A 57,223-nucleotide genomic window follows, 5' to 3' on the forward strand; every position below is an offset into this window, starting at 1 on the left:
AGGCCTGAGTGAACACCAGCAAGGGTTGGACCAAAAGGCGCGTAGTGCGGGACGCTGCAAGTTGGATGGCCGTCACCACCCCAAGGCCTGCACCGATGATCAGCCCGATCAGCACTTCCAGCGCCGTGGCCCATGTGTGCTCGGCAATCAGCGCGCGGTTCTGCCACCATGTTTCGGCCACCAGTGCCGGACTGGGCAGGATGAATTTCGGCAATCCTGTTAGCGTGACAATCGCCTGCCACAACAGCAGTGCAAACGCCGCCGCGGCGAGGGCAGACAGATACTTCATGCCGCACCTGTCTGTAGCTGCCGTAGTAGTGAAGCCTGACACTCCAGTGTCTCCAGATCATCAATTGGGCGCGGTATGGGGGTGGAGGGGTGCGGGCAGTGGGTCAGTCCCTCAGCGGTCATCACGATGATGGCGTGCCCCAGACGGGCGGCCTCGGCCGGGTCATGGGTGACGATCAGCACTGTTTTGCCTTGTAACAACTCGACAGCAAGGTCCTGCATCGCGGCGCGAGTCTGTGCGTCGAGTGCGGAAAATGGCTCGTCTAACAGGATGATGGGTTTGTCTTCCATCAGCGTGCGGGCCAAGGCCACCCGCTGACGCTGTCCACCCGACAATTCGATGGGCTTCTTGCTGGCATGTTCCGTCAGGCCAACGCGGTCAAGGATGCGAAGCATGTGATCTGCATCAAGGGTTTCACCGCGCAGTCGGGCGCCGAGCAACACGTTCTGCGAGATACTCGCCCAAGGCAGGAGAAGATCGTCTTGCGCCATATAGGCAACCCGAGAAGCGAGTTCGGCGCCGTCTGTCGCGGCGATCGTACCGTTGAACTCAGCTCCGGTGGCAAGGCCCGAAATCAGGCGCAGCACCGTGGATTTTCCGACGCCGGACCCGCCCAGAAGGCAGGTCCATTGCCCGGCGCCCAGCTTAAGGGTCAGTGGGGTAAAAAGCGGCGCACCGTTGATCGACGCACTGCCTTCGACCCGGATGCCGGGCGCGTTGCTCATGGGGTCAGGCCCATCTGCCAGAACCCGACTTCCAGTTCGGTTGCAGTGCGGAAGGTGTTGCAAAGGCGGTCCCATCGGGGCGATGCAGCGAAATCCTGACCCAGACGACGCGTGAGTGCTGCGTCCAGCAGATCGCCCACGGCTTTGCAGGCACCTTGGTACTCATCGCTCGCATATGTCGCGATCCAGTCGGCATAGGCATCGGAAGTCTTCTCGCCCGCTAGGCGCTTGCCGATTTCACCATAGCCCATCACGCAGGGTGCGAGGGCTGCCAGCAAATCCAGCAGATCGCCGCTATAGCCAGCCTCGAGCACAAAGCGGGTATAGGCAAGGTTCTCGGGCCGTTCTGTCGTCGCTAAGAGATCCTCCTGCGAAATCCCAGCTGCCTCGCAGATGCCGATATGCAGCTGCATCTCTTCGGCGACCAGTGCGTTGACGGTGCCCACGGCTGTCAGCATTTCCGCATGCGTTTCCGATTTGACCACTGCCAAGGCCCAAGCCCGGGCAAAATGTATCAGGAACACATAATCCTGCCGCAGATAGTGCAGGAATGCGTCGCGCGGAAGCGTGCCATCTTTCATGCCCTCGACGAATGCATGGCGGGTGTAGTCCCGCCATGCGTCGGGTGCCTGATCGTGCATCAACGCGAAGGCACGGCCATAGTCCCCACTCATTGTGCGGTCACGTCGATTGCGATTGCGGCGACCGGGTTCAGCGACGGGATCATGCCACTGTCCAGCAGGAACTGTTCGAACCGCGCATAGCGACCTGCGTCAAACCCGGCAGGGCGAAGGGCGAAACGTGGCAGGGTGTCGACCCATGCTTTGGCGTTCAAGTCATCCTGCAATTCGGTCGAGGTTGCCGCGAAGATTTCCCAGCTTTTTTCTGGGTTGTTGACGATGAATTGCGTGGCTTTTTCGGTCGCGGTCAAGAAACGTGCGATCATATCTGCGTCCATCAGTTCTGGATTGGCCACATAGATCAGTTCGTCATAGGACGGCACGCCTTCCTCTTCGATATAGAAACAGCGACCCTCAACGCCTTCTATTTCCATCTGGTTCAGTTCGAAATTGCGGAATGCGCCGATGACGGCATCTACTTGTCCCGACATCAGCGACGGCGACAGCGAGAAATTGACATTGATCATCTCGATATCATCTGTGGTCACGCCGTGTTGGCCCAGCATGGCCTGCAACACAGCCTCTTCGACACCGGCGACCGAGAAGCCAATCTTCTTGCCCTTCAGATCGGACAGTTGTTTGATCGGGCCATCTTTCAGGACCAGCAGGCAGTTCAGAGGCGTCGCGACCAAGGTGCCAACGCGCTTTAGCGGCAGGCCTTCGTGGATCTGCAGGTGCAGCTGCGGTTGATAGGACACGGCCAAATCGGCCTGTCCGGCGGCCACAAGACGGGGCGGGGCGGACGGATCGGCGGGGGCCACGACCTCGACCTCCAAGCCTTCATCCGCGAAATAACCGTTTTCCTGCGCGATGATGATCGGGCCATGGTCAGGGTTGATGAACCAGTCTAGCAACAAGGTCATTTTGTCTGCGGCCATGGCGGGCGTGGCCATCATCAGCGCAAGCGCGGTGATCAGGTGTTTCATGAGATTTCCTTCCAGTTCGTCATGAGGCGGAGGCCGCGACGAGAACGATCTCGCCGGGCCATTTTTGTGTGATCTCTTCCGCAGCACGCCACGCGCGCAGGCCAGTGGCGCAACACAGCGCAAGGCGGGTGTCCAAGGTCGGCAGGTTTTGGGCCAGTTGTTCGAGGCTGATCCGCCGGGCCAAAGGATGCAAAACGGGGGCGTCTTGGCGCAGTTCGATGATCAGATCCGTGTCGGTCAGCTCAGACGCCGCGACAAAGCGGAACGGCCTGTCGGGTTCGGTGGCTTTGTCGAAACGAAAGCTGGCCGAGCGCAGGCTTTGCGCATCAAACTGCACCAACTGTCCAAGAGGGGACGGGGTCAAGCCCAGCAGGATATTCAGAGCCATCTGCGCCTGCATGGCGCCGATGATGCCGACGACCGGGCCAAGGACACCTGCCGTTTCGCAGCTTGCGTCATTGCCGGGGGCGTCTGGGAATACCGCACGCAGCGAGGGCGCACCGCCGCAAAAACCGCCCACATAGCCGCCCAGTCCCAGTGCCGATGCGCTGATCAGCGGGGTATCTTGGGAAATGCAGATATCGCTGAGAAGATAGCTGACGGCATAGTTGTCAGCGCAATCCACAACCAAATCAGAATGGGTCACCAGATCGGGCGCGTTGGCCGGGGTGAGTTTGCAATCCAGCGCTTCAATGGTGATCACGCTGTTGATCGCGCGGCATCGGGATGCAGCCGCCTGTGCCTTGGGTAGGCCGCAATCAGCCTCGGTGAACAGGGTTTGGCGGTGCAGGTTCGACAGCGCGACGGTGTCGCCGTCAACAATGGTCAGATGACCGATGCCCGCCCCTGCCAGAAGGGGCAGGCATGGCGCGGCCAGACCGCCTGCGCCGATCACCAAGACTCGCGCCTGTGCCAAACGTGTCTGACGGTCGGCGCCGACTTCGGGCAAAATTATTTGGCGGGCATAGCGGCTCATCGCGTCGCCTCGATCCATTGACGCACGCGTGCTTCTGGATCTGCGTTCAGGGTAATATCTGTGACGACCGAGACGATATCGGCCCCGGCCTCTAAGACACCAGCCGCCCGTTCGACCGACATGCCGCCGATGCCCACCAGAGGCACGTCACCCACACGGGCCTTCCATTCGGTGACGCGGGGCAGGCCCTGTTCGTGCCATTTCATCTTCTTCAGGATGGTAGGATAGACGGGACCCAAGGCAACATAGTCCGGGGCCATCGACAGAACACGCTCTAATTCGTCATCGTCATGGGTCGAGACGCCCAGCTTCAGCCCAGCCCTTCGGATCGCGGCAAGGTCAGCTTCGTCCAGATCCTCCTGCCCCAGATGGATCCAGTCGCACCCCAGATCCATCGCGGCCTGCCAGTGATCATTGATCACCAGTATCGCGCCATGATCGCGACACAGATCGCGGGATATGGCGATTTGCTCGCGCACCACCGCATCCGGCTGATCCTTCATCCGCAGTTGTACCAGCTTCACGCCAAGGGGCAGCATCCGGCGCAGCCAATCTGAATGGTCGAAAATCGGATAGAAACGGTCGAGCGTCATGTCAGGAATGCCTTTCCAATCACGGGGGTCGAGGCTTCGGCCATGTCGCGTGCCTCGATCGGGTCAGCGTCATGCGCCAGCTTCCCGGCTTCGATCGCGCCCATCATTGCGCGGGCCATGGCCACCGGATCGCCCGCGCGTGCCACCGCGGTGTTCAGCAGCACGGCGTCAAAGCCCAGTTCCATTGCGTGGGCGGCGTGGCTGGGCAGGCCAATGCCTGCATCGACCACCAAAGGCACATCTGGGAACTCCGCCCGCATCACCCGCAGGGCGTATTCGTTGTTCAGTCCGCGACCCGAGCCGATGGGCGCCCCCCACGGCATCAGCACCTCGCAGCCCGCGTCCAGCAGGCGCTCGCCGATGATCAGGTCCTCGGTGGTGTAAGGAAAGACCTGAAACCCGTCCTCGGACAGAATGCGGGCCGCTTCGACCAATCCGAATACGTCCGGCTGTAAGCTGTCTGTGTGGCCGATCAGTTCAAGCTTGATCCATGTGGTGTCGAACACCTCGCGCGCCATATGGGCCGTGGTGACCGCTTCTTTCACCGTGTGACACCCGGCGGTATTGGGCAGGGTCAGCACGCCCAAATCTTGGACCATCTGCCAGAATGCTTGCCCCGCGCGGCCAGCCCCCTCGCGGCGTAACGATACGGTGGCAACGCCCGCCCCGCTTTCGCGGAACGCCCGTTCAAGGATTGCAGGGCTGGGGTATTGCGCGGTGCCCAGCATCAGAGGGTTGGGCAGGGTGGTGCCGTAGAAAGATGCCATTCTTAGCCCCCCTGCATCGGCGAGACGATCTCGACCCGGTCGCCATCTTGCAAAGCATGGCTGCCGCGCAGCGTGGCGGGGATGAAATCCTCGTTCACGGCGGTGGCGACCCGGCCTGTAAAGTCGCATTCGTCCAGCAGGGCGGACAGGGTGGTGGCTGCGACCTCGCGCAGCTCTCCGTTAAGCACGATCTTCATCGACCATCTCCGAATGTGTGTTGTGAAGGGCCAGATCCGCCACGCCCTTGGCCAGGGCGGGGGCCAGCAGATAGCCATGGCGATACAGGCCGTTGGCATAGATTGTGTGGCCTAGTCTGCGAATGCGCGGCAGGTTGTCAGGAAATGCGGGCCGCAGATCGACGCCGATCTCCAGCACTTCGGCCTCGCCGAAAGCGGGGTTCAGCGCATAAGCGGCGCTGAGCAGTTCCAGCATGGACCGTGCGGTGATGCGGCCGCTGTCTTCGGCCTCGATCATCGTGGCGCCCAGCATGTAGATGCCATCGCCACGCGGCACGATGTAAAGCGGCATCCGGGGATGCAGCAGGCGCACGGGACGTGTCAGGGTGACATCCGGGCAGCGGATCACCAGCATCTCGCCTTTCACGCCGCGCAGATCGTGCAGGGTGTCGCGGGCATGCAGCCCCCGGCAATCAATGGCGTTTTCCGGTCGAGTTGGGGCCGGTTTCTGATGAAACACCACGCCTTTTGCCAACAGATTGCGATGCAGGTCGTGAAGGGCCTTGCGCGGATCGAGATGGGCCTCGGCGTCAAAGAACAGGCCTTTGTTGAAGCTGATCAGATCCGGCTCAAGATCGGCGATCTCAGGACCGGCTTCGCGAAACCCTTCGGTCTGTCGGGCAAATCGGCGCAGGTCCGGCATATCGCGCCGCGCGGCAACGACAAGGGTGCCCCGGCGCTGAATAGTGGTCTTACTTGCCCACCAGTCGATGGCCTGCTGCCCCAACCGCAGCACGGGTTCTTCGGCGTTCTCATATTCGCACCAAGGGGCCAACATGCCGCCCGCCCACCACGAACAGCCATGCGGGCCGGGCGGGCCGGAGGGGTCGAAGATCTGAACCCGGGCACCGCGTTCGACCAACTCGGTCGCCACTGCCAGCCCGGCTACGCCGGCCCCTATGACGGACCAGATCGTCACGCCTGCCAGACCTGATGGAAGTGGTGGACCGGCCCGTGACCGTGGCCAACGCGCAGGTCATCTGCCGTGCCAATTGCACCTTGCAGATAGTGATGGGCCTGACTGACCGCCTGCTGCAACGACAGCCCCTTGGCAAGGCCAGCCGCAATGGACGAGGACAGGGTACAGCCTGTGCCATGGGTGTTGTTGGTTCGACGGCGTGGTGCAGTGAATTCGGCGATTGCCCCATCATTCGAAATAAGGATGTCGCGGCAGACCTCGCCTTTGGCATGGCCACCTTTCATCAAGACAGACTGCGCGCCTAGCTCTACAAGAGCTCGTCCCTGTGTTGCCATCTCGTCCGACATGTCGGCGACAGGTTGATCCAGCAGACAGGCAGCTTCTGGTAGGTTCGGAGTTAACACGGTGGCGCGGGGCAACAATACATCCCGCAGCGTTGCGACAGCATCCCGCGCCAGCAGCGCATCGCCAGACTTGGCGATCATTACAGGGTCCAGCACGACAGGCCCTGTGAAATCGGAAATCGCCGCCGCTATGGTTTCGATGATTTCGGGCGTTGCCAGCATCCCGATCTTGATCGCGCGGACGTCGAGGTCGCTGAGCACGGCGTCGATCTGAGCCGTCACGACGTCAAGCGGGATGCTGTGAACTGCGGTGACGGCCTGCGTGTTCTGCGCAGTGACTGCGGTGATCACGCTGGCGCCAAAGACCCCAAGTGCGGACATTGCCTTTAGATCTGCCTGTATGCCCGCGCCGCCGCCGCTGTCGGACCCGGCAATTGTCAAAGCGATATGCGCCACATCGGTGCTCCTTCTTTTTACAAAGGGCACGGGCAGGCACACTGGTTGTCAGCGCTAAGACCGTTCCCTACGCCGGTATTGCCCGGATCAGGTTCGATGGGTTTACGCTTGCGCGAGTCTCAGCCTTGGTAAGGCACCCCAACGGTTCATTCGCCGGGTAGCAACTTCGTTACGCTAAGTCAATCGTGCAGGCGAAAGGGCGCGGCCCTGCACGCCCGAGGGTCTTGGAAAAGCGAGGGTGTTGCGCAAAATGTGCACGCTGTGGCTGGAATGCACGATAGGATCGTTTGTGGAGTAGATTGGCAGTTTCAAATGGACGTTCGGATGGTCACTTTGCAGCATTGCTCGCCAGAAATGAGGCTTTGGCGCCGAGGATGTGTTTCACGACGGCGTCCACGAAAGCGGCTCGGTCAGCCTTCGCGCCTGCATCGATAATGCCATAATGTTCATCCGACGAACGTCGCAGGCTTTTGATGGATCGGAAGGCCACTGACCGGACCAGATTTGTGCGTTCGTTGTAAAGGTTCAGGGCCTCTTCCAAGACACTGTTCCCGCAGGCGTGGTTCAGGACGATATGGAAGCTTTCATTCTGATGAAACGCGTCTGTCAGGTCGTTCTTCTGAATCGCAGCGTCATGTTTGGCTTGTATTTGTCTGAGTTCGGCAAGAACGTCACCGGGCAGCGGAAGAGGTGTCTGTTCCGCTGCGGCGCGATGCAGCAATTCCCGCATGAAATACAGCTCGTCAATCTCATGCAATGAAAGGTCCCGTACCGCAGCGCCCTTATTTGCCCGCCGCTCGACGAGGCCTTTCTGCTCAAGGCTTTCCAGCGCTGCGCGGACAATGTGGCGTCGCGCCTCGAACCGGTCCATCAGGTCCTGTTCGACCAAACGTTCGCGCGGCTTTAGGTGACCAAAAACAATGTCCTTTTCCAGTGAAGCTGCGACCCTCTTACGCTCGCCATCAACCTTCATCGTGTCCTCCGTTTCTGCGCTTCCACGCAAGTCGCTGTTTGCGCCGGAAATACGGGTCCTCAATTGTTTATTGACTTGATTATTAATAATGTACGAGGCTCTGTCCATCCCCCGCCCGCAATAGGGCGGGGACATATATGGGAGGATCTCTTGTGATGAAATTTGGAATGGCGGCCGTCGCTGCCGCTACATTGACCGTTTTCGGTGCAACCACCTCAATGGCGGACAACGCCGACTATGTGCTGAACACCGCCTCGACCGGTGGCACCTATCACCCGGTTGGCACGGCGATTTCCACGCTGTCCAAGGTGAAGCTTCTGCCGAAAGAAGGCTTCTCGCTGACCGCTGTGAACTCGGCCGGGTCGGGCGCAAATGTGCAGGCGCTGGGTGCGGGCACTGCCGACTTCGCAATTCTTCAGGGTCTCTATGGATCTTACGCGGCTACCGGCACCGGTCCGGTGACTGAACCGCAGCAGAACATCCGTTCGGTGTCGATGCTGTGGCAGAATGTCGAGCAGTTTGTGGTGCCAACCGACAAGGCTGCGACGGGTACTGTAGAAGATCTTGTTGCGCTGAAGGGCATGTCGGCGGGCATGGGTAAGCAAAATTCGGGCACAATCGGGTCGAACACCGTCCTCCTGTCCGGGCTCGGAATTGATGTCGAGAAAGACTATGAGCTGGTCTTCGCGGGCTATGGTCCAACCGCAGATGCGATGGCGAATGGGCAGGCGATTGCTGGTGGCTTCCCTTCAGGTCCGCCCACCGGTGCAATCACAAAGCTGATGGCGGCCAATCAGGGCAAGTTCACCATTCTGGACGTCACTGAAGATCAGCTGGCGGCCATGGATGGAGGGCGTAATCTTTGGGTACCATACACCATCGCGTCGGGCACCTATCCGGGCCAAGAGAAAGACATCAACACCATCGCGCAGCCGAACTTTCTGGCGGTAAATGCGGATGTGGATGACGAGCACGTCTATCTTCTGACCAAGACGATGTATGAAAACTTGCCCTTCCTGCAGGCAATCCACCCGGCCACAAAAGCTATGGCGCTTGAAAAGGCTCTGGCTGGTCTTCCGGTGCCGCTGCACCCCGGTGCGCAGCGCTTCTATGAAGAAGCCGGGCTGGAAATTCCGGCGCATCTGAAGAACTAGGCTCACATGAAACGCGGCGGCACGGGGCGATCTGTGCCGTCACATATATAGGGGCGGTTGACGGATATGGGTGTGACACAGACTTACCGACGCAAAGATGTTCTGGACCCGACGAATGTTGATGCCAGATCCTATCCTTTGATTGCTTTCGCTGTGCTGTTCGGGCTTTGGCACATTGTGACCAATGTCTATCTGATTGAACCAGGCCGCTGGCAAAATGCCATACATTTCGCGGGCTTTGCCTTTCTGGCATCGGTCACCTACAGTCCCTTTGGCGCGCAGGCCAATACCTCTTTTGCGTGGGTGTTCGACCTTGCTTACGGTGGAGTGGTTGCTGCCGCTGCGCTTTGGGTCGCGGGGGCGGAAAACGCGGTATACGCGCGCTCGCTTGCGCAGACCGGTTTGGGTTGGCAGCTCAGCTTTCTGGATTGGACCGCCGGGTTCATCCTGATTTTCGCCTGTATCGACTTGTCGCGCCGGGTGTCGGGCTGGGTCATTCCGATCCTTGTCGTATTGTCGCTGTCCTACATTCTGTTTCTTGGGGGCTACCTGCCCGGGGTGTTCCGCGCCGCAAGCCTGCCGCTGAACGACGTGATGTTCCGCACGCTGTATAATGACGAGGGGCTGTTTGGCATTCTGGCCAGCATCTCGTCGACGAATATTACGCTGTTCATGATCTTTGGCGGCTTCCTTGTGGTCTCGGGCGCCAGCAACTTCGTGATCGAACTGGCCAAGGTGGTAGCAGGTCGGATCAAGGGTGGCGCGGCCTTCGTTGCGGTTCTGTCCTCGGCCTTGACGGGAACCATTTCGGGATCCGCGATTGCCAACACCGCGTCGACCGGTGTGATCACCATCCCCCTGATGAAGGCCAATGGTTTCCGCCCGCAATTCGCCGCAGGGGTCGAGGCCGCGGCATCGACAGGCGGGCAATTGATGCCGCCGATTATGGGGGCAGGTGCCTTTGTCATGGCCAGCTATACCTCGATCCCTTACGCCACCATCGTGACCGTGTCGGTCGTACCTGCGATCCTGTATTTCCTGTCGGTGGCTTTCATTGTCCGTATCGAGGCCGTCAAACATGACGCCGGATCCGAGATCGACATGAATGTCGACAAGGGCAAGCTGCTGTCTGGTGGTCTGGTGTTTGTCATCCCGTTGACTGTGATGATCTGGATGCTTCTGTCCGGCGTTACGCCGTCCTTTGCAGCCTGCTGGGCCATTGCCGCGCTGATCGTGACCTCGTGGACCACCAGCCTGCTGACGGCGGTGATGCCGAAGGGCATGTTTAAACCGGTGGCAATGGGACCGGGCAAGATTGCCGAGGCGCTGACATCGGGCATTCAGTCCTCGATCATGACAGCGATCCTGCTGGTCACAATTGGCATTATGAACAACGCGATTGTCACCAGCGGTGTGGGCAACAGCTTTTCGCTGATGATTGCGCAATGGTCGCAAGGCTCGATGGTGCTGGCGATTGTGCTGGTCGGTCTGGTGTCGTTGGTACTGGGCATGGGGCTGCCGGTGACGGCGGCCTATATCATCCTTGCAATCCTGACCGCCCCTGCGCTTGCAGGCATCATGTCGGATACGCTGATTGTGGATCAGCTGGTGGCCGGGATTGCCGACCCCGCGAAATCGGCGCTCTTCTTTCTAGTGGATCACCCGAATGTGGCATTGATCGCCGAGGGTATGACGCGATCCCAAGCGTGGGATCTGGTGGCCGCAATCCCGTTCGAGATCGCTGTGACCATCCGTCCGGCCTTGATCGACCCGTCGATTGCCGTGACCTTCCTTCTGACCGCGCATCTGATCATCTTCTGGCTTAGCCAGGACAGCAACGTGACGCCGCCGGTGTGTCTGGCGTCCTTTACGGCTGCGGGCATCGCGGGCTCGCGCCCGATGGCAACCGGATTTGAAAGCTGGAAGATCGCCAAGGGGCTTTATGTGGTTCCGCTGATGTTCGCCTATACGCCGCTGATTTCCGGCGAGTTTGTTGAGGTGATGCAGGTTGGGTTTTTCGGGCTGTTTGGCATCTACGCTACCAACGCGTTGATCCAGCAATATAGCGAAGGCCCGGTCGGTATTCTTGAAAATCTTGCCCTGATTGTCGGCGCGGCGCTGGCATTTTGGCCGTTGAATCTGCTGGCCAATCTGGGCGGCGCCATACTGATCCTCTTCGTCATTCTGCGCACGCGGGCCAAATCAAACGCATCGCACAAAGCCGGAGCCCGGGCGGCGTAAGTGAAAGCAGAGACATGACCGAAACAACCGATATCCTGATCATTGGCGGTGGCATCGTCGGCATGGCCACCGCGCTTGAGCTGCAAACACGTGACCCGTCGGCCCGCATCACTCTGCTTGAAAAAGAACCCACCCCGGCGGTGCATCAATCCGGCCATAATTCAGGTGTGATCCATGCGGGTGTCTATTACGCGCCGGGCAGCATGAAAGCGCGGTTCTGTCGCGACGGCGCGCAGGCGACCGAGGCCTTCTGCGCCGAACATGATTTGCCCTATGATCGGCTGGGCAAGCTGATCGTTGCCACCTCTGAGGTCGAGGTGAAGCGGATGCACGCCTTGGGACAGCGTGCCCGCCAGAACGGTATTCAGATCGAGGATGTCGATCAGCAGGGCCTGCGACAGATGGAGCCGCATATTAACGGGCTTGCGGCACTCTATTCGCCCTCGACCGGGATCACAGATTTTAAGCGGCTGACCGAGGTCATGGCGACGTTGTTCCTGTCGCGCGGTGGCGTGGTGCGTTATGGCGAGCGGGTTCTGTCTGGGCGCGAGGCCGCCAGCCACATGTCCGTCACCACCACAAAAGGCACCATCCAGGCGGACCGCGTCGTGACCTGCGCAGGTCTGCATTCCGATCGCCTGATCCGTGCCTTCGGGCAGGATCCCGGCTATCGCGTAGTGCCGTTCCGGGGCGAGTTCTTCCGACTGCTGAACCAGCCCGATGATCTGGTTAGCCATCTAATCTATCCTGTACCCGATCCCGAGCGTCCCTTTCTTGGTGTCCACCTGACCCGCAAGATCGCCGGTGGCTTTACGGTGGGGCCGAACGCGGTGCTGGCGTTCAAGAGAGAGGGCTACAAGCTGACGGATTTCTCGGCCACCGATATGGCGGGCACGTTTGGCTATCCGGGTTTCTGGCGGATGTTGGTGCAGAATGCAGGCTCGGCGGTGTCTGAGTTAACCGCCTCGATGTCAAAACGAGCCTATCTGAAGCGGATCCATCAATATTGCTCGCATATCCAGCTGTCCGATCTTGCGCCGTACCCGGCGGGGGTCCGTGCGCAGGCGGTGGCAGCGGATGGTAAGATCATCGACGATTTCCTGTTTGTACAAAGTGAACGCTGTCTGCATGTCGGCAACGCGCCGTCGCCTGCAGCGACCTCGGCGATGCCGATTGCCAAGCATATCGCGGATCAGTTGCAGCAGGCGCGCGTTGCAGCTTGATTTTGGTGTCCGTCTCTGACGCGGTGGTTAGTCAGCCGGGGTTAGACTGTCCGTGATCCCGGCCTCGCAGAAGCCCAGCAGGTTTTGGATCATGTCCTCGGCGTTCAGACTGTTAGCCCCCCCAAGGACCGATATGCGCCATTGGGATGTGCACAGGGCCAGCATCGACGACACGGAAAAGACCAACGCACCGGCCACGCGAACGGGGTCAGCCTGCGGGTGTTTTGAACAAAGCATCTGCACCACGCGCGTGGCAACGGGATCGAAATGTGTCGCAGCAAGATCGCGCCAGCGTGTGTCGGTGGAGACAATCGCCACGATCCGTGCATATGCCCCCCATTGCGAATCGCCGCTGAAGGCCCGGCTGATCAGAGGCAGCAGGAAGGTGGACAGCAGGTCGTGGGTAGCCCAGTCACCTTGTGCGTCCAAGATTTGAATTTTCGCCATGCGCTCTTCTGACAGTACGGTGGCGCGACGGGCGACGATACGCTCGAATAGCTCTTCTTTCGGGCCGCCGTGAAAGTTTACATTCGCCTTCTGAACCCCCGCCCGTTCGGCGATGTCTCGGATCGACGCACCTTCGAATCCCCGTTCCGCGAAAACCTGCTCGGCAGCATCAAGAATCCGGTCCCGCGCGGCGATAGATCGCTGCGAGGGGGCTCTTTTTCGTTCTGTGACAGCATGTTGGGCCATTTCATTTCGAGTTTGCCTTATTTGAAACGATCGTTCAAGATAAAAGCTGTCGGAGGAGGACGCGCGTATGGAACAAGGGAAGGTGGCCGAGGGCCAGCCGGTGACGGAAGAGGTTCGCACCGAAGAGTGTTTTGCATTGATCGGCGCTGGCCCAATGGGGTTGGCGATGGCCAAAACACTGAGTGAGCAGGGGGTGGCCTTTCAGGGTTTTGAGCTGGCAGAGGATGTCGGCGGGCTTTGGAATATAGACGCGCCGCGCTCGACAATGTACGAAACCGCGCATTTGATTTCGTCAAAGCACATGACGGAATTTACCGATTTCCCGATGGATGAGGAGACGGCGGAGTATCCCTCGCATCGCGAAATGAAGCGCTATTTTCAGGACTTCGCGAAGGAATTCGATCTGTATCGAAAATTCCATTTCGGGGCCGAAGTAATGAGCACGACGCCTCGCGATGGCGGCGGCTGGGACGTCGTCTGGCGCGACAAGAACGGCAAGCAGCACACTCAGGTCTTCGCCGGGGTGATGATCGCGAACGGCACCCTATCCGAGCCTAACTTGCCTGATTTCAAAGGCGCGTTTGCGGGCGAGCTGATCCATGCGTCTGACTATCGTTATCCCACGCAATTCGCTGGGAAACGCGTGCTGGTCGTCGGGGCGGGGAACTCGGGTTGCGACATCGCCGTCGACGCGATCCATCACGGGGTGTCCTGCGATTTGTCCATGCGGCGCGGTTACTATTTTGTACCCAAATATGTCTTTGGAATTCCGGCTGACATGATGGGTGGTAAGATCCGTCTGCCGATGTGGCTGAAGCGAAAAGTTGATGGGCTGATCCTGAAATGGTTCGTTGGAGATCCGCAGAAATACGGTTTCCCCAAACCTGACTACGCGCTCTATGAATCGCACCCCGTGGTCAACTCGCTGATCCTATTTCATGCGGGGCATGGCGATTTGAAAGTGCGCCCGGATATCGACCGGTTTGAGGGGAAGACGGTTCATTTCCGGGATGGATCACATGCTGAATATGACATGATCCTAGCGGCGACTGGATACAAGCTGCACTATCCATTCATCGACTCCAAACATTTGAATTGGCAGGGATCGGCACCGCATTTTTACCTTAACTGCATGCATCCCGAGCGTGACGACCTGTTCGTGCTTGGGATGGTCGAGGCTTCGGGCCTTGGCTGGCAGGGGCGCCACGAACAAGCCGAGATGATCGCGCGCTATGTGGCGGGACTGCGCGCGGGGACCTCTGCAGCGAAAGCGATCAAGGCGACGAAATCCGAGGGCTTCGCGCGGGCTACGGGGGGCATGAACTATCTGGATCTGCCGCGTATGGCCTACTACGTTGACAAGGCGACGTATCGGAAGGCTGTCACAGACCAGATTGACGCCCTGAAGGCAGCAGACGCATGAGTGGTATTGATCATGTAGTCCTGAATTTCGACGCCGGTAATCTGCGGGTGCTGAACATCATTCTGGCGGTCGTCATGTTTTCGATCGCGCTGGATCTGCGGCTTGATGATTTTCGCCGTGTCGCGCGTGGGCCGAAGCCGTTGATTGTCGGTCTTGTGTCCCAGTTTTTGGTGCTGCCCACGCTGACATTTTTGATGATCCTTGCGCTTCAACCGATGCCTTCTGTGGCGATGGGGCTGATCTTGGTCGCGGCCTGTCCGGGTGGGAATATCTCGAACTTCATGACCCATCGCGCCCAAGGAAATGTCGCGCTGTCCGTGTCCATGACGGCTTTTGCCACGGTTGGGGCGATCCTGATCACTCCGGCGAATATTGCGTTTTGGGGGAACCTCTATGGCCCCACGCGCGAGATCCTGCAGCGCACAGAAATCGACCCGGTCGCGGTGGCGATCACCGTGGGCTTCATGCTGGTCCTTCCCTTGATCCTTGGGATGCTGGTGAATGCCCGTCTGACGGTGGTTGCAGATCGCATTCGCAGGCCGATGCAGTGGCTGTCCATGGGGATCTTTTTGGCCTTCATCGTGCTCGCGCTGGCCGCGAACTGGGGCAATTTCCTGCAAGTCGCAGGGGCCATTATTGGCCTTGTGGTGTTCCATAACGCATTGGCCTTTCTTGGCGGGTTTACCACCGCCACATTGGCTGGTCTGTCCGAACGCGACCGTCGATCTGTGACAATTGAGACCGGCATTCAGAATTCAGGCCTTGGGCTGATCCTGATCTTCGCCTTCTTCGGGGGGCTGGGGGGCATGGCCGTTGCCGCGGCTCTTTGGGGGATCTGGCATGCGATTTCTGGTCTGGCATTGGCAAGCTTCTTTGCACGGCGCGAGGGTCCCGCATGACGAAAATTCTGATTACCGGGGCGGCGGGCGCGGTAGGGCGTGCGTTGCTCCAGCGACTTGGTCGGCTGTCGCAGATCGACGTGATCGCGACTGATATTTGCACGCCGCCTGAACTGCCAGAGAATGCGCGGTTCCTGCCTATCGATGTGACTAAAGATGACGCGCAACGTATCATTATGGCCGAGCGCCCCGAGACCATTGTGCATCTGGCATCCATCGTGACGCCCGGTGCAGGCTCGACACGGGATCTGGAATATCAGGTTGATGTGGGCGGCACGCGTCGCGTTCTCGATGCAGCCATCGCGGCCGGCGTGCGGCGTTTGGTTGTGACATCTTCGGGGGCGGCCTATGGCTATCACGCGGACAACTCGGTGCCGCTCTGCGAAACGGACCCTATTCGCGGCAATAAAGAATTCGCGTATTCCTGGCACAAACGGCTGGTGGAAGAGATGTTGGCGAAGGCACGCGAGGGAAACCCGGATCTAGAGCAGGTTGTTCTGCGTGTCGGCACCGTGTTGGGCGTGGGCGTCGACAATCAGATCACAGCCTTGTTTCACAAACCGCGCCTGCTTGGCCTGATCGGATCAGACAGCCCGTTTGTGTTTATCTGGGATGAAGATCTGGCAGAGATTTTGCTGCGCGCAGCAACCGACAGCCCTGCAGGCATCTTCAACGTATCAGGCGACGGGGCGCTGACCGTGTCGCAGATCGCAGAGGCGATGGGGAAACCGGTGCGTTGGTTGCCGCCGCGTTTGGTCAGGTTGGCCCTCAGCATCGCGCATCCGTTGAGCCTGTCGCGCTATGGCCCCGAGCAGGTGCGCTTTCTGCAGTTCCGACCAGTCCTGGGCAATTCGGCGCTTAAGAAGGCTTTTGGCTATCAGCCCAGATATTCCAGCGCCGAGGCATTTCAACTATGGTGGAGGGCACAAGATGACTAAGACCGCTGTGATTACAGGAGGCGCGGGCGGTCTTGGACAGGCTTTGTCCGCAGCATTTTGCAATCAAGGCTGGCACACAGTACTGATCGACCTTCCTGGGCCACATCTTCAGGCTTTGGCTGATCGTGAATGCGTCAGCACTTTTGGTTGCGACCTGACCAATTCCGAAGAATGCGCCAACACCTGTGCACAAATCATAGAGGATCGACCATCCATTGACATGGTTATCTACAATGCAGGTGTGTCGCAGATTTCGGGATTTGCGGATAGCGACATGCAAGCGCATCGCGACCTCTTTGACATCAACTATTTCGCGTCTGTTGACTGCGCGAAGCACTTTCTGCCAGCGCTTAGGGTGTCACAGGGGACTCATCTGGCGATTTCATCCGTGGCGGGGTTTGCGCCGCTTTTTCACCGCACGGCCTATGCCGCCAGCAAGCACGCTCTAGAGGGCTTCTTCAAATCGCTGCGCGCCGAGGAACTGCAGTTCGGGGTGCGGGTCGCCATCGCTGCGCCGTCCTTTGTGGCGACAAATATCGGGCGCTCGGATGAAGATGCGAAAGGCTTTGTCCGTCCGGGTTCTGCCACCGATGGGATCGATTACATGACACCCGATGACGCTGCGCAGGCCATCCTGCGCGGGTTGGATAAGCAACGGAATTTCATCCCTGTCGGGCGCGTCGCCACACTGTCGAACCTTCTGAATCGCTTGGCTCCGGGGCTATTCTTCAGGCAGATGATGCGTCGGATTGGGGCCCATACCGGCAAGTAGCGCCCGTTTTGACCGCAAAAAGCACCCAAAACGCATCAATTCACAGGACTTCGGGGCTTCTTTCCCTATACAAACACAGTCTCACCCGATAGATGGCGCTCTTAACCTAGGACAAGGCGCAGGCATCGGGTGTGCGCCAGCCGGGACATACAAAGAACCTTTATCGTGAAAAAAACCATCGCAGATGCGCTTGCCCGCAAGGGTTATGACACTTTGACCCCCGTTCAGCAGGCGGTCACTACGCCAGAATTGCATGGCCGTGACCTTCTGGTGTCGGCGCAGACTGGATCGGGTAAAACGATTGGGTTTGGTCTGGCAATCGCGCCGACCCTGCTGGGCGAGGACGATACATTTGGGGCGTCGGGTGCGCCGCTGGCGTTGGTCATCGCACCGACCCGCGAGCTGGCTATGCAGGTCAAGCGCGAGCTAAGCTGGCTTTATTCCGATGCGGGTGCCTATCTGGCGTCTTGTGTAGGCGGTATGGACATGCGCGACGAGCGGCGCGCGCTGGCACGTGGTGCGCATGTGGTTGTTGCCACCCCCGGACGTTTGCGTGACCACATCATGCGTGGATCCATCGACCTGACCCAAATCCGCGCCGTTGTGCTGGATGAAGCGGACGAGATGCTGGATCTTGGATTTCGCGAAGACCTTGAGTTCATTCTTGAGGAGACTCCGTCCGAACGTCAGACGTTGCTGTTTTCGGCCACGGTGCCGAACGCGATCACCAAGCTCGCGAAAAGCTATCAGCGCGATGCGGAACGGGTCTCGACCGTAGGCGAAAAGAAACAGCACAGCGATATCGAATATCGTGCCATGACCGTTGCCAGCCGAGACGGAGAAAACGCGATCATCAACGTGTTGCGCTATTACGAAGCGCCAAACTCGATCGTGTTCTGCAATACCCGCGCGATGGTGTCGCGTCTGACCGCACGCTTGTCGAACCGCGGCTTCTCGGTTGTCGCTCTGTCAGGCGAGCTGACTCAAAGCGAACGGTCAAACGCGCTTCAGGCGATGCGCGATGGTCGGGCGCGCGTGTGTGTGGCCACCGATGTGGCGGCGCGCGGGATCGATCTGCCCAATCTTGATCTTGTGGTGCACGCCGAACTGCCCAGCAGTCACGAAACGCTTTTGCACCGCTCGGGCCGCACCGGACGGGCAGGGCGCAAGGGCGTCAGCGCACTGATTGTCGTCCCATCTTCGCGCAAGAAGGCCGAGCGCATTCTGAAATTTGCCAAGCTGAACGCCGAATGGGGGACTGCGCCTTCGGCTGAGGCTGTGAATGGACGTGACGAAGAGCGGATGCTGGCCTCGGATGATTGGGCGCAAGAGGTTGCGGATAGCGAACAGGCCGCAGTTGCCCAGCTTGTTGAAAATTTCACGCCCGAGCAATTGGCTGCCGCCTATCTGCGGCAATACAAGACACGCCATTCGGCTCCTGAGGAACTTCAAGAGGTTGCGGACCAGAAGCGCAAGCCTAAGGCTCCGTTCGGCCCCAGCGTGTGGTTTTCGGTGTCTGAGGGTCGCAATCAACATGCGTCGCCGCGTTTTCTTCTGCCGATGATCTGCAAGGCGGGCCAAATCACCAAGGACGATATCGGCGCCATTCGAATTGCTGATGACCAAAGCTTCATCGAAATTCGCGAGCAGGCTGTCGACGGCTTTGTTGCTGCTATCGGGCCGAACATGCGGATTGAGAAAACCAAGGAAATCGTTCGACTTGATGGTGCGCCAGACGTGCCTGAGTTCAAACGGCCAAAGCGTGATCGTGACCATTCTGCAAAACCACGTCACCGCAAGGGCAACACGCCGCCGGTTGACTGGAATGACGACCCGAAGCCCAAGTCGCGTAAGCCCAAGCCCGAGGACCGAAAGCCGCGCCAGAAGGGGCCGAAGAGGAAAGATACGGATGATGGCGCACACGGAGCCGTCGCCCCGCGTCGTCCCTCGGGTGATAAGCCAAAAGGCAAAGCGAAAGCGGGTCCCGGTGGAACAGCTCGCGGTCCAAGCAAGCCGCGCAAGCCCGGCCCCAAAGGCCCGCCGCCGCCCAAGGGTAAGCCCAGCAGCAAGAAAAACCGCGCCCGTGCCGCCGCACGCAACGGAAACGACGCGCCTAAGCGGCGTTAAGTATTCATAGGTCTTTGCACTCTAATGCGAAGACCTATGCTTTTTGCGAAAACGGATCGTTTGGTGTGTGCAATCGAAGATGCCGCATGAAAATCCGCGCCGTGCGGGGAACAGGGCGTGTGCTCGATGTTACGAAATAGCTTTGATACTGGATCGGCGATCTGAAGGGCACAAACGCGATGTCATGCGCGCGGTAGTGAAACAACGGAAATGGGTTGATCACCGCAAGTCCTACATTGTCTTTTGCCAGATCAGCGGCAGCGAACGATGTCGACACTTCGGCCACGACATTGGGTTCGGCGCGAACCTGATGCAAAAGGCGCTCTAACTGGCCCCGTCGCTCGTGGCGAAAGGACAAGGCAATCATATCCTGTCCGTGCAGATCTTCCGGGTGGATCTCGCTGCGCGACGCCAGTGGATGATCCAGAGGCATGACGCACACCGCTGACGATTTGCGATAAGGGGTAAGTTGCAACTGCGACCGCTTAATCTCGACCCCAATGACCCCCAAATCAAAACGATCCTCCAACACACCGCGTGTTACCTCGTCCGATGTGTTCACCTCGAAGCTGACATGGAAATCCGGGTGCATCTTCAGGAAGCTGCTGACCGACGACACCAGAAAACGGTGGGAATAGCTTGGCGGTGCGATGAGGCGCAGGTTCTCCTGGACCGGCTCGGTGGGCCCATCAATGCGACGCAGCGCTTCAAACAGAGGGTCAAGCCGGCGATTCAGGCGCACTGCTGCGCTTGTCGGTGACAGACGCCCTGCTTCACGTTCGAACAAGGTTTGCCCAAGTTTGCTTTCCAGATTAGTGATCGACCTGCTGACCGCCGATTGCGAGATCCCCAGCTGACGCGCTGCGCCAACCGTGGTGCCCGCCAACATGACAGCGCGCAAGGCGTTGTACTCGGTCAGGGAATGCTGAAGCTTTGACTTGTTCATGACCGGCTACAATCCCCGAATAGATGTATGACATAATTGCATAGTATTTTCTTAAGACAATGCGTTTTCCTTTGCTACAGTCCTTTCAACGCAAAGGAATCCTGACCGTGTCTTCAAGTGCACCCTTGGTCTTCGACGGCCATAATGACGTTTTGCTACAGCTTTATCGCGACGGAGGCCCAAGCAAGGCCAACGCGTTCCTTGCCGGGCGCGAGGGCGCCATTGATCTTCCCAAAAGCAAGATTGGTGGCTTTGGTGGAGGTTTTTTCGCGGTCTTCGTCCCCTCGCCCACTGACCTGGAGCACAAGTTCCGGGAAATGACCAAAGATACCTATGATCTGGCCCTGCCCGAAGCCATCGAATGCAATGACGCGCTTCCCGTGGTCGCTGCCCAGATCGCAACCCTGCGTGAACTCGAGCGACTAGGCGCCCTGACCATCTGCCGCAGCGCAGCCGACATGCGTGCGGCCTTTGCTGCCGGGAAAATGGCAGCCATCCTACATATGGAAGGGGCCGAAGCGATTGATGCAGACCTGCATATGCTGGATGTGCTTCACGCCGCCGGATTGCGTTCGCTGGGCCCCGTTTGGAGCCGACCAACCATTTATGGCGAAGGCGTTCCGTTCCGCTTTCCGTCCTCACCCGATACGGGCGGTGGGTTGACGGACCATGGTTTGGCACTGGTCAAACGATGCAACGAGCTGAAGATCATGCTGGATCTCTCGCATCTGAATGAAGCCGGATTTTGGGACGTTGCCCGACATTCCGAGGCGCCGCTGGTGGCCACCCATTCGAACGCCCATGCCATTACACCGCATTCGCGCAACCTGACCGACGATCAATTACGCGCAATCGCGGAAAGTGATGGTATGGTGGGGCTGAACTTCGCCGTCGCGTTCCTGCGGGAAGACGGTAAAATGTTGGCGGATGTGCCTTTGACACAGATGCTGAAACACTTGGATCACCTGATCGGGATCCTTGGAGAAGACAGAGTCGGTCTTGGCTCTGACTATGATGGAGCAGTCGTTCCGAAGGAGCTGACCGAAGCGTCTGCCCTTCCGAAACTTAGACAGGCAATGAAAGAGCATGGCTATGGTGAGGATCTCATCAGAAAGCTGTGCCACGAAAACTGGTTGCGCGTGCTGGAACTGACCTGGGGGTCATGATGGCATCGCAAACAAGATCCAACAGTAACTGAGAGGTAATAATAAGATGAACTCGCTCACACGATTTATGTCCAGTGCGGCCCTAGGGGTGGCACTTGCAATTACGGCTGCTCCGGCAGCGATCGCGGAAACGCCCGCAAACATGCTGGTGATCGCAAACCGGATTGACGACATCACAACGCTGGACCCCGCTGAAAGCTTTGAATTCGCCGGTTCAGATGTCAGCCGCAACATTTACCAGAAGCTGGTCAATTTCGACCCGATGAACCTTGAAGGCGGCTATCAGCCTGAAATCGCGGAAAGCTGGACCGTGTCGGATGACGGCACGACCATCACTTTCACGATCCGCGACGGGTTGAAGTTCCACTCGGGCAACCCGGTGACCGCCGCAGATGTCGAATTCTCTCTGCGCCGCGCCGTGGCCCTGAACAAGACGCCAGCATTTATCCTGACCCAGTTTGGCTTCACCGCTGACAATGTTGGCGAGACCATTGTCGCTGACGGCAATACGGTGACGATCAAGACGGACAAGCCCTATGCGACCTCGTTCGTTTTGAACTGTCTGACATCGACCATTGGTGGCATCGTCGACATGAAAACCGTGATGGCCAACGAAGTTGACGGCGACATGGGCAACGAATGGCTGAAGACCAACTCGGCCGGGTCGGGTGCATACAAATTGGTCAACTGGAAGCCGAATGAAAGTGTAACCTTGCAGTCGAACCCCGATTTCTATCTGGGTGCCCCAGAGATGGAGCGCGTTATCGTGCGCCACGTACAGGAAAGCGCCTCGCAACGCCTGCTGCTTGAGCGTGGCGATATCGACATTGCCCGTGACTTGAATCCAGAAGATGTAGCCGGTGCGCGTGATGCGGATGGTGTGAAAATCCACGACGAACTGCGCGGTCGTCTGATGTATCTGGCATTCAACCAAAAACATCCCGAACTGTCCAAGCCGGAAGTCCGTCAGGCGCTGAAATATCTGATCGACTATGAAGGCATGCAGAACAGCTTCCTGAATGGTCAGTACACGGTGCACCAGAACTTTCTGCCGCGCACATTCCTGGGTGCAGTGGATGAAAATCCCTTCAGCCTGAATGTTGAAAAGGCACGCGAACTGCTGAAAGCAGCGGGTGTGCCTGAAGGTCTGGAACTGACTGCTGGTGTGCGTGAAGCACAAGAGCGGACCGAGATTGCACAGGCGTATCAGAATGCTCTGGCCCAAGTCGGCATCAAGCTGAATATCATGGTTGGTACCGCCAAGCAGATTCTGGGCGAATACCGTGCCCGCAATCTCGATATCTACATCGGCGCATGGGGCCCTGACTATCCGGATCCCCACACCAATGCTGGTACGTTTGCCTATAACCCCGACAACTCGGACGAAGCGAATGCAACGGGTCTTCTGGCCTGGCGCAACAGCTGGGACACCGGCGGCTTGACCGAGAAGGTAGCGGGCGCTGTGGTCGAAAACGACCGCGACAAACGTCAGATGATGTACAATGACATTCAGGCCGAGTTCCGTGACACCTCACCTTTCGCGGTGATGTTCCAGAAGATCGAACAGGCTGGCATGCGCGACAACGTCCAGAATGTGAACCTGGGTGGCGCGACCACCGCAGTGTCCTATTGGCCGATCACCAAGTAAATGGCGGTCAGTAATACAAATGCAGAGAGGCGCCGTGCGCCTCTCTCGTCTTGGGTGAAGCAGACGTTTTTGACGCTGGGTTCGGTCGCTGTGACCATGCTTGGCCTTTTGTTTGTGACATTCATCATTGGCCGCGTCATGCCGATTGACCCGGTGCTTGCCATCGTCGGCGAGCGCGCGTCGCAATCCACATATGATGCGGTTTATCAGCAACTGGGCTTGGACAAACCGTTGCTTGTCCAGTTCCTGTACTATCTGTGGGACGTCTGTCGCGGCGACTTTGGAATGTCGCTTCTGAACGCGCGCCCCGTGGCTGAAGACATCGCACGCGTGTTCCCCGCCACGATGGAGCTTGCCACAATAGGTGTTTTCATCGGCATCGTTCTTGGGGTGCCTCTGGGTGTGGTTGCAGCCGTCAATCGCGGATCGTGGATCGACCAGATCGCCCGCGTCGTAGCGCTGGTTGGCTATTCCATGCCAATCTTCTGGCTGGGCCTAATGGGCCTGTTGGTCTTCTATGGCGTCCTTGGCTGGGTCGGCGGCCCCGGTCGGCTAGACATCTTTTACGAAGACATCGTACCTGCACGCACGGGGATGATCCTGTTGGACAGCGCACTTGCTGGCGAATGGTCCGTGTTCCGCAACGCGTTTTCGCATATCGTGCTGCCCGCATCTCTGCTTGGGTACTACTCGCTTGCATATATCAGCCGCATGACGCGTTCGTTCATGTTGGAACAGCTGACCGCAGAATACGTCACCACGGCCCGCGTCAAAGGCCTGTCGGAACGCGCTGTAATCTGGCGTCACGCATTCAAGAATATCCGCGTGCAGCTGATCACGGTTATTGCGCTGAGCTATGCCAACCTGCTGGAAGGCTCGGTCCTGACCGAGATCATCTTCTCGTGGCCGGGCATTGGCAGCTATATCACCACAGCACTTCTAAGCGCAGACATGAACGCCGTTCTTGGCGGCACGGTGGTTGTTGGGCTGATCTTTATCTGCCTCAATATCCTGTCCGACCTGCTGTATCGCGTGTTTGATCCGAGGTCGAAATGAGCAACATAACATCACACGATCAAAGCTGGCGCGCTTGGTTGATGACCGACGCGCCGACTTCGCGGCGCCATGCGCGGCTGGCAAATCTGTATCAAGGTTGGCTGACGCTGCGCGGAAACTCGATGGCGATGTTTGGGCTTGGCATTTTGCTGGCGCTTTTGCTGATTGCCCTGTTCGCCCCCCTTCTGTCCCCACATGATCCCTTTACCCAAAGCCTGTCCAACCGCTTGCAGCCTTTGGGATCCGAGGGACATCTTCTGGGCACTGACAGTCTGGGGCGCGATATCCTAAGCCGCCTGATCTATGGATCACGCATCACCCTTTATATCGTTGCACTTGTGGCCTTGATCGCCCCTGTGGCCGGCTTACTTGTGGGAACGGTCGCCGGATATGCAGGCGGCTGGACCGATACGATCCTGATGCGCATCACGGATATCTTTCTGGCCTTCCCGCGCCTTGTGCTGGCATTGGCCTTTGTGGCGGCGCTTGGGGCGGGGATCGAGAACGCAGTTCTGGCCATCTCTCTTACTGCGTGGCCGCCTTATGCACGGATTGCGCGTGCGGAAACACTGACGATCAGGTCGGCGGACTATATCAGTGCCATTCGGCTGCAAGGTGCTGGCGCTTTGCGGATCATCACCAAACATATCTGGCCGCTTTGTATCTCATCTCTGATCGTGCGGGTGACACTGGATATGGCGGGGATCATCCTTGCCGCTGCCGGTCTGGGCTTCCTTGGCCTTGGCGCACAACCACCCAGCCCCGAATGGGGCGCGATGATTTCCGAAGGGCGTCGTTTCATTCTGGACCACTGGTGGGTCGCGACCGTTCCCGGCCTTGCCATTTTCACTGTATCCTTGGCCTTTAACCTGTTGGGCGACGGGCTGCGCGACGTACTTGACCCGAAGGATGGAAGCCAATGAGCCTGCTGGAAGTTGAAAACCTTTGGGTGCGCTTTCCCACCCGTCAGGGCATTTTTGATGCCGTCCGCGGCGTGTCGTTCAACCTTGAACGCGAGCGTTTGGGGATCGTGGGCGAAAGCGGGTCGGGCAAATCCATGACCGGCCGCGCCATCCTGCGCCTGATCCGCAAACCCGGCATCGTCGAAGCGGATTCCATTAAGCTTGAGGGACAGAACCTTCTGGATCTGTCCGAGCCCGAAATGCGCGAGGTGCGCGGGCAGAAGATCTCGATGGTGATGCAGGATCCCAAGTTCTCGCTGAACCCGGTGATGACGATTGGCGATCAGATCATGGAAGCCTATCTGCTGCACAACAACACCTCGAAAGCTCAGGCTCGTGTCAAAGCGATTGAGATGTTGGAGGCTGTGTCAATCCGTGATCCAGAACGTGTTATGCGCGCCTATCCGCATGAAATGTCCGGCGGTATGGGGCAGCGGATCATGATTGCGATGATGTTGATCCCGGATCCGCAGATCCTGATCGCGGACGAACCGACCTCGGCCTTGGATGTGTCCGTGCAGCGGCAGGTGCTGGATATCATGGACGGGCTGGTGAAAAAGCGCGGCATGGGCCTGATCTTCATCAGTCACGACCTGAACCTTGTGTCCGAGTTCTGCGATCGCGTGCTGATCATGTATGCGGGCCGTATCGTCGAAGTCTGCGACGCTGACAAACTGCACGAGGCCAAGCACCCCTATACACAAGGGCTGCTGAACTCATTGCCCCGCCTAGACCAGCCCAAGAAATATCTGGAAGTGCTGCAACGGGACGAGGCATGGACCAAAGAAGACAGCGTGCGAGGAACACGATGACCGCTTTGACAATCAAAAACCTGAACGTCTGGTTCGGGGCACATCATGACCGCGTGGACGCTGTGCGGGGCGCGAATTTCGAAGTGCAGGTGGGTGAAAGCTTTGGTTTGGTCGGTGAAAGCGGGTCAGGCAAGTCTACCATCCTGAAGGCGATCACCGGGCTGGCACCGACATGGTCGGGTGACATCAGCGTCGAGGGCACACCGCTGTCTGGTGCGAAACGCGACCGCGCGTTTTATAAGACCGTGCAGATGGTGTTTCAGGATCCTTATGCGTCCCTGCACCCCCGGCATACGGTGGATCAGGTGCTAAGCGAGACGCTGCAATTGCATGGGTTCAAGGACATCGACACCCGTGTGGTCAAGCTGCTGGATGATGTCGGTTTGGGCGGTAAATTCCGCTTCCGCTATCCGCACCAGATTTCGGGCGGGCAACGGCAACGCGTCGCTGTCGCGCGGGCTTTGGCGGGCGAGCCGGATATCCTACTGTTGGACGAACCGACCTCGGCGTTGGATGTGTCCGTGCAGGCCGAGATCCTGAACCTGCTGACCGATCTGCGGGACGAGCATAAGCTGACATACCTCATGGTTTCGCACGATTTGCCCGTGATCGGGCATATGTGCGACCGACTGGCCGTCATGAAAGATGGCGAGATTGTCGAGGTTATGGATTCCGAAGATCTGCGGCAGGGCACGGCCAAGCACGACTACTCGCGCTCTTTGTTGGCGGCATCGGCAGCTGCTTAGGCGTTGCAGTTAGACGTCCTTGTCGTCGATAAGGGGGCTTGGCTTGGCAAAACTGATCAGATCAGATTGATCACTGATCTCGATCATGCTGCCGTTCACCGACACACCATAGGGCCGCAATGCTTTGAAGGCCCGGCTCAGGTTTTCGGGCGTCATACCCAGATACGAGGCTAAGCGGCGTTTCTCGGTTTCCAGTTCGAATACGCTGCCGCCCCCCGCACGTGTCTGTTGGCGAAGCAAATAGTTCGCAAGCCGCTCAAGCGAGGTGCGGAGTTTCAGCTCTTTGGTTTGTTTCACCACTGTTCGGTAGCAAAGTGCCAGTTCAGTCACGATTGCCCGCGCAAAATGGTTATCCACTTCAAAGATGCTGCGCACATCTTGGCTGGGGATCATCACAATTCTGCTTTTCTCGAGCGTCCGCGCCGACATCAGATAGGGCGCATCCTTAATGGTGGCCGCCAATATGAAGGTCGAAATGGGTCGAATGGTTGAAATGCTCGTTTCGCGCCCATTCAGGTTCGAGAACAGCTCGACCGACCCGCTCAGCACTACGTGTAGGAAGTCACTGCTTTCACCTTCGGTGATCAGTTCAATTTGTGGTGGAAAATTCTGTACATAGCCCGCGCGAAGCAGGGTTTCGAAGTTTGCCTCGTCCATATGGGAAAACAGGTCGAGGCTGCGAATTTCTGGATAGTGCGACTCGGGCATGTTTGGCTTTCGGCTTCCTCGAGGATTACCATTGATAGCGGTATCAATTGATATTAGTCAATTAACCAATTGCAGAAATGACTATGCACGCTTGACCTGCCCTTGAAGCCAACCTGACTTAAGTTGCGGTACCACTTATTTCCAACGCCACCAATTGATATCTTGATATAGATCAACCCCAAACTGTGCCCCCCCGAGGAATTTGAAGCCATCGAAGGGTCTCTGGAACGTCAATCAAGGGTGAACTGCCCAGACAATCCAGAGGACAACTAAGGGACAGTGTCATGGAAATTCAGAATAAGGCGACAAGCCTTTGGAGTAACTTCTTTAACGTCCGAATGGTGCAAATCAGAACCTTCCACATGACGTGGTTCGCGTTCTTTTCCTGTTTCTTTGCATGGTTCGGCATCGCACCCTTGATGATCATCGTGCGCGATGAGCTTGGGTTCACGAAATCGCAGGTTGGCTGGACAATCATTGCCTCGGTGGCAATGACGATTGTCGGCCGCTTCTTTATCGGATGGTTGTGTGACCGGATCGGACCAAGGTTGGCCTATACATGGCTGTTGATCCTTGGTGCATTTCCGGTGGCGGGTATTGGCCTTGCCGACAGCTTTGAAAGCTTTCTGATTTTCCGTTTGCTGATCGGGATGATCGGGGCGGCGTTCGTGATCACGCAGTACCATACATCTGTCATGTTCGCGCCGAACGTGGTGGGCACTGCCAATGCTACCAGTGCAGGCTGGGGTAACCTTGGTGGCGGTGTGACACAGTTTGCCATGCCGCTGGTCTTTTCGATCTTCATCACGCTGGGCTTCACGGATGCGGCCAGCTGGCGCGCAGCAATGGTTGTTGTAGGCTGCGTGATCTTTGTGGTCGGGATTGCTTACTTTTTCCTGACGCAGGACGCGCCCGACGGCAATTTCAAAGAGCTGCGCGAGAAGGGCCAGCTTGAGAAGAAAGACAAGGTCACAGGCACATATTTCAAGGCGATGGCCGACTATCGTGTCTGGGTTTTGTTCTTCATCTACGCCGCTTGCTTTGGCATCGAGCTGACTGTCAATAACGTCGCAGCGCTGTACTTTTATGACTATTTCGACGGCATCACTCTGGTCACTGCCGGTCTGATTGCGGCCTCGTTTGGTCTGATGAACATCTTTGCCCGTACACTGGGTGGCATTTTCGGCGATAACTTCGCATCCCTGTGGGGGCTGAAAGGCCGGACGTTCTGGCTGTTCATCGTACTGCTGGGCGAAGGTCTTGCCCTGATGTTGTTCAGCCGCATGGATGTTCTGTTTTTGGCCATCCCAATGCTGATCATCTTCTCGCTGTTCACGCAGATGTCTGAAGGCGCGACATACTCGGTTGTTCCTTTCGTCAACAAGAAGGCGCTGGGTGCGGTGGCTGGCATTGTGGGGGCAGGCGGCAACGCCGGTGCCGTGGCTGCGGGCTTTCTGTTCAAGGGCGAAATGGCCTGGAACGATGCCTTCTTCGTGATCGGCATCATGGTGTGCTGTGCATCCGTTCTGGCGCTGTTTGTCCGCTTCTCGCCCGAGAAAGAGGCCGAAGAGAAGGCCTTGTTCGAAAAGGCTCAACTGGACGGGCTTGAATTGCGGGCTGCACGCGCTGTCGCCGCCGTGAATGAATCACGTGCCGTCGTTGACGAATACAACCGCACGCACGCCCAAAAAATCTGAACAAAGACAATGGTGGGCCGCCCGTCCCGGTGGCCCGCCCAATCAAACCCTGAGGAGGGACTGTCGTGGGACAAGATCTAAGAAACTGGACACCGGATGACGAGGCCTTCTGGGCTTCCACCGGTAAGTCCATTGCCAACCGAAATCTGTGGATTTCCATTCCCAGCCTGCTATGTGGCTTCGCGGTCTGGCTGTACTGGGGCATCATCACGGTGCAGATGATCAACCTGGGCTTTGGCTTTGCCAAATCCGACCTGTTTACGCTGGGTGCGATTGCCGGTCTGACCGGCGCGACTTTGCGTATTCCGTCGACCTTCTTCATTCGTATTGCGGGCGGACGAAACACGATTGTGTTTACCACCGCACTTTTGATGATCCCGGCCATCGGTGCAGGCTTGGCACTGCAAAACCCAGATACACCTCTGTGGTACTTCCAGATCCTTGCCTTCCTGTCGGGGATCGGCGGCGGTAACTTCTCGTCCTCAATGTCGAACATCAGCTTCTTCTATCCGAAGAAGATTCAGGGCTATGCGCTGGGAATGAACGCGGGTCTGGGCAACTTCGGTGTGACCACCATGCAGATCCTGATCCCGCTGGCGATGACCATGGGCATCTTCGGTGGCGAAAGCCGCACGCTGGTGAACACGTCGGGTACGCTGATTGGCAAGATCCCTGCCGGGACCGAGACTTACATCCAGAACGCTGGCCTGATCTGGCTGGTCTTCCTGATCCCGCTGGCGATCATCGGCTGGATGGGGATGAACAACATCCGCGATGAACATGTGTCTCCGAACATCCCGAACCCGCTTGGCGCATTCGCCACGATCTCGGGCATGTTGCTGATCGGTTTCATCACTGCAGCTTTCGGCCTATGGCTGCTGCTGCCGGGCACCGAGGGCGGTCTGCCCACATCGGGAATGGGCGTGTCTAAGTGGATCGTTCTGCCGATCGTTATCACGCTGACTGTGCTGGGCCTGAAAATGATCCCCGGCGCTGTTGGGCAAAACCTGAGCCGCCAGTACAAGATCTTTGGCAACAAGCACACTTGGGCCATGACCGTGATCTACACCATGACCTTTGGTTCGTTCATCGGCTACTCGGCCGCGCTGGCACTGACCATCAAGGTTGTGTTTGGCTTTAGCCACGTTGAAGTCGACGGTGTGATGACCCACGACATGGTAAACCCCAACGGCCCCTCGGCCCTGATGTTTGCTTGGATGGGCCCGTTCATCGGCGCACTGATCCGCCCACTGGGTGGTATGTGGGCTGACAAAGCCGGTGGCGCGAAAGTGACCCAGATCATCTCGGTCGTCATGGTCGCCTCGGCACTGGGTGTCGCCTACTTCATCCAGCAGGCTTACTCGTCGGCAACCCCGGAACAATACTTCTATCCGTTCCTAGGCCTGTTCCTGATCCTGTTCGCCGCCACTGGCATTGGCAACGGTTCGACCTTCCGCACCATCGCCATGGTCTTCAACAAAGAACAGGCTGGCCCTGCGCTTGGTTGGACCGCTGCGGTTGCTGCTTACGGTGCGTTCATCATCCCCAAAGTGTTTGGTGAGCAGCTGAAGGCCGGAACGCCTGAATACGCCCTCTATGGCTTCGCGATCTTCTATGCGGTCTGCATCGCCATCAACTGGTGGTTCTACCTGCGCCCCGGCGCTTACGTGAAGAACCCCTGATACGTCTGCCCGCCTACCCCGGCAGATGCCGGGGTAGGCCAGCCAACCTAGGAGAAATCAGATGAGCCACCTGCTCGACAGACTGAACTTCTTCCAGTCCAAAGAACTGGAACAGTTTTCTAACGGTCACGGCCAAGTGACCAACGAAAACCGCGACTGGGAGGACACCTATCGGAATCGCTGGCGCCATGACAAAGTTGTGCGCTCGACCCATGGGGTGAACTGTACCGGATCGTGTTCGTGGAAGATCTATGTGAAATCCGGGATCGTGACGTGGGAAACCCAACAGACCGATTACCCGCGCACCCGCCCCGATCTGCCCAACCACGAACCGCGCGGCTGTGCCCGTGGCGCGTCCTACAGCTGGTATCTGTATTCCGCAAACCGCGTGAAGAACCCGCTGGTGCGTGGCCGTCTGATGAAAGTATGGCGCAAGATGCGTCAGACCATGTCGCCGATCGAGGCTTGGACCGCGATCCAGAACGACCCGATCCTGCGCGATTCATATGTGAAGACCCGCGGTAAGGGCGGTTTCGTCCGCGCAAGCTGGGATGAAGCGACCGAGATTACCGCCGCCGCCAACGCCTATACGGCCAAGAAATACGGCCCCGACCGCGTGATCGGCTTCTCGCCCATCCCGGCGATGTCGATGATTTCTTACGCTGCGGGCGCCCGTTACCTTAGCCTGATTGGTGGGGTCTGCGGATCCTTCTATGACTGGTATTGTGACCTTCCGCCGGCGTCGCCCATGACGTGGGGTGAACAGACCGACGTGCCGGAATCGGCTGACTGGTACAACGCTGGCTATCTACTGCTCTGGGGCTCGAACGTGCCGCAAACGCGGACGCCGGACGCACACTTCTATACCGAAGCCCGGTATCGCGGCACCAAGTCCGCTGTTATCTGCCCCGACTATTCGGAAGCCGCCAAGTTTGGCGATGTCTGGCTGAACGTCAAACAGGGTACCGACGCCGCATTGGCAATGGCCTTCGGTCACGTGATCCTGCGTGAATTCCACTTGGACAATCAAGTCGAGTATTTCGAGGATTATTGCCGCAAGTATTCCGACTTCCCGATGCTGGTGAAGCTGGAAGACAAAAACGGCAAGCTGGTTCCCGGCCGTTTCCTGCGTGCTGATGATCTGGACGGCAAGCTGGGTGAAGACAATAACACGGAATGGAAAACCGTCGCGCTGGATGAAAAATCCGGTGGTCTGGTCGCGCCCAATGGCTCGATCGGGTATCGCTGGGGCGAAGATGGGGAATGGAACCTTGAAGAGCGCGCCCAAGAGGCCGACACCGATCTGAAGATGACTTTGATCGGCGATGGCGACCATGACCGTGTTGCTGGCGTGGACTTCCCCTATTTCGGTGGCGAAGCGACCGAGCAGTTCTCGACCGGCGATGACCGTCCCGACGTTCTGACCCGCAACATCCCTGTACGCGAGATCCAGACCAAAGACGGTGTGATCCGTGTGGCCACCGTATTTGACCTGTTCTGTGCCAACTATGGCCTTGATCGTGGTCTGGGCGGCGACTGGGTTGCCAAGGACTATAACGAAGACGTGCCGGGCACACCTGCTTGGGCCGAGAAGATCACCGGCGTATCCGCCGACAAGATCGTCCACGTCGCCCGTGAATTCGCGCAAAACGCCGAGAAGACCAACGGCAAGTCGATGATCATCATCGGCGCTGCGATGAACCACTGGTATCACATGGACATGAACTATCGCGGCGTGATCAACATGCTGATCATGTGCGGTTGTGTCGGTCAGTCCGGCGGTGGTTGGGCGCACTATGTGGGGCAGGAAAAACTGCGCCCGCAGACCGGTTGGTTGCCGCTGGCATTTGCGCTGGATTGGAACCGTCCGCCGCGCCACATGAACTCGACCTCGATGTGGTATGCGCATTCGGATCAGTGGCGTTACGAGACACTGACCGCCAGCGAGATCATTTCGCCCACAGCACCGGAAGGTGATTGGGATGCGACGATGATCGACTTTAACATCCGTGCTGAACGGATGGGCTGGTTGCCGTCGGCACCGCAGCTGAAAACCAACCCGCTGGAGGTAGCCAAACAGGCCAAGGACGCCGGGATGGAAATCCCCGCCTATGTGGCGCAGCAGCTGAAATCTGGCGATCTGGAAATGTCCTGCGAGGACCCGGATGCGCCCGAAAACTGGCCGCGCAACTTGTTTGTTTGGCGTTCGAACCTGCTGGGGTCTTCCGGTAAGGGGCACGAGTACTTCCTGAAGCACCTGCTTGGCACCGATCACGGCGTTCTGGGCAAGGATCTTGGGGAAGAAGGTGCGCAGCTTCCGAAAGAGGCCAAGTGGCATGAAGACGCGCCCGAGGGCAAGCTGGACCTGCTGGTCACGCTGGACTTCCGTATGTCGACCACTTGTGTCTATTCGGACATCGTTCTGCCCACGGCCTCGTGGTACGAAAAGAACGACCTGAACACTTCGGACATGCACCCGTTCATCCACCCGCTTCAGGCGGCCGTGGACCCGGCTTACGAAAGCAAGTCGGATTGGGAGATCTTCAAGTCGATCGCCCACAAGTTCCAGGAAGTTGCCCCGGAAATTTTGGGTGTGGAAACGGACATCGTTCAGGTTCCGCTTCTGCATGACACCCCGGGTGAACTGGCGCAGGATCAGGTGCGTGACTGGAAGAAAGGCGAATGTGACCTTATTCCGGGCAAGACCGCGCCGAACTATGTGCCCGTCGAACGCGACTATACCGCTGTCTACGACCACTTCGTCTCGCTTGGTCCGCTTTTGGACAAGCTGGGCAATGGCGGTAAAGGCATCATGGTCGACGCCAAGGACGAAGTGCAGCACCTGCGCGAGCTGAATGGCGTGCATCTGGATGGCCCCGCCAAGGGTCAACCGAAGATCGTGACCGACATCGACGCGACCGAGGTTGTGCTTATGCTGGCGCCGGAAACCAATGGCGAGGTCGCCGTCAAAGCGTGGGACAGCCTGTCCAAAGCGACAGGCCGTGATCACACCCATCTGGCCAAACCAAAGGAAGACGAGAAGATCCGGTTCCGCGACATCGCCGCGCAGCCACGCAAGATCATCTCGTCCCCCACATGGTCGGGTCTGGAAAGCGAAGATGTCTGCTATAACGCGGGCTACACCAACGTGCACGAGCTGATCCCGTGGCGGACCCTGACCGGTCGTCAACAGACATATCAGGATCACCAGTGGATGCTGGCCTTTGGTGAGGGCTTCCTGTCCTATCGCCCCCCCGTCGATCTGAAAACGATCACCGACGAGGTCCACAGCGAGAAAGACTGGCCGCATGTGGTGTTGAACTTCATCACACCGCACCAGAAATGGGGCATCCACTCGACCTATTCCGACAACCTTCACATGCTGACGCTGAACCGCGGTGGCCCGGTGATCTGGATCTCGGAAAACGATGCGAAATCGGCGGGTATTGTCGATAACGATTGGGTCGAGCTCTACAACTCGAACGGTGCCCTGACGGCCCGTGCGGTTGTTAGCCAGCGGATGAAGGACGGAACGACCTTCATGTATCACGCGCAAGAGAAAATCGTGAACACGCCCGGGTCTGAAAAGACCGGCAAGCGCGGCGGCATTCACAACTCGGTCACGCGTGCGACGCTGAAGCCCACTCACATGATCGGCGGCTATGCCCAACAATCCTACGGTTTCAACTACTACGGCACCGTGGGTGCGAACCGCGACGAGTTTGTTGTGGTGCGCAAGATGAAGAAGGTTGACTGGCTCGACCGTGAAGCGACCCCGAATAAGGAGGCAGCAGAATGAAGGTACGTGCTCAAATCGGCATGGTGTTGAACCTTGATAAATGTATCGGGTGCCACACCTGCTCTGTGACGTGTAAGAACGTCTGGACCTCGCGCGACGGTGTTGAATACGCATGGTTCAACAACGTGGAAAGCAAACCGGGCACCGGCTATCCGACCGACTGGGAAAACCAGGCACGTTGGAATGGTGGCTGGGAACGCACCAAGTCGGGCAAGTTGCAGCCCAAACAGGGGTCGAAATGGCGGATCTTGGCGAATATTTTCGCCAACCCCGACCTGCCCGAGATCGACGATTACTATGAGCCGTTCGATTTCGACTATGACCACCTGAAGTCGGCCCCCGAAATGGAGGCCTTCCCCACCGCCCGCCCGCGTTCCAAGATCACTGGCGAACGGATCGAGAAGATCGAGAAGGGGCCGAACTGGGAAGAAATCCTGGGCGGCGAATTCTCTAAACGTGGTGAAGACTACAACTTCGAAGGCATCCAAAAGCAGATCTACGGGGAATACGAGAACACCTTCATGATGTATCTCCCCCGTCTGTGCGAGCACTGCCTGAACCCGGCGTGTGCGGCGTCGTGTCCGTCTGGCGCGATCTATAAGCGCGAGGAAGACGGCATCGTCCTGATCGACCAAGAGAAGTGTCGTGGTTGGCGGATGTGTGTCTCGGGCTGTCCTTACAAAAAGGTCTACTATAACTGGTCGACCGGTAAGTCCGAGAAATGCACCCTGTGTTATCCGCGGATTGAAAGCGGCAACCCGACCGTCTGTTCGGAAACCTGCGTCGGCCGGATCCGCTATCTGGGTGTGATGCTCTATGATGCCGACAAGATCGAGGAAGCCGCGAATGCGGAAGCCACCACCGATCTTTATGACGCGCAACTGGGTGTCTTCCTTGACCCGAATGATCCCGAGGTGATTGCCGCCGCAGCCCGCGACGGTGTCCCGCAGGATTGGATCAAGGCAGCCCAAGAAAGCCCGATCTGGAAGATGGCGATGGAGTGGAAAGTGGCGTTCCCGCTGCACCCCGAATATCGCACCCTTCCGATGGTCTGGTACATCCCGCCGCTCAGTCCGATCCAGAACGCGGCCGAAGCCGGCGCAATCGGCACGGACGGCGCAATGCCCGACGTGAAGAACCTGCGTATCCCGGTCAAGTATCTGGCCAACATGCTGACCGCTGGCGACGAAGCCCCCGTTGTCACCGCGCTTGAGCGGATGCTGGGTATGCGGGCCTATATGCGCTCGAAAACCATCGAGGGCGTTACGGATGAGGGTCTGGCAGAACGCGTCGGTCTGTCGGGTCGCACCATCGAAGACATGTATAAAATCATGGCCCTTGCCGACTATGAAGACCGTTTCGTCATCCCGACCACGCACCGTGAGCAAGTCGAAGACGCTTACGATCTGCGCGGAGGCTGCGGTTTCACTGATACCAATGGCTGTTCCGGTGGAACGTCGAAGGCCTCGCTGTTTGGCGGTGCCAAGAAAGCCCTGAAAATGCCGTCGGAGGTGATGTAATGGACCGTTCACTAAAAGCCATTTCACTCGTGCTAAGCTACCCCACTCGCGAACTGCAGCAGGCCATGCCGGAAATCGGCGCGGTGCTGGCATCGGACAGCCGTCTGACGGCGGCTGCCCGTCGCGACCTGCGCCCCATGGTTGAGGCCTTGGGCGCGCAGGACATTTATGACCTGGAAGAGCAGTATGTGCTGCTCTTCGACCGCTCGCGGACCTTGTCGCTGAACTTGTTTGAACATGTTCACGGCGAAAGCCGCGACCGGGGCGGCGCGATGGTGTCGCTGGTCGAGATGTATCGCGAGGCAGGCTTCGATCCGGTGTCGAGCGAGCTGCCCGATCACCTGCCTGTTCTATTGGAATTCCTGTCCACGCGTCCCTATGCCGAGGTGCAGGATACCTTGGCGGACGCGGCGCATATTCTGGACGCGTTAAGCGAACGACTGGTTCGACGTGAAAGCCCATATGCTGCCGTGTTCGCCGCTTTGCTACAGTTGTCAGGCGTAGAAGCCGACAAAGAGGCTGTGGCCGAGCTTCTGGAACAGCCCGAGGACGATCCTAACGACCTAGAGGCTCTGGACGAGATCTGGGAGGAAAGCGAAGTGCGCTTTGGTCCCGATCCCAATGCCGGTTGCCCACAAGTGCGCGACATGCTGGCGCGCATGGATGAACCCAAATCAGACACAGCAGCCCGCGCCCCCGGCGTGGCTGCGGAATGATGGAGGCGGAAATGCATAATTTCTTCTTTGGAATCTTCCCCTATATCGCCCTTGGCGTGGGGATCATGGGAAGCATCGCGCGCTATGACCGCGATCCTTTCACTTGGAAAACCTCGTCCTCTCAGATGCTGCGACGCAAGCAGCTGGTGATGGGCTCGATCCTGTTCCATGTGGGTGTGCTGATCATCTTTTTCGGCCACCTGATCGGTCTTCTGACCCCAATCTGGATCTTTGACGCCATCGGCATCAGCCACGGGGCGAAACAGCTTTTGGCCGTTGTGGCCGGTGGTATCGCGGGCGTCATGGCGCTGGTGGGCGGCGGCATGCTGTTCCACCGTCGCTGGACCGATCCGCGGATCCGCCAGACCTCGAGCTTCTGGGACATTGCCATCCTTGGTATGCTTCTGGCGCAGCTGGTGCTGGGTCTGCTCACGATCTTCGTCTCGCTGGGTCACTTGGATGGGCACGAGATGGTCAAGTTCATGTCTTGGGCGCAAGGGATCTTCACCTTTGACGGGGCGGCTGCCAGCTATATCGCTGACGTGTCGTGGATCTTCAAACTGCACCTGTTCCTTGGGCTGACAATCATCCTTGTCTTCCCGTTCACCCGACTGGTGCACATGCTTTCAGTGCCTGTGCGCTATATCTGGCGTCCCGGCTATCAGGTGGTGCGCTCGCGCCGTCAAAAACCTGCGAACCCTGCGGAGTAATAGACCATGAATGCGGTCCTCTTTCCCGATCTCGTCGTCAATGGTGAAACCGTCCCTCATGCGGTGGTTGCCGCCGAGGCACAGAACCATGACGCCCCCACCGGCAAGCCCGGCATTGCCTGGCGCAAGGCAGCCAATGCTGTCGCGGTGCGGACCCTTCTTTTGCAAGAAGCCCGCAAGCGCCAGATCACGGCCGACCCGGCCGAGGTCGCTCCGGGCCGCTTTGAAACAGACGAGGAGGCCCTGATCCGGGGCCTTCTCGAAGCCGAAGTCGAAGTCGCGTCGCCCAGCGAAGACGCTGTGCAGGCCGAATGGTCCCGCGATCCCTCGCGTTTCCGCGCGCCGCCCCTGTGGGAAGTCTCGCACATTCTGATCGCTTGCGATCCGCGCGACACGGATGAAACGACTGCAGCAAAGGCCCGCGCCGATCAGGTGCTGGAGGCTGTGACCGCGAACCCGCGCAAGTTCGGCCACATCGCCGAAGAACACAGCGATTGCGGTTCGAAGTCCTCTGCCGGGGCGCTGGGCCAGCTTGGGCCGGGTGATACGGTCCCTGAGTTTGAAAAGGTGCTGCGCGGGTTGGAAAGTGGTGCGATCACCGGCGCTCCCGTCCTGACCCGTCACGGCTGGCACATCATCTGCATGGACGCCGCCGAAGAGGGGGCGGAACTGCCCTATCACAGCGTCAAACCCCGCATTGCCGAGGCTATGGAAAAGGCCGCATGGGCCAAGGGCGCGCGTGCCTTCGTCGCCAAGCTTGCCGCCAAAGCCGAGATCACAGGCGCGGATTTGATGCCGGTTCAGTGACGTTGAGACGCGGGTAAGAGGAAAAGGAAACATTATGAGAATCGCGTGTACGAAAGCCCCTGGACGGGGCGACACGGATCAGCTTCTTTACGGCGTGGCCAGCGCGCTCAGCGCTAAAGGGATCCGCGTCGCGGGCACCGCACAGATCAATACGGATCGCAAGAAAGATGGCCCCTGTGATATGGACATTCAGGTACTGCCCAACGGGCCGCTTCTGCGGATTTCCCAAAGCTTGGGGCAGGGCGCCCGGGGCTGCCGATTGAATGCCGGTGTGCTGGAAGACGCCGTCGCGCGGGTCGATGCGATTTTGGATGACGGGGCGGATTGCTTGATTATCAACAAGTTTGGCAAGCAAGAAGCCGAAGGTCGCGGTTTTCGCGACGTGATCGTGAAAGCGCTGGGTCTGGACATTCCGGTTCTGGTTGGGATGAACCAGTTGAACCAAGACGCATTTGCAACTTTCGCGGGCGGGTTGGAGCTTCAATTGCCACCTGACGCCCAGATGCTGGAAAGCTGGCTTCTGGATCAGGGTGCCCTTGCGATTGCGGTGTGATCAAACCCTTCTAACAACAAAGGGCCGCATCTTGCGGCCCTTTTCTAGTTCTATCCAACTGATCTAGTTGGTGTGCTCGTCTGGTTTTTGCAAGAACAGCGCATCGAACGTGTACACCAGAATAGCTGCTCCGACGGCGCCCATAGCCGCGATGCCCAACAGGATGATCAGGTCAATTGGCCCGCCAATGTCGGAAAAGCCCGAATGGGTCATCTTTTGCACGAACAGGACTGCGGCGATCGCACCAAACGGCATAGACAGCTGTGCACGCAAGAATTTGTGCCAGCTAACGGCGCGGTCGCGGATCAACACATAGAAATAGGCCAGCGTGATAACTGCCGCTGTAATCACCATGATCCAGAACAGTGTCGGACCAAAGATCTCTTCAAAGACAGCGATCAGGGTGCCAAAGGTAAGTTCTTTCATCGGTCATCTCCTTCTTACGCGTCGCCACGGATCATGGCGTTATAGGTGGCTTTCAACGCGACCTCTTTCATCAGCCAGCTGATCCACAGCTCTTCCAGGGGCGCAATCACGCCCGGGAAGCTGGGGGTCAGATTGTTGTCATAGTCGAACTCGATCAGCATCGCGCGGCCCACGCGGGTGATCAGCGGACAAGAAGTGTAGCCATTATAGCTCGCGTCGCTTTTAGAGCCTGTGATCTGCGCGATTAGATGCTCTTCGACCACTGGCACCTGCCATTTGACGCTTGCGGCGGTTTTGCCTTTTGGTACGCCTGCAATGTCACCCACGGCAAAGACATTGTCGAAGAATGTGTGCTGCAACGTGTGCTTGTCCACCGTCGCCCAACCCCGGCCATCCCAGCTGCCCGGATCCGTCAGAGCCGAGTTGCGGATCACGTCTGGCGCCTGCTGCGGCGGCACAATGTGCAGATAGTCATACGGCATTTCCGCGTCGCCGTTTTCGGTTGCGAATGTCGCCACCTTCTTACCAGCATCCACCGCTTTCAGAACGTGGCTGTAATGCGGGGTGATCTCGCGTTGGCCAAATAGCATTCGCAGCTTTTCCGAGATGATCGGAACACCGAACAGCCCCTTGTTGTGGGCCATATAGTTGATGTCCAGTTTGGTGGTCCCCGCTTTACGGGCAATGTCGTCGATCAGGAACGTGTGCTTGATCGGTGCGCCGGCACATTTCATCTCGGTCGCGGGGCGGGTGAAGATACCCACGCCGCCGTCTTCTGTATAGCGGCCAGCGGCTTCCCACGTTTTGGCGGCATAGTCCGGCCCGGCATAAAGCGACCCGATGCCGTCTTTGCCGATCATATCCATCTCGAACCCTTCGATGGCGCTATAGTTCAGGACCAGACCCGTTGCCAGCACCAGAAAGTCATAGGGAATGGACTTGCCGCTTTCGGTCGTCACTTTGTTGCCATCGGGGTCAATCTCGGCGGCGCGCTCTGAAATCCAGGTAATGTTCTTGGGCAGCCAGTGCGCGGTTTGCGACACCGAGTAGTCTGCGGGCTTTAAACCCGCCGCAATCAGCGAAAAGCCGGGCTGGTACCAGTGTTCCTTGCGCGGGTCGATGATTGTGATCTCGGCCCCGTTCAGGCGGCGCGTCAGGCGGTTGGCCAGCGCTGTTCCAGCAGCACCGGCGCCCAGAATGACGATGCGCGCCTTGGTGTTGATCGGGGTTGGGGCGGCAGCTGCAGTACCAGCGCCAGTGGCCACAAGCGCGCCAGCGCCCGCAGCGAAGCTTAGAAAGCCCCGGCGTGTCGCGGTGAGTGAATGTGTCATGTGATTTCTCCTATCGGGCAAATCTCGATTCTGGCTGCCTCTCTACGTCCGTTAAATATTCCGGTCTATGAATTTGTTTGTTGAATAGGGGTGGCTGAGTGACGCAGCTGGAATGGGCTCAGTTGTGTGGGTGGCACAGCAGTAGCGAGGCGACCGAGACACTTAAGCTGACAGTAGCACCTGAGTAGACCACCGCTGCCCTCACATGGTTAGAGCAAGTAGCGCAATTTACACATCGAATTGCGCGCCTTGCTTTCGACCGCTTTTGCGGAGGGCTTTGCAAGCCGGTTGCGCACCAAAACCTATACGGTCCAATCTGGCGCGGGCGGTCGCTTCAAACACTACGAAATTCAGGGCTGGCTTCGTAAATGACCAGATCCTGATGGCTGAGATCCCGCCAACAGCGGAGGTAGCTTCGAAAGCGGGATTGTGCGCACGGCGTTTAAGGCGTTCAGTGGTTCCGTGTCCCATGCCGCGATCACCGGGGGAATTCGTGAACCTCTGGGCGGTTCGTAAAGTGCATCAGGCCGAATCCTGAGTCGGAAATCATTTTGGAGTGGCGTGCGTAGAGCGGTCTTTGACTGCAATGTTGTCGCTGAGGTCGGTTGGTTTTTTTTAAATGCTGTGGTTGGCAGTATGCTAGGGAATAGATCGGGCAAATACGAACTGCGATTTCGCCTGGAAGACTTCGCCAATGGCGAGGATGACCTGATCCGCCCACGGCTGGTTTGGAGCGTCGATCCAGCGATGCGGTTCCAATGCCACACCTGCGCGAGGATGATGAAAAGGGTCTGCCAGCCACGCACCGTCATAGGCCTGAAGGCCCGGCTCGGTGGTCAATACCTGCATCTGAAGGCGGTCTGCGTTTACCTGTGCCGCATGGCGCAGCGGGCCGGGCGCCTTGGCCAGACAGAAATGATGGTCCAAACCGTCGGGCACCGGGCCAAGCGTTCGCAAGTCGAAGGGCGTTTGATCAACAGATGTGGGGCCGGCAATCGGCAGCCCATCTTTAACTGGGATCATACGATCAGCGGCAATCGACAGGCGGTGATGACGGATATCTGGCGCCCCATCCAGATTGAAATACATATGTGGGGCTGGGTTGCAAAAAGTAGGAGCGTCAGTGGTCGCCCGGATTTCGACCACAAAAGACGTGTCACAAAGCCGATAGGTCACCTGCAACGTTAAGCAACCCGGAAATCCCATATGCCCATCCGGCAGGACCTGTTCCAGTATCACATAGTCCGTTCCGTGATCCAGCAGCGCCCAATTGCGGTGGCTACACCCGTCATAGCCTCCGTGCAGGGTTGTCGTCCCGCGCTCGTTTCGGTCCAGCGCATAGGTCTGTCCGTCCAAGGTGGCCGTCCCACCCGAAATCCGGTTCGCAACCCGCCCCACAATCACGCCCATATTGGCCGGGTTGTTCAGATAGGCGCTGGGATCTTGATACCCCAACACCAGCGACGGCGCGTGACCTTGAAGGTGCAGGCTTTGCACCGCAGCACCGAAACTGACAACGGTGGCCTGCATCTGGTCAGATTGCAACGATATGGCCAGCAGCGGGCTGCCATCCGGCAGATCTGAGATGTGGGTGATGCTCATAGCGGACGCCTTGTGATACCAGCAGGTGGCAAAGTGCCAGCAGGTGTATCGACCTGCTGGTCGGTGTGATTGAACCAGAACTCTTCTGTTGCGGTGCGGCGGGTGCGGACGCCTTCAGGTAGGGTTAGTATCGGGACACTAGCCATCTCAGCCAATAGTGCAACCAAGCGATCCAACCCGGTCGCGTCCAGCCAAGCACCACAATAGGACTGCGCGGCGTCGCCAACCAACACGGGTGCGCCGTCTTGGGTTTCCAGCAGCATCGGCGCTGTGGTTTCCAACTCTTCCAGATACCCGGTCACAGCCCCGCCGTCTTTCAACGCGACGGGCATATCGGGGCGCAAGCTTTCCAGCCGCGTGACCGTTACATCCAGCCCGTCTAAGGCCGGTGGAAGCGGTACCGGGATCTTGAAACCCGCGTCTCGTGCGCCTGTGCGCGGGCCATAGCAGACATGACCCTCGGCCCCGGACAGAGCTGACCGTAATGCGTCGGGCAGGTGCATCACGCCGGGCGCGAAGATTAGCTGATAGCCTGTGAAATCCGTATGGTTTGGCGGAACGATATCAACCGAGATCCCCGCACGGCGCAAGGCTTTGTAGTGCTCGAACACCAACCCAAAATAGCTCAGCCCAACACCATGCGGCTGCGTGGTCCAAGCCCAATCGGCGTCATAGTCAAAAACAAGCGCCACAGGTGCTTGGGCGGGTTGTACATCCGGCGCGTCGGCAAGCTCGGTTGCGACCTGCTGTGCTTCGGCCATGGCAGGCGCGTCTTCACTGTCGGGGCGCAGAAGGCCCGCATGCAGCTGTTCCTGCGCAAACGGTGCCTGGCGCCAGCGGAAATAGCAGACAGCCTCGGCCCCGTGGGCGAAGGCCTCCCACGTCCACAGGCGCACCATGCCGGGCAGGGGCGAGGGATTGTAGGGCGCCCAGTTGACCGGGCCGGGTTGCTGCTCCATCACCCACCATCGCCCGCGCCCGACCGCGCGATAGAGGTCATGGTGGAACGCCTGAAAATCGGGATCCCCCTGACGCGCATAGGCACGCTGATGGGCCGCATCTGCGCCTACGCGATCTTCCAGAAAACCCAAAGGATAGCTGTCCCATGTGGCGATCTGCAGATCCTTGCCAAGCTTGAAATGGTCGAACTCGGTCACGCGCCCCATATAATTATGCGAGATCGGTGCGGATGACGCGGCGGCGATCTCGGCCACCTGCACCTTGTTGAACCGCACCACCATATCCGAGCTATAGCGGCGGAAATCTTGCATATGGGCGGGGTTGGGTTCGGTGACGGTCAGATTGGGCAGATCGACCTCGTCGAAACTGCGATATTCCATCGACCAGAAAATATTGCCCCATGCCGTGTTCAGCGTGTCGATGTCGCCATAGCGATCGGCTAGCCAAAGCCGAAACCCGTCCCGCGCGGCGTTTGAGTAGGAAATGACCGTGTCATGACAGCCATATTCATTGTCCGTCTGCCACGCGGCCACATGCGGGTTCTGACCATAGCGCTGGGCCATCATCCGCGTGATGCGGTGGCTTTCATCGCGATACCCAAGATGGCTGAAACAATAGTGCCTGCGTGATCCGAATTTGCGCGGGTTGCCGTCAGCGTCCACGGCCAACATGTCGGGATGCTTGTCGATCATCCAGCGTGGAGGCGTGGCGGTCGGTGTGCCCAGTACAACTTTCAGGCCTGCCGCGCCCAGCACGTCAATGGCGCGATCCAGCCAGTCCCAGTGAAGAACGCCGGGGGTGGGTTCGATCTTGGACCACGAAAACTCGCCAATGCGGACCCATGTCAATCCAGCGTCCGCCATACGGCGGGCGTCTTCTTGCCAGATCTCCTCGGGCCAATGCTCGGGATAGTAACAGGTACCTAATGTGCGTTTCATAGCGGCCTCAGAGGATAACACGGTGCTCGGCTTGTCCAGTCAGGCCTGTGTCGATGGCGAAGGTTTTCCCGGCCATCGTGTCGTCTGGGCGGTCAACGGCGGCGGTTGTTACGAAAAGCGTGCTGAGATCCGCGCCGCCAAAGCAAGGGCACGAGGATTGCGGTGTTGGGACGTCGAAGCTTTGAAGCAATGCACCGTCTGCCCCATATCCCGCCACACGGCCTGCGCCCCATTGGGCGTTCCAAAACGTGCCATCCGCGTCGACAACGGCCCCATCCGCGCCGAACTCTTCGTTGCTGAGATCCAGAAAAACTTCGGGCGCACCTTTCGGCCATCCGTGGTCATCCAAGGCCTGCCGCATGATCCGTCCGTCAATCGTGTCGGTGAAATAGGCGGTGTGGCCATCCGGGGCAAAGCAGATCGCATTGGTGATGGTGATCTGATCGTAAAGCCTGCACAGTTCGCCACGATAGAAGCGATAGATCGCGCCTGCGCCCGGCTCGGCATTATATCCCATGGTTCCGATCCAGAACCCACCTTGCGGATCGGCGCGCCCATCATTGGATCGCGTGATCGGGTTGTCTGCTTCAAGATCGAACAGTTTGGTCCGCGTCCCGGCGGTAATCTCGAACCGCCACAATGCGCTGGCGCTGGCCATGATCAGCGTGTCGTGATCCACCCAGCCTGCCGCCGAAACGCATTCGTCAAATTGCCAGCTTACTTCACGGTCATCGGTACGGGTCAAAAGCTTTTTGCCCAGAATGTCGAACCAGAAGAACTGACCCCGTTCTGGGTGCCAGAACGCGCCTTCGCCAAGTGCGCAAACCGTGTCCGAGAAAACGCGGGCTGTCATGGGCGCGCTCCGTCATAGGCGGCGACGATTTCGGACGCCAGCGTGCTGACCTGATCCGCAGAAAACCCCGGCTTATAGATGTTCGAGCCCAGCCCAAACCCGGTGATCCCGGCAGCAAACCAATCGGCAAAATCGGCAGGGCCCACGCCACCGACGGCATAGGTTTTCGTGCCCGTTGGCAAAACCGCCGATAGCGCTTTGTACCCGTCCAGCCCCAGCTTGAAGGCCGGGAAAAACTTCAACCCATCTGCCCCAGCGCGCAGGGCGGAAAACGCCTCGGTCGGGGTAAGGACGCCTGGGTAAGACAGCATGCCCTGCGCCTTGGTTTCCGCAATCACCTGCGGGTTGGCGTCGGGCGAGACAACCATTTCCGCGCCGATCGCTGCCAGCTTTTTAACGCTGTCCGTGTCCAATACCGTTCCCGCCCCTATCGTGGCGCGGCCGCCCGCGGATTTCACCATGCGTTCGATGCTGTCAAACGGCTCGGGCGAATTCAAAGGCACTTCGATTTTCGAGATACCTGCGGCGATCAACGCCTCCATGATCGGAAGTGCTTCGTCTGGTTGGATGCCACGCAGAATGGCGATGATCTCTCGTGTCATGCTTTCGGTTCTTTCCACTGCATATAGGCGGCGGTCAAACCTGCCAACGTCATGTTTTCAGCGTCCACGCAGCGCACCATTGCCCCTTGCAGGTTCAGCGCGGCTTCATAGGCGCGGGCGACACTGCCTTCCCCCAGAATAACCACTTGTTGCCCCAGCCAGTAAGGTTTGGCCGCTGCCAGTTCAGCCCCAATTAACAATGCGGAGAGTCGCGCGCGCGCCGCCGCCGCGGACAGGTCATTCAGCAACCCCTCGGCCCGCAGCGAAAACAGTTTCGCGGCCAGATCCGCGGGGCGCGATAGCGTATCTGACAAGGCGTCACGAAAGGCGTCTTCGTCCCAGTCCCGAGTGTCAACGGAATGGCGCAGCACCGACTGATCCGCCAACAAGGCGAAAAGTTCACCCGTCATGAAGGTCCGGAAACTGACGATCTCGCCCGCGCTGATATGGACCCATTTGTTATGTGTGCCAGGCAGACACAGAATGCCGTCGAAGTCAGGATCCGATGCCAGGAACCCAGCAATCTGCGTTTCCTCGCCGCGCATGACGTCGGCGGGCTTAACCTGTTTCACACCTGGCAGAATACGCACCGAAAGCGGATCGGCGACAACAGGCGTCGCCAGGTTGCCGCCGGGCGGTGCACAAGGCACCGCGACATAGGGCGCTTCGGCCCAGCCCTGTCTGGAACCGGCCATACCACAGATGATCACGGGCAGCGGCACGTCGGAAATCACGTCGGATAAGAGCTCTGTCAGAATCGGGGCAAATTGATCGCGCGCCAGCCCGCCCATGCCTTGGTCACTGTTACGCCTTTCGATCATGTCGCCAGCCTGTGTCATTAGCCATGCGCGTAAGTGGGTTGTGCCCCAATCCACGGCAATCCAATCCGGTATCTTCGTCATGCCCGTCATCCTGTTACAGCCACGCCTCCGTCCACGACCAGCGCCTGCCCGGTGATCATCCGGCTGGCTTGCGATGCCAGAAACAGGGTCGACGCGACAATGTCATCAGGTGCGAGATGCTCTTTCAAGCATTGGCGTTCCAGATGTGCGGCCAGCGCGTCTGGCTCGGCCCACATATCAAGCTGTTTTTGCGTCAGGACCCAGCCCGGAGCCAGTGCATTCACGCGGATCTTGTCAGAGCCGAACTCGCGGGCAAGTGAGCGCGTCATGCCATTGATCCCGCTATTGGCGGTCGTGTAGATCGGATAGCCGGTATTGCCCATCATATAGCTGATCGAGGTGAAGTTGATGATCGCACCGCCTCCGGCAGCCTTCATGCCCGCCATCACCGCCTGACAAGCAAAGAAATAGGCTTTCAGGTTGATCGCCTGCGCCCAGTCCCAAAACTCCTCGGTCACTTCTTCTGTGCTGTGGCGCTGATCGTTGGCAGCGTTGTTCACCAGCGTGGTGATGGGACCGTTCAGGTCGGCACATTCGGCCATTGCGGCTTTCAGTGCAGGAATGTCCGTGATGTCGCATTGCACGAAATGCGGACGGTTGCCGGTCTGGGCTTCCATCTGGTCCACGAAGTCCGAGGCGTCCGAGCGCCCAACGAAGCCGACTTTGGCGCCCTGACGTAGAAAGCCTTCGGTTAATGCCGCACCAATGCCCGACCCGCCGCCGGTAATGAACACAGATGTGTCTTTCAGATCGTGAAAAGTCGCGTGGGTCATTAATGGCTCTCTCGTGTCACGGGGCGGGTGTCTTTGCCCACCAGAAAATCCAAATCTGCGCCTTGGTCGGCTTGCAAAACGTGGTCGACATACAGCTTGGCATATCCACGGGTATAGTGCGGTTCAGGGGCCGTCCAGTTCGCGCGGCGCTGTTCCAGTTCCGCTTGATCGACCAACAGTTCCAACACGCCCTGCGACGCGGACAGCTTGATCCGGTCCCCGGTCTGCACCAGTGCAAGCGGGCCGCCTGCTGTGGCCTCGGGGGCCACATGCAGGACGACGGTGCCAAAGGCGGTACCCGACATGCGAGCGTCAGACACGCGCACGATGTCGCGCACGCCTTTCTTCACCAGCTTCGCGGGGACGGGCATGTCGCCGACTTCGGGCATGCCGGGATAGCCTTTGGGGCCGCAATTCTTCAGAACCAGGATAGAGTTCTCATCCACAGGAAGATCGTCGCGGTCGATATTGGCTTTCAGCTCTTCAATAGTCTCGAAGACATAAGCCTTGCCTTCATGCTCTAGCAGGTGATCGGACGCGGCCGAGGGTTTTACGATGGCCCCTTTTGGCGCAAGATTACCGCGCAGTACACGCAGGCCCGCCGCTGGTTTGCGCGGTTCGTCATAGGCGAAGATGACGTCGCGGTTATAGCATTCGGCATCTTCATAGTAATGCGTGATGTCCTTGCCCATCACGGTGTTGGCCGACCGCAGCTTGTGCGCGAGTTCTTTCAGCACGACGGGCACACCGCCCGCATAGCAGAAATCCTCCATCAGGTATTTGCCCGAGGGCATACAGTTCACCAGCAGGGGGATCTCGCCGCCGATTTCGAAATCGTCCATGGTCAGGTCGATGCCCACGCGCCCCGCCAGCGCCAGAAGGTGGACGACGGCGTTGGTCGAACCGCCAAGGGCCGCATTGGCCAGAATGGCGTTTTCAAAGCTTTCCTTGGTCAGCACATCGGACAGTTTCAGGTCTTCTTCGACCATCTCGACGATCCGCTTGCCTGTCATATGGGCCAGTGCCATGCGGCGGGCATCAACAGCGGGAAGCGAGCCGTTCATGGGCAGCGACAGACCCATCGCTTCCGACAAGGATGATACGGTCGAGGCGGTGCCCATCGTCATACAGACGCCCTTAGATCGGCTCATCCCGCTTTCGGTAGCCATGAAATCCTTCAGGGTCATGTCGCCCGCCTTCACGTCCATCGCGAACTTGCGTACGTCGGTGCCCGACCCCAGATCGCGACCCTTCCATTTGCCGTTCAGCATCGGACCAGCGGACACAACAATCGACGGCAGATCGACCGAGGCCGCGCCCATTAACTGACCGGGAGTGGTTTTGTCACAACCGCCAAGAAGCACCACACCGTCGATGCCATAGGCGCGGATGCTTTCCTCGACATCCATCGACAGAAGGTTACGAAACAGCATGGCCGTGGGCTTCATCTGGGTTTCACCCAGCGACATGACGGGGAATTCGACGGGAAAGCCGCCAGCCTCCCACACGCCGCGTTTCACGCCCTCGGCCAGCTCGCGCAGGCCCGAGTTGCACGGGGTCAGTTCCGACCACGTGTTGCAAATGCCAATCACCGGACGGCCATCAAAAGCGTGATCCGGGAACCCTTGGTTTTTCATCCACGACCGACGGATAAACCCGTCCTTGTCGAGCATCCCATACCAGCCGCGATTTCGTCTGTCCTTGCTCATGCTGCCTTCCTTACGCGTGCCCATTCCGGGATCCAGTCCCCATGCGCAGCCAATAGGTCAGTGACCAAAGACCGGATCTGACGCAGATCCAGCTCGGCGGCGGTATGCGGGTCCATCATTGCCGCGTGATACAGGTGTTCGGGGTTTTCATCCAGCAACGCGCGCACGGTCAGTTCCTGCACATTGATCTGCGTGCGCATCAGCGCGACCAGTTGCGGCGGGATGTCCGTCACTACACTGGGCTGCACGCCGTTCATGTCCACAAGGCATGGCGTTTCCACAGCTGTGCCCATGGGCAGTTGCGGGATCTGGCCCAAATTCGGCAGGTTGCCATACGCCACATACGGTTGCCCGGTGACGATGGCATTCATCATCTCGGCTGCGAACTCATGGCTTTTCGGCACGTCGATCCCAGCCGCATCTTTCAGGGCCGTCGCTTGCTCTTTCCATTCCGCCTGCTGCTCGATGCAGCGCTTGGGGTATTCGTCCAATGGGATGCTAAACTCGGTGATCAGATCGTCGCGGCCATCCTTGATGAACCACGGCACATATTCAGCGAAATGTTCGGAGCTTTCGGTGCAGAAATACCCCAGATGCTCCATCACCTCATAGCGCACCTTGTTGCCACAACGGGGCATCATCAGTGGGGGCTTAGGGAAGCGGCCTGTGCGATAGCCTTCGCCGAGTTTTGGATAGAGGCTGTTTCCCGCCGCGTCTTCCAAACGCAGGAAGAAGGCGACATGGTTCACACCTGCGACCTTATAACGGATATCGCCTTCTGCCATGTCCAGATCATGGGCCAACTCCTGCACCGTGTTCTGAACCGAATGGCACAGGCCAACCTGCTTGATCTTCGGGAAACGTTCGGCCAGCGCCCATGTGTTGATCGCCATTGGGTTCACATATTGCATCAACAGCGCGTTTGGGCAGACGGCTTCCATATCACGTGCGACCGACCACAGATGTGGAACCGTGCGTAGGCCGCGCATGATGCCCCCGATGCCCAGCGTGTCGGCGATGGTCTGTCGCAGCCCATATTGCTTGGGCAGCTCGAAATCCGTGATCGTACAGGGATCATACCCACCGATCTGGAACGCCGTGACAACGAAGTCTGCCCCTTCAAGCGCGCGGCGTTGATTCGTGTAGGTTTCCACGACCGCGCCAGACCCCATGGTCGCGATCATCTTCTTCGCCACAAGCTCGCTTTCCGCAAGCCGAACAGGGTCGATATCCATCAGCGCAATCTTGGCGTCTTTCAGCGCCTCGAAATGCAACATGTCGCCCACGATATTCTTCATGAAGATCGTCGAGCCAGCACCGATGAAGGTGAGTTTGGTCATTTAACAGCTCCGAGTGTGAGGCCAGCGATGAAATGACGCTGCATCAGGAAGAACATGGCCACCGGCGGCAGGGCCGCGACGATGGAACCTGCGCTCATCAAATGATACTGCGCCACGAATTGCGAGTTGAACGAGGTGATGCCCGCCGTGACTGGTTGTGCATCCGGGCCCTGGGTCAAGACGATGGCCCAGAAGTAATCGTTCCAGATGAAGGTGAAGATCAGCACTGACAGCGCCGCGATGGCAGGTTTCATCAAGGGCAGGACGACGTACCAGAATATGCGCCACTCGGCGACGCCCTCGACGCGGGCGGCCTCGATCAGTTCATAGGGTAGGGCGCGGATGAAGTTGCGCATGAACAGCGTGCAGAACCCGGTTTGAAATGCGATGTGGAACAGTACCAGACCCAGCTTGGTGTCATAGAGGCCAGCCGAGACAGTCAGGTCGCGCACCGGAACCATTAGGATCTGGAAAGGGACGAAGTTGCCCGCGATGAACATGAAGAAGATCAGCAGATTGCCTCGGAAGCGATAGATGCCCAGCGCGAAGCCGGTCATGCAGGACAGGGCAACCGCGCCGATCACCGTCGGCACCGTGATCAGGACCGAGTTCAGCATATAGCGCGGCATATCGCTTTCGAAAAACACTTTGCCGTAGTTTGTGAAGAACTCGAAAGACGATGGCACGCCCCAATAGTTCCCGTTGGTGAAATCTGCCAGCGGGCGCATGGAAAACAACGCCACAGCCAGCAGCGGCAAAAGCCACATGATCAGCGCAAAGGGCACCAGCGCCTGATAGGTGATCTGGGCCCCGCGCGACCGTTTCTCGATTGGTGTGGGAAACATCGTCTTACCTCCGCGCTGCTTTTTCGTCTTGGTACATGGACCACAGGAAATAGCCGATGAAGACCAGCATGATCAGGAACAGAACCACCGCGATGGCCGAGCCGTACCCCATGCGGAACCCGTATTCGGACAGCGCCTTTTCGAACATGTAGAAGCTGAGCACGCGGGTTGATCCGAACGGACCACCGTTTGTCATGATCGAGATCAGGTCGAAGGACCGCAGCGCGCCGATGATGGTCACCACGAAGGCGATAAAGGTGGCGGGTTTCAGCTGCGGTAGGATCACATGCCACAGCATCCGCCAACCCTTGGCGCCATCCAGTCGCCCGGCCTCGATCTGTTCAGGATCTACGGCGTTCAGGCCCGTCAGATACAGGATCATGCAATAGGCCGTTTGGGGCCAAAGACCCGCGGCAATGATCCCATAGGTGGCGGTGTTAGGGTTACCCAAAATGCCCCCTCGAACGTCGATGCCAAACCAGCCGGTGATAATGTCGAACAGGCCGACATTGGGCAGATAAAACCATGAAAAGACCAGACCGACGACCACTTGGCTTAGCACGAAGGGAAAGAAGAACAGGGATTTATACAGGCGTATCCCGGTGATCGTCTGGTTTAGAAATAGCGCAATCAAAAGCCCGGCTGGGATCGCCAGAAGATACAGCGCCAGCCATTTCACGTTGTTCCACAGTGAAATCTCGAACGCGCGGTCACCTGTTAGCTCGCGATAGTTTTCGAGCCCGACATAGGTTGCCTCGCCCAGCCCATCCCATTCGTACAGCGAGATATTGAAACTTTGGCCAATGGGGATGATCACATAGACCATGAAGAACAATACGCCCGGCAACAAGAACAGCAGCGGCGTCAGCGTCATCCGGTTGCGCCGGACCCAGCTTAGGTCTGAATGTGCGGTGGTCATTTCGTCTCTCCTGTAGACACGTCATGGGAAAGCCCGCACCGGGCTTGCCAATAGCGTGCAGTATAGCGTGGAAAAGACAGGTGCCCCGCCAATTGCGAAGCACCTGCTTACTCGGTCACTTGTAAATACGTGTACGCGCGTCTTCCAAGCGGTTCAGGATGTCGTCCAGATTGTCCGGGAACACCATGAATTCTTGCAGACCTTCCATCCCGATTGATGCCATTTCGGCCGGGAAATCACGGTCAAAGAACTGGGCAATGCCGCCTGTTGCGTTGTTCGACAGCATGTCAAAGCCCTGCGTCAGGAACTCGTCATCTGCAACCGACGAGCTTGCATTCACCGGCAACTGACCCAGCGCATCCGGGCCGTTGATGGCCGTCTGCACCTCGGGCGAGGTAACGAATTGCAGGAAGGCACGCGCCGCTTCTTTGTTCTGCGCACCCGATGCAATGTGGAACGTATCCGTCGGGGCGTCTTCACCCATCGGCACGTCCGCGATTTTCGGGAACTGATAGAAATCGATCTGTGCGTCGGTCAGGCCCGCTTCACGCAGGTGCGGCACCACGAAGTTCCCCATCAGATATGCAGTCGCTTCGCCATTCACGAAGAAGGGCAGAGCTTCCTGCCAACTATAGGTCTGGTGGTCGTCGATGAAGGCGCCCATATCGATCAGCTTGCGCCAGTTGGCAAAGGTCGCGCGTACCTCGTCCGAGGTCCAGCTTGCTTCACCCGTGGCCAGCTTCATGTGGAAGTCAAAGCCGTTGGTGCGCATGTTCAGATAGTCAAACCAGCCGCCTGCGGTCCACAGGAACTTCGATCCGATGGTGTAACATTTGCGGCCCGAATCGACGATTTTCTGACAGTTGGCGATTTCTTCTTCGAAGGTGGTTGGCTCGGTCAGGCCTAGCTCGTTAAAGATGTCTTCTCGGTAATAGATGCCCCACTGGTAATAAGTATAGGGCACGCCCCATTGCTTGCCATCCAAGGTCATCGCGCCTTTGACGCTGTCCAGACCTGGCAGGTCGCCGCCCGCATACATGTCCGAGATATCTTCGAACAGGCCAGCCTTTACGTAGGGGGCCATACGGTTGGCAGCATACCAGTTAATCACATCAGGCGGATTAGCGGTAAGTGCGTTACGGATTTGGCTTTTCCAAGCTTCGCGATCCACGACTTCCAGTTCAACCGTCAGGCCGGGGTGCATCGCGTCAAAGTCAGCCGCAAGGCCCTCCATGACTGCGCGCGGCGCAGGGTTCGACATATCCGAGATAATGCGAAGCGTGCCCGACAGATCATCCGCCATGGCCGAGGTCGCCAGACCTGCGGTCACAGCCACTGTCGCAACAGAAGCTTTCATTGATTTAAGCATGAGTTCCTCCCAAGGTTTTCAGCTGTCTAATTGGTTTCATTTATTGAAACCTTCGTTCAACTATTGAAACTATGCGAAATGAAGGTTACAGATGTCAACAGTTTCCTTAGGAGGACAGGAAACGAAGGGAGTATCGCATGGGTTCGATGGAGACACCGGCAGAAGCAGCCGGCGGCACAGTAGGCAAAGCGTTGCATGTTTTGGACATGGTCGCCGAGAAGGGGCGCCCTGTGCGGTTCAATGATGTGCTGGATGGTTCGCCTTATCCCAAGGCGACGCTTTACCGGCTTTTGCAAACGCTGACCACGCAGGGGCTTCTCAGCTATGATGAAGACCGTCAAACATATGCGCCCGGTATGCGCCTTGTTCGGCTGGCACATTCAGCGTGGCGTCAAAGCTCTTTGGCACCCGTCGCCCGCCCGTTTTTGGACACCCTGTCATCCGAGGTGGGCGAGACCATTCACCTGGCGCAAATTGATCGTGGGCAGGTTCTTTACGTGGATAAGCGCAACGCTGCCCAGCCGGTCGAGATGTTCTCGCAAGCAGGTAAGATCGGGCCGGGCTATTGCACTGGTGTGGGCAAGGCGATGATGGCCTTTCTGAAGCCCAACGAACGCGAGCAGGCTGTCCAAAATCAGTCTTTCTATCGCCATACCGAGCATACCCTGACCACATCTGATGCTTTGCAGGCAGAGCTTGGCCAGATCCGCGTCGACGGCGTGGCCTTTGACCGTGAAGAACACGAACCGGGCATCATCTGCGTCGCGGCTCCGATTCTGTCGTCTAATTCCCGTGTGATCGGCGCGCTTTCGATCACCACGACCACTCAGAAATATTCGCTGGAAGGATTGGACGCGCTGCGCCCGGTACTTTTGCAAACAGCGCAAGACATCGCGCAAGCTGCCGAAAACTGGCAGTTCCCCAGCTCGTAAACAGGAGAGTTCATCATGTCAGGCGTGACGCTTACGAATGCGATCAAGAAATATGGAGACGTTCAGGTCATCCACGATATTGACCTGCAAATCGACCATGGCGAGTTCTGCGTCTTCGTTGGCCCGTCTGGCTGCGGCAAGTCCACCTTGCTGCGGATGATTGCGGGGCTGGAAGAAACGACGTCGGGTGAAATTCGGATCGGCGAGCGGGATGTGACGCGGGTGGATGCATCGGAACGTGGTGTGGCGATGGTGTTCCAGACCTATGCGCTTTATCCGCATATGACGGTCGAAGAAAACATGGGGTTCGGGCTGAAGATGAACGGCCACCCCAAGGCCGCGATCAAGGAAAAAGTGTCCGAGGCCAGCCGCATCCTGAAGTTGGACGACTATCTTGCGCGCAAGCCCAAGGCCCTGTCGGGCGGTCAGCGTCAGCGTGTCGCCATCGGACGCGCCATTGTGCGCGGTCCCGAGGTGTTTCTGTTTGACGAGCCGCTCTCGAATCTTGATGCCGAACTGCGCGTCGATATGCGCGTGGAAATCGCGCGTCTGCACAAAGAAATCGGCGCGACGATGATCTACGTGACCCATGATCAGGTCGAGGCGATGACGCTGGCCGATAAGATTGTGGTGCTGCGCGCTGGTGTGATCGAACAGGTCGGAAGCCCGATGCAGCTTTATAATGATCCCGACAACAAATTCGTGGCAGGCTTTATTGGGTCGCCCGCGATGAATTTTTTGGAAGGCACAGTCGAAGACCGGAAAGTGCGCGTGCCCTCATTGGCGGATCGCGTCGTCTCGACGGATGTCGCACTGCCGGAAGATGGAAGCAAAGTTGTTGTGGGCATTCGCCCTCAGCACTTGACCATCGCCCCCGGCAATGGCGGAGCCACATTGGACCTGCGCGAGCGTTTGGGTGGTGTGTCCTATGACTATCTGATCGCAGGCAATGGCGAAAAGCTGATCGTCGAAAACCGTGAAGAAGACACGCTTCCCGAGGGCAGCGCGGTCATTGTGAGCTTCGACGACAAGCATTGCATGTTTTTCGACGCCGAAACGGAACAACGCTTGCGGTAATAGTTACCGGCCGGAAGGGGACGTGCGGACGGGGCTCAGTTCCACCTGATAGTGCACCAGAAGACGCCCTGTTAGCGGCGCGAAAAGCTTGACGTCGAAATGGAAGCGGTCGTTCTTTTCGTATTCGCGCGCCTGCGAGACAGGCATCAGGATACGCGGCAGCGGTATCGGGTCAAACCTGCCAGAAGTGACGGGCGGCGCAACAATGCACGCGCTGCAACAGCTGGAATAAATGGGCCTTCATCCGCTTCGGCCAGCAGGCGCCACCAGTGTGTCCGCCCGTTTTGGGTCACGGCAGCGGACATTTCCCCGCGATCGGTGCCAAAAGGGGACAACATGTCTGCGGCAAGCTTGAAACCCCGCAACACAGGGCCGTTGATGGGGATCGGCACCCAGCGACGCAGGCATGCAAAAGCCCAAAGGCCATAGCGCATACCCCCCAGCTCCAGCCCCGCGCGGAATATGACCGTTTCGGCCTTGAAATGGGCCGGGAACAGCCGTTGATCCGGTACTTCGATTTGCCAGCCTTGTCGGGTCACGCTATCCGGCAGCACGTAGAGTTTGGGACCTGACCAGCCTGTGGTCTCTGCCCATCTGCCGCCGCGCCAGAATTTCATTGGACGTCCGACTTGGGACAGGATCGCTGTTTCGATGACTTGCGGTGTGCTGTCGTCTGCTAATGCCCGGGCTGCCGCACTGGGCAGGGCAGGCACCGAGGATAGGCCGCACACAACGCAAACGCTTGCGGCGCGCGGCAGGCGATACGGATCATCTTCATACGCATGGTATGGTCCTGCAGCATCAACCACGACATCGTAGTCTTTCACCATGTCCAACGGGCCGTTCCGGTCCAGTTGGATTGCATGACACCCCAGCTCACTGGCCAAGGATTGCGCAGAGTGCAGAGTGCGTCCGGCCAGCGTCACCCCATGTCCGTCACGCACCAGCAAACGCGCAAGGCGCGAGCCGAAAACGCCTGTTCCTCCGATTAACAGCACCCTCATCGTATAAGCCGTTTCTGGAAGGTGGGATCGGGAAGCGCGCACATATCGCGATGCCCGAACAGACGGTATCGGTTGCGCGCGACGCGCTGATACAGCCAGTCGCGAATGGGTTTCGGAAGGAGCCGCAACACGCAAGCCAGCTTTCCCCCGTCGATAAACATCCACGTGTCCGGGTCTTTCGGGTCAAGCCCGTAATGCCGCTAAGGGTTTCGCCCAGTGGGGATTGAATGGGGCAGATACGAACGGTGCCCGACCGATCCAGCCAGTGAAACATGCGTGCGCCCCAACTGCATAGGGCGCATTCAGCGTCCATCACGGCAACAGGTACACTGTCATCGAAATCCGGGACATCGGGATCGTGTCGGTAAGAGTATCGCGCGCTCATCTCGCCCCAAGCTTCGGCGATGGTGCGGCGCGCTGCAACGCTCAAAGCGTGGTCGGGATTGCGAGAAATGGACGCAGCGGCCGATGCCCGAGGATCTGCGCAAAAACTGCACATCTTTTGCCGATCGTCTGCAAGCCCTCCGGGCAATCTGGCGGCAATTCATAAAGGAGACAGTGAATGCCAAAACAACTTATTATTCGAGGTGTGCCAGACGCGATTGCCCGCGATGGATGGTGGTTGGCCAGCGATGCAACCTTGCCGCAGCATGAGCCGCCCTCCCCAACATTTCCGATACTTGGCGAGGCAATGAAACGGCGTATGCCGTGGATCGCCAGCGTTGTTTTCTTAGTCGCACTGGGCGACCTCTTGTTCTG

General features: G+C 58.4%; 55 protein-coding genes and 1 riboswitch (2 of these 56 cut by a window edge). Of the genes, 25 read left to right on the forward strand and 30 right to left on the reverse strand.

What is annotated here, in order from left to right; all coding sequences use genetic code 11:
* From FIL88_RS02340 to FIL88_RS02390, 11 genes are all read right to left on the reverse strand, one after another.
* Positions 1-289 carry the beginning of an ABC transporter permease gene (locus FIL88_RS02340; protein ID WP_142852202.1) on the reverse strand. Its footprint begins 446 nt before the window's first position, so 289 of the gene's 735 nt are visible here — the first part of the coding sequence; its start codon is at positions 287-289; the stop codon falls past the left edge of the window.
* Entirely contained in the window at positions 286-1,014 is a 729-nt protein-coding gene (locus FIL88_RS02345; protein ID WP_142852203.1) for an ABC transporter ATP-binding protein, read from the reverse strand. The genes FIL88_RS02340 and FIL88_RS02345 overlap by 4 nt, the downstream gene beginning before the upstream one ends.
* Positions 1,011-1,688, reverse strand: coding sequence for a thiaminase II (gene tenA / locus FIL88_RS02350; RefSeq protein WP_142852204.1), 678 nt, complete (start codon positions 1,686-1,688; stop codon positions 1,011-1,013). Before tenA ends, FIL88_RS02345 begins: the two co-directional genes overlap by 4 nt.
* Positions 1,685-2,620, reverse strand: a complete 936-nt coding sequence (locus FIL88_RS02355; protein WP_142852205.1) for an ABC transporter substrate-binding protein — start codon at positions 2,618-2,620, stop codon at positions 1,685-1,687. The genes tenA and FIL88_RS02355 overlap by 4 nt, the downstream gene beginning before the upstream one ends.
* 19 nt (positions 2,621-2,639) lie before the next feature.
* Positions 2,640-3,596: a HesA/MoeB/ThiF family protein gene (locus tag FIL88_RS02360; RefSeq protein WP_142852206.1), complete on the reverse strand. Its 957-nt coding sequence runs from the start codon at positions 3,594-3,596 to the stop codon at positions 2,640-2,642.
* On the reverse strand, positions 3,593-4,189 hold the full coding sequence (locus FIL88_RS02365) for a thiamine phosphate synthase (protein WP_142852207.1): 597 nt from the start codon (positions 4,187-4,189) through the stop codon (positions 3,593-3,595). The genes FIL88_RS02360 and FIL88_RS02365 overlap by 4 nt, the downstream gene beginning before the upstream one ends.
* Positions 4,186-4,956 (reverse strand): thiazole synthase, encoded by a 771-nt coding sequence (locus tag FIL88_RS02370; RefSeq protein ID WP_142852208.1) that lies wholly within the window; start codon positions 4,954-4,956, stop codon positions 4,186-4,188. The genes FIL88_RS02365 and FIL88_RS02370 overlap by 4 nt, the downstream gene beginning before the upstream one ends.
* A gap of 2 nt (positions 4,957-4,958) precedes the next feature.
* Positions 4,959-5,153, reverse strand: coding sequence for a sulfur carrier protein ThiS (gene thiS / locus FIL88_RS02375; protein WP_142852209.1), 195 nt, complete (start codon positions 5,151-5,153; stop codon positions 4,959-4,961).
* Complete coding sequence (locus FIL88_RS02380; protein ID WP_142852210.1) at positions 5,137-6,111, reverse strand: FAD-dependent oxidoreductase; 975 nt, start codon at positions 6,109-6,111, stop codon at positions 5,137-5,139. The genes thiS and FIL88_RS02380 overlap by 17 nt, the downstream gene beginning before the upstream one ends.
* Positions 6,108-6,911 carry a bifunctional hydroxymethylpyrimidine kinase/phosphomethylpyrimidine kinase gene (gene thiD, locus FIL88_RS02385; RefSeq protein ID WP_142852211.1) on the reverse strand — a complete coding sequence of 268 codons (804 nt, stop codon included), beginning with the start codon at positions 6,909-6,911 and terminating at the stop codon, positions 6,108-6,110. The genes FIL88_RS02380 and thiD overlap by 4 nt, the downstream gene beginning before the upstream one ends.
* A 47-nt stretch (positions 6,912-6,958) precedes the next feature.
* A riboswitch (TPP riboswitch) is annotated at positions 6,959-7,062 on the reverse strand.
* A 177-nt stretch (positions 7,063-7,239) separates the two neighbouring features.
* On the reverse strand, positions 7,240-7,884 hold the full coding sequence (locus FIL88_RS02390; RefSeq protein WP_185960816.1) for a GntR family transcriptional regulator: 645 nt from the start codon (positions 7,882-7,884) through the stop codon (positions 7,240-7,242).
* Between the two features lie 155 nt (positions 7,885-8,039).
* Between FIL88_RS02390 and FIL88_RS02395 the strand changes: the two genes are divergently transcribed.
* From FIL88_RS02395 to lhgO, 3 genes are all read left to right on the forward strand, one after another.
* A complete protein-coding gene (locus FIL88_RS02395; RefSeq protein ID WP_142852213.1) occupies positions 8,040-9,038 on the forward strand; it encodes a TAXI family TRAP transporter solute-binding subunit in 999 nt (332 codons plus the stop codon).
* 72 nt (positions 9,039-9,110) lie between these two features.
* The gene (locus FIL88_RS02400; protein ID WP_246066589.1) at positions 9,111-11,279 is read left to right on the forward strand and encodes a TRAP transporter permease; all 2,169 of its coding nucleotides are present in this window, start codon (positions 9,111-9,113) and stop codon (positions 11,277-11,279) included.
* 14 nt (positions 11,280-11,293) lie between these two features.
* On the forward strand, positions 11,294-12,502 hold the full coding sequence (lhgO, locus tag FIL88_RS02405) for an L-2-hydroxyglutarate oxidase (RefSeq protein WP_142852215.1): 1,209 nt from the start codon (positions 11,294-11,296) through the stop codon (positions 12,500-12,502).
* Between the two features lie 27 nt (positions 12,503-12,529).
* On the opposite strand, the gene FIL88_RS02410 is transcribed toward lhgO, so the two are convergent.
* Positions 12,530-13,195, reverse strand: a complete 666-nt coding sequence (locus FIL88_RS02410) for a TetR/AcrR family transcriptional regulator (RefSeq protein ID WP_142852216.1) — start codon at positions 13,193-13,195, stop codon at positions 12,530-12,532.
* Positions 13,196-13,262: 67 nt separating this feature from the next.
* On the opposite strand from FIL88_RS02410, the gene FIL88_RS02415 reads away from it, so the two are divergent.
* From FIL88_RS02415 to FIL88_RS02435, 5 genes are all read left to right on the forward strand, one after another.
* Positions 13,263-14,618, forward strand: a complete 1,356-nt coding sequence (locus FIL88_RS02415; protein WP_142852217.1) for a flavin-containing monooxygenase — start codon at positions 13,263-13,265, stop codon at positions 14,616-14,618.
* On the forward strand, positions 14,615-15,517 hold the full coding sequence (locus FIL88_RS02420; RefSeq protein ID WP_142852218.1) for a bile acid:sodium symporter family protein: 903 nt from the start codon (positions 14,615-14,617) through the stop codon (positions 15,515-15,517). Before FIL88_RS02415 ends, FIL88_RS02420 begins: the two co-directional genes overlap by 4 nt.
* Positions 15,514-16,455 (forward strand): SDR family oxidoreductase, encoded by a 942-nt coding sequence (locus FIL88_RS02425; RefSeq protein WP_142852219.1) that lies wholly within the window; start codon positions 15,514-15,516, stop codon positions 16,453-16,455. The genes FIL88_RS02420 and FIL88_RS02425 overlap by 4 nt, the downstream gene beginning before the upstream one ends.
* Positions 16,448-17,227 carry an SDR family NAD(P)-dependent oxidoreductase gene (locus tag FIL88_RS02430; RefSeq protein ID WP_142852220.1) on the forward strand — a complete coding sequence of 260 codons (780 nt, stop codon included), beginning with the start codon at positions 16,448-16,450 and terminating at the stop codon, positions 17,225-17,227. The genes FIL88_RS02425 and FIL88_RS02430 overlap by 8 nt, the downstream gene beginning before the upstream one ends.
* 165 nt (positions 17,228-17,392) lie before the next feature.
* Positions 17,393-19,354 carry a DEAD/DEAH box helicase gene (locus FIL88_RS02435; protein ID WP_142852221.1) on the forward strand — a complete coding sequence of 654 codons (1,962 nt, stop codon included), beginning with the start codon at positions 17,393-17,395 and terminating at the stop codon, positions 19,352-19,354.
* Between the two features lie 34 nt (positions 19,355-19,388).
* Here FIL88_RS02435 and FIL88_RS02440 read toward each other — a convergent pair whose 3' ends face one another.
* Positions 19,389-20,300 (reverse strand): LysR family transcriptional regulator, encoded by a 912-nt coding sequence (locus FIL88_RS02440; RefSeq protein WP_142852222.1) that lies wholly within the window; start codon positions 20,298-20,300, stop codon positions 19,389-19,391.
* A gap of 101 nt (positions 20,301-20,401) precedes the next feature.
* Between FIL88_RS02440 and FIL88_RS02445 the strand changes: the two genes are divergently transcribed.
* The 6 genes from FIL88_RS02445 to FIL88_RS02470 are packed head-to-tail and all read left to right on the forward strand — an operon-like array spanning position 20,402 to position 26,690.
* On the forward strand, positions 20,402-21,466 hold the full coding sequence (locus tag FIL88_RS02445) for a dipeptidase (RefSeq protein ID WP_407642349.1): 1,065 nt from the start codon (positions 20,402-20,404) through the stop codon (positions 21,464-21,466).
* Between the two features lie 46 nt (positions 21,467-21,512).
* Positions 21,513-23,114, forward strand: coding sequence for an ABC transporter substrate-binding protein (locus tag FIL88_RS02450; RefSeq protein WP_142852224.1), 1,602 nt, complete (start codon positions 21,513-21,515; stop codon positions 23,112-23,114).
* Positions 23,115-24,170: an ABC transporter permease gene (locus FIL88_RS02455; protein ID WP_142852225.1), complete on the forward strand. Its 1,056-nt coding sequence runs from the start codon at positions 23,115-23,117 to the stop codon at positions 24,168-24,170.
* Positions 24,171-24,211: 41 nt separating this feature from the next.
* Entirely contained in the window at positions 24,212-25,093 is an 882-nt protein-coding gene (nikC, locus tag FIL88_RS02460) for a nickel transporter permease (protein ID WP_246066590.1), read from the forward strand.
* Entirely contained in the window at positions 25,090-25,944 is an 855-nt protein-coding gene (locus FIL88_RS02465; protein WP_142852227.1) for an ABC transporter ATP-binding protein, read from the forward strand. The genes nikC and FIL88_RS02465 overlap by 4 nt, the downstream gene beginning before the upstream one ends.
* Complete coding sequence (locus tag FIL88_RS02470; protein WP_142852228.1) at positions 25,941-26,690, forward strand: ABC transporter ATP-binding protein; 750 nt, start codon at positions 25,941-25,943, stop codon at positions 26,688-26,690. Before FIL88_RS02465 ends, FIL88_RS02470 begins: the two co-directional genes overlap by 4 nt.
* 9 nt (positions 26,691-26,699) lie before the next feature.
* On the opposite strand, the gene FIL88_RS02475 is transcribed toward FIL88_RS02470, so the two are convergent.
* Positions 26,700-27,398: a cyclic nucleotide-binding domain-containing protein gene (locus FIL88_RS02475; RefSeq protein WP_142852229.1), complete on the reverse strand. Its 699-nt coding sequence runs from the start codon at positions 27,396-27,398 to the stop codon at positions 26,700-26,702.
* Positions 27,399-27,682: 284 nt separating this feature from the next.
* Here FIL88_RS02475 and FIL88_RS02480 point away from each other — a divergent pair, with 284 nt between their 5' ends.
* The 8 genes from FIL88_RS02480 to FIL88_RS02515 all read left to right on the forward strand — a co-directional run bounded on the left by FIL88_RS02480 (position 27,683) and on the right by FIL88_RS02515 (position 38,882).
* Positions 27,683-29,095: an MFS transporter gene (locus FIL88_RS02480; protein ID WP_142852230.1), complete on the forward strand. Its 1,413-nt coding sequence runs from the start codon at positions 27,683-27,685 to the stop codon at positions 29,093-29,095.
* Positions 29,096-29,160: 65 nt separating this feature from the next.
* The gene (locus tag FIL88_RS02485) at positions 29,161-30,777 is read left to right on the forward strand and encodes an MFS transporter (protein ID WP_142852231.1); all 1,617 of its coding nucleotides are present in this window, start codon (positions 29,161-29,163) and stop codon (positions 30,775-30,777) included.
* 61 nt (positions 30,778-30,838) lie between these two features.
* Entirely contained in the window at positions 30,839-34,576 is a 3,738-nt protein-coding gene (locus tag FIL88_RS02490; RefSeq protein ID WP_142852232.1) for a nitrate reductase subunit alpha, read from the forward strand.
* The gene (narH, locus tag FIL88_RS02495; protein WP_142852233.1) at positions 34,573-36,096 is read left to right on the forward strand and encodes a nitrate reductase subunit beta; all 1,524 of its coding nucleotides are present in this window, start codon (positions 34,573-34,575) and stop codon (positions 36,094-36,096) included. The genes FIL88_RS02490 and narH overlap by 4 nt, the downstream gene beginning before the upstream one ends.
* The gene (narJ, locus tag FIL88_RS02500) at positions 36,096-36,812 is read left to right on the forward strand and encodes a nitrate reductase molybdenum cofactor assembly chaperone (protein WP_142852234.1); all 717 of its coding nucleotides are present in this window, start codon (positions 36,096-36,098) and stop codon (positions 36,810-36,812) included. Before narH ends, narJ begins: the two co-directional genes overlap by 1 nt.
* An 11-nt stretch (positions 36,813-36,823) precedes the next feature.
* A complete protein-coding gene (narI, locus tag FIL88_RS02505) occupies positions 36,824-37,522 on the forward strand; it encodes a respiratory nitrate reductase subunit gamma (protein WP_142852235.1) in 699 nt (232 codons plus the stop codon).
* A gap of 6 nt (positions 37,523-37,528) precedes the next feature.
* A complete protein-coding gene (locus tag FIL88_RS02510) occupies positions 37,529-38,329 on the forward strand; it encodes a peptidylprolyl isomerase (RefSeq protein WP_142852236.1) in 801 nt (266 codons plus the stop codon).
* A 34-nt stretch (positions 38,330-38,363) separates the two neighbouring features.
* Complete coding sequence (locus FIL88_RS02515) at positions 38,364-38,882, forward strand: DUF2478 domain-containing protein (protein WP_142852237.1); 519 nt, start codon at positions 38,364-38,366, stop codon at positions 38,880-38,882.
* 63 nt (positions 38,883-38,945) lie between these two features.
* Here the strand turns inward: FIL88_RS02515 and FIL88_RS02520 are convergent, their stop codons facing one another.
* From FIL88_RS02520 to FIL88_RS02580, 13 genes are all read right to left on the reverse strand, one after another.
* Entirely contained in the window at positions 38,946-39,308 is a 363-nt protein-coding gene (locus FIL88_RS02520; protein ID WP_142852238.1) for a DUF5368 domain-containing protein, read from the reverse strand.
* 14 nt (positions 39,309-39,322) lie between these two features.
* Entirely contained in the window at positions 39,323-40,639 is a 1,317-nt protein-coding gene (locus tag FIL88_RS02525) for an NAD(P)/FAD-dependent oxidoreductase (RefSeq protein ID WP_142852239.1), read from the reverse strand.
* 639 nt (positions 40,640-41,278) lie between these two features.
* Positions 41,279-42,241: an aldose epimerase family protein gene (locus FIL88_RS02530; protein ID WP_142852240.1), complete on the reverse strand. Its 963-nt coding sequence runs from the start codon at positions 42,239-42,241 to the stop codon at positions 41,279-41,281.
* The gene (locus FIL88_RS02535) at positions 42,238-44,139 is read right to left on the reverse strand and encodes a beta-galactosidase (protein ID WP_142852241.1); all 1,902 of its coding nucleotides are present in this window, start codon (positions 44,137-44,139) and stop codon (positions 42,238-42,240) included. The genes FIL88_RS02530 and FIL88_RS02535 overlap by 4 nt, the downstream gene beginning before the upstream one ends.
* A gap of 7 nt (positions 44,140-44,146) precedes the next feature.
* Entirely contained in the window at positions 44,147-44,992 is an 846-nt protein-coding gene (locus tag FIL88_RS02540) for an SMP-30/gluconolactonase/LRE family protein (RefSeq protein ID WP_142852242.1), read from the reverse strand.
* Positions 44,989-45,594 (reverse strand): 2-dehydro-3-deoxy-6-phosphogalactonate aldolase, encoded by a 606-nt coding sequence (locus FIL88_RS02545; protein ID WP_142852243.1) that lies wholly within the window; start codon positions 45,592-45,594, stop codon positions 44,989-44,991. The genes FIL88_RS02540 and FIL88_RS02545 overlap by 4 nt, the downstream gene beginning before the upstream one ends.
* Positions 45,591-46,496 (reverse strand): 2-dehydro-3-deoxygalactonokinase, encoded by a 906-nt coding sequence (locus FIL88_RS02550; RefSeq protein ID WP_142852244.1) that lies wholly within the window; start codon positions 46,494-46,496, stop codon positions 45,591-45,593. Before FIL88_RS02550 ends, FIL88_RS02545 begins: the two co-directional genes overlap by 4 nt.
* Positions 46,497-46,501: 5 nt before the next feature.
* Positions 46,502-47,269: an SDR family NAD(P)-dependent oxidoreductase gene (locus FIL88_RS02555; RefSeq protein WP_142852245.1), complete on the reverse strand. Its 768-nt coding sequence runs from the start codon at positions 47,267-47,269 to the stop codon at positions 46,502-46,504.
* Positions 47,269-48,978, reverse strand: a complete 1,710-nt coding sequence (locus tag FIL88_RS02560) for an IlvD/Edd family dehydratase (RefSeq protein WP_142852246.1) — start codon at positions 48,976-48,978, stop codon at positions 47,269-47,271. The genes FIL88_RS02555 and FIL88_RS02560 overlap by 1 nt, the downstream gene beginning before the upstream one ends.
* On the reverse strand, positions 48,975-50,318 hold the full coding sequence (gene melA, locus FIL88_RS02565; RefSeq protein ID WP_142852247.1) for an alpha-glucosidase/alpha-galactosidase: 1,344 nt from the start codon (positions 50,316-50,318) through the stop codon (positions 48,975-48,977). Before melA ends, FIL88_RS02560 begins: the two co-directional genes overlap by 4 nt.
* A complete protein-coding gene (locus FIL88_RS02570; RefSeq protein ID WP_142852248.1) occupies positions 50,315-51,163 on the reverse strand; it encodes a carbohydrate ABC transporter permease in 849 nt (282 codons plus the stop codon). The genes melA and FIL88_RS02570 overlap by 4 nt, the downstream gene beginning before the upstream one ends.
* A 4-nt stretch (positions 51,164-51,167) precedes the next feature.
* A complete protein-coding gene (locus FIL88_RS02575; protein ID WP_142852249.1) occupies positions 51,168-52,082 on the reverse strand; it encodes a carbohydrate ABC transporter permease in 915 nt (304 codons plus the stop codon).
* Positions 52,083-52,197: 115 nt separating this feature from the next.
* Positions 52,198-53,451, reverse strand: coding sequence for an ABC transporter substrate-binding protein (locus FIL88_RS02580; protein ID WP_185960817.1), 1,254 nt, complete (start codon positions 53,449-53,451; stop codon positions 52,198-52,200).
* 137 nt (positions 53,452-53,588) lie between these two features.
* Here FIL88_RS02580 and FIL88_RS02585 point away from each other — a divergent pair, with 137 nt between their 5' ends.
* On the forward strand, positions 53,589-54,383 hold the full coding sequence (locus tag FIL88_RS02585) for an IclR family transcriptional regulator (RefSeq protein ID WP_142852250.1): 795 nt from the start codon (positions 53,589-53,591) through the stop codon (positions 54,381-54,383).
* 15 nt (positions 54,384-54,398) lie between these two features.
* Entirely contained in the window at positions 54,399-55,460 is a 1,062-nt protein-coding gene (locus FIL88_RS02590) for an ABC transporter ATP-binding protein (RefSeq protein ID WP_142852251.1), read from the forward strand.
* 3 nt (positions 55,461-55,463) lie between these two features.
* On the opposite strand, the gene FIL88_RS16895 is transcribed toward FIL88_RS02590, so the two are convergent.
* From FIL88_RS16895 to FIL88_RS17095, 3 genes are read right to left on the reverse strand one after another with little or no spacing between them, the layout of a single operon-like run.
* Entirely contained in the window at positions 55,464-55,607 is a 144-nt protein-coding gene (locus FIL88_RS16895; RefSeq protein WP_246066591.1) for a DUF4166 domain-containing protein, read from the reverse strand.
* On the reverse strand, positions 55,607-56,464 hold the full coding sequence (locus FIL88_RS02595) for a saccharopine dehydrogenase NADP-binding domain-containing protein (RefSeq protein ID WP_246066592.1): 858 nt from the start codon (positions 56,462-56,464) through the stop codon (positions 55,607-55,609). Before FIL88_RS02595 ends, FIL88_RS16895 begins: the two co-directional genes overlap by 1 nt.
* Positions 56,397-56,963: a DCC1-like thiol-disulfide oxidoreductase family protein gene (locus FIL88_RS17095; RefSeq protein ID WP_407642313.1), complete on the reverse strand. Its 567-nt coding sequence runs from the start codon at positions 56,961-56,963 to the stop codon at positions 56,397-56,399. Before FIL88_RS17095 ends, FIL88_RS02595 begins: the two co-directional genes overlap by 68 nt.
* 63 nt (positions 56,964-57,026) lie before the next feature.
* Between FIL88_RS17095 and FIL88_RS02605 the strand changes: the two genes are divergently transcribed.
* Positions 57,027-57,223, forward strand: the 5' end (the start) of a protein-coding gene (locus tag FIL88_RS02605; protein ID WP_142852252.1) for a DUF4153 domain-containing protein. Its footprint extends 1,381 nt past the window's final position; only the first 197 of its 1,578 coding nucleotides appear in the window; the start codon lies at positions 57,027-57,029; its stop codon lies off the right edge, out of view.

Source organism: Aliiroseovarius halocynthiae (genome assembly GCF_007004645.1).
Lineage (GTDB): Bacteria > Pseudomonadota > Alphaproteobacteria > Rhodobacterales > Rhodobacteraceae > Aliiroseovarius > Aliiroseovarius halocynthiae.

Excerpts from the sequence above, each read along its gene's own strand:
- FIL88_RS02345 (WP_142852203.1), bottom strand. The coding sequence starts at position 1,014 with ATGAGCAACGCGCCCGGCATCCGGGTCGAAGGCAGTGCGTCGATCAAC.
- tenA (WP_142852204.1), bottom strand. The coding sequence starts at position 1,688 with ATGAGTGGGGACTATGGCCGTGCCTTCGCGTTGATGCACGATCAGGCA.
- FIL88_RS02355 (WP_142852205.1), bottom strand. The coding sequence starts at position 2,620 with ATGAAACACCTGATCACCGCGCTTGCGCTGATGATGGCCACGCCCGCC.
- FIL88_RS02360 (WP_142852206.1), bottom strand. The coding sequence starts at position 3,596 with ATGAGCCGCTATGCCCGCCAAATAATTTTGCCCGAAGTCGGCGCCGAC.
- FIL88_RS02365 (WP_142852207.1), bottom strand. The coding sequence starts at position 4,189 with ATGACGCTCGACCGTTTCTATCCGATTTTCGACCATTCAGATTGGCTG.
- FIL88_RS02370 (WP_142852208.1), bottom strand. The coding sequence starts at position 4,956 with ATGGCATCTTTCTACGGCACCACCCTGCCCAACCCTCTGATGCTGGGC.
- thiS (WP_142852209.1), bottom strand. The coding sequence starts at position 5,153 with ATGAAGATCGTGCTTAACGGAGAGCTGCGCGAGGTCGCAGCCACCACC.
- FIL88_RS02390 (WP_185960816.1), bottom strand. The coding sequence starts at position 7,884 with ATGAAGGTTGATGGCGAGCGTAAGAGGGTCGCAGCTTCACTGGAAAAG.
- FIL88_RS02395 (WP_142852213.1), top strand. The coding sequence starts at position 8,040 with ATGAAATTTGGAATGGCGGCCGTCGCTGCCGCTACATTGACCGTTTTC.
- lhgO (WP_142852215.1), top strand. The coding sequence starts at position 11,294 with ATGACCGAAACAACCGATATCCTGATCATTGGCGGTGGCATCGTCGGC.
- FIL88_RS02410 (WP_142852216.1), bottom strand. The coding sequence starts at position 13,195 with ATGGCCCAACATGCTGTCACAGAACGAAAAAGAGCCCCCTCGCAGCGA.
- FIL88_RS02415 (WP_142852217.1), top strand. The coding sequence starts at position 13,263 with ATGGAACAAGGGAAGGTGGCCGAGGGCCAGCCGGTGACGGAAGAGGTT.
- FIL88_RS02420 (WP_142852218.1), top strand. The coding sequence starts at position 14,615 with ATGAGTGGTATTGATCATGTAGTCCTGAATTTCGACGCCGGTAATCTG.
- FIL88_RS02425 (WP_142852219.1), top strand. The coding sequence starts at position 15,514 with ATGACGAAAATTCTGATTACCGGGGCGGCGGGCGCGGTAGGGCGTGCG.
- FIL88_RS02430 (WP_142852220.1), top strand. The coding sequence starts at position 16,448 with ATGACTAAGACCGCTGTGATTACAGGAGGCGCGGGCGGTCTTGGACAG.
- FIL88_RS02440 (WP_142852222.1), bottom strand. The coding sequence starts at position 20,300 with ATGAACAAGTCAAAGCTTCAGCATTCCCTGACCGAGTACAACGCCTTG.
- FIL88_RS02450 (WP_142852224.1), top strand. The coding sequence starts at position 21,513 with ATGAACTCGCTCACACGATTTATGTCCAGTGCGGCCCTAGGGGTGGCA.
- FIL88_RS02455 (WP_142852225.1), top strand. The coding sequence starts at position 23,115 with ATGGCGGTCAGTAATACAAATGCAGAGAGGCGCCGTGCGCCTCTCTCG.
- nikC (WP_246066590.1), top strand. The coding sequence starts at position 24,212 with ATGACCGACGCGCCGACTTCGCGGCGCCATGCGCGGCTGGCAAATCTG.
- FIL88_RS02465 (WP_142852227.1), top strand. The coding sequence starts at position 25,090 with ATGAGCCTGCTGGAAGTTGAAAACCTTTGGGTGCGCTTTCCCACCCGT.
- FIL88_RS02470 (WP_142852228.1), top strand. The coding sequence starts at position 25,941 with ATGACCGCTTTGACAATCAAAAACCTGAACGTCTGGTTCGGGGCACAT.
- FIL88_RS02475 (WP_142852229.1), bottom strand. The coding sequence starts at position 27,398 with ATGCCCGAGTCGCACTATCCAGAAATTCGCAGCCTCGACCTGTTTTCC.
- FIL88_RS02480 (WP_142852230.1), top strand. The coding sequence starts at position 27,683 with ATGGAAATTCAGAATAAGGCGACAAGCCTTTGGAGTAACTTCTTTAAC.
- FIL88_RS02490 (WP_142852232.1), top strand. The coding sequence starts at position 30,839 with ATGAGCCACCTGCTCGACAGACTGAACTTCTTCCAGTCCAAAGAACTG.
- narH (WP_142852233.1), top strand. The coding sequence starts at position 34,573 with ATGAAGGTACGTGCTCAAATCGGCATGGTGTTGAACCTTGATAAATGT.
- narJ (WP_142852234.1), top strand. The coding sequence starts at position 36,096 with ATGGACCGTTCACTAAAAGCCATTTCACTCGTGCTAAGCTACCCCACT.
- narI (WP_142852235.1), top strand. The coding sequence starts at position 36,824 with ATGCATAATTTCTTCTTTGGAATCTTCCCCTATATCGCCCTTGGCGTG.
- FIL88_RS02510 (WP_142852236.1), top strand. The coding sequence starts at position 37,529 with ATGAATGCGGTCCTCTTTCCCGATCTCGTCGTCAATGGTGAAACCGTC.
- FIL88_RS02515 (WP_142852237.1), top strand. The coding sequence starts at position 38,364 with ATGAGAATCGCGTGTACGAAAGCCCCTGGACGGGGCGACACGGATCAG.
- FIL88_RS02520 (WP_142852238.1), bottom strand. The coding sequence starts at position 39,308 with ATGAAAGAACTTACCTTTGGCACCCTGATCGCTGTCTTTGAAGAGATC.
- FIL88_RS02525 (WP_142852239.1), bottom strand. The coding sequence starts at position 40,639 with ATGACACATTCACTCACCGCGACACGCCGGGGCTTTCTAAGCTTCGCT.
- FIL88_RS02530 (WP_142852240.1), bottom strand. The coding sequence starts at position 42,241 with ATGAGCATCACCCACATCTCAGATCTGCCGGATGGCAGCCCGCTGCTG.
- FIL88_RS02535 (WP_142852241.1), bottom strand. The coding sequence starts at position 44,139 with ATGAAACGCACATTAGGTACCTGTTACTATCCCGAGCATTGGCCCGAG.
- FIL88_RS02540 (WP_142852242.1), bottom strand. The coding sequence starts at position 44,992 with ATGACAGCCCGCGTTTTCTCGGACACGGTTTGCGCACTTGGCGAAGGC.
- FIL88_RS02545 (WP_142852243.1), bottom strand. The coding sequence starts at position 45,594 with ATGACACGAGAGATCATCGCCATTCTGCGTGGCATCCAACCAGACGAA.
- FIL88_RS02550 (WP_142852244.1), bottom strand. The coding sequence starts at position 46,496 with ATGACGAAGATACCGGATTGGATTGCCGTGGATTGGGGCACAACCCAC.
- FIL88_RS02555 (WP_142852245.1), bottom strand. The coding sequence starts at position 47,269 with ATGACCCACGCGACTTTTCACGATCTGAAAGACACATCTGTGTTCATT.
- FIL88_RS02560 (WP_142852246.1), bottom strand. The coding sequence starts at position 48,978 with ATGAGCAAGGACAGACGAAATCGCGGCTGGTATGGGATGCTCGACAAG.
- melA (WP_142852247.1), bottom strand. The coding sequence starts at position 50,318 with ATGACCAAACTCACCTTCATCGGTGCTGGCTCGACGATCTTCATGAAG.
- FIL88_RS02570 (WP_142852248.1), bottom strand. The coding sequence starts at position 51,163 with ATGTTTCCCACACCAATCGAGAAACGGTCGCGCGGGGCCCAGATCACC.
- FIL88_RS02575 (WP_142852249.1), bottom strand. The coding sequence starts at position 52,082 with ATGACCACCGCACATTCAGACCTAAGCTGGGTCCGGCGCAACCGGATG.
- FIL88_RS02580 (WP_185960817.1), bottom strand. The coding sequence starts at position 53,451 with ATGCTTAAATCAATGAAAGCTTCTGTTGCGACAGTGGCTGTGACCGCA.
- FIL88_RS02585 (WP_142852250.1), top strand. The coding sequence starts at position 53,589 with ATGGGTTCGATGGAGACACCGGCAGAAGCAGCCGGCGGCACAGTAGGC.
- FIL88_RS02590 (WP_142852251.1), top strand. The coding sequence starts at position 54,399 with ATGTCAGGCGTGACGCTTACGAATGCGATCAAGAAATATGGAGACGTT.
- FIL88_RS16895 (WP_246066591.1), bottom strand. The coding sequence starts at position 55,607 with ATGCCTGTCTCGCAGGCGCGCGAATACGAAAAGAACGACCGCTTCCAT.
- FIL88_RS02595 (WP_246066592.1), bottom strand. The coding sequence starts at position 56,464 with ATGAGGGTGCTGTTAATCGGAGGAACAGGCGTTTTCGGCTCGCGCCTT.
- FIL88_RS17095 (WP_407642313.1), bottom strand. The coding sequence starts at position 56,963 with ATGTGCAGTTTTTGCGCAGATCCTCGGGCATCGGCCGCTGCGTCCATT.